The organism is Sutterella wadsworthensis, from assembly GCF_003315195.1.
GTDB lineage: Bacteria > Pseudomonadota > Gammaproteobacteria > Burkholderiales > Burkholderiaceae_F > Sutterella > Sutterella wadsworthensis.
In genome coordinates, this window is the sequence record NZ_QNRV01000025.1 from 1 (window position 1) to 46,205 (window position 46,205).

Consider the following 46,205-nt stretch of genomic DNA (forward strand, 5'->3'; position numbering starts at 1 on the left):
GGTTGCCGCCTACGCCTACGAGCACGGTCTTGCTCAGAATGAACGTCCGGCTGATCTTGAAAAGGCTGTCGACGAATTCATGTATCGTCCGTAATCCGTTGAACGGGCCTGAGGCCGAAATGACATCGGCCTCAGACCATCACTTTATCCTCTGAGCGCAGAAAACCCGCAGAAATCACTCTGCGGGTTTTCTCTTTTTCGATCAGCTCTTCACTGAAAGCTTAGGAAGCGTACGACCGCTTCCGAATCGATTATTTGGGATTGCGGTTGCACAGACCCTCTTCCACCATCATCGGATTGGGACGAGGCGCTGCAATCATTTTGAGCGTGTTCTTGTCGGTGTGATGGAACTCTTTGGGAACGCCCGGAATCACCAGCACCGTATCCTCTTCGTAAGAGATCGTGCCGTCATCGTTGAAAGTGAAGGTCACGTCCCACGATGTCGTCTGGAAATTCTTTTCCAGGAACGGATTCGAACAAATACCGTTCACCGTGGAACCGCGTTCGGCGCGCAGATGGATCTGCTTGTCGCCGGGCTTGGCGGTCCCTTCGGCCATCGCTACTTGGGCGCGAGGAATAGCAAGCGTCATGTAAATCTTGCCGGAAGCGGGTTCATAGAGAATGTAGCCCACCTGATCATGAAATGCGGTGAGTTCGCCCGGCTTCGTGACGGCAACGTGATAACGCAGACCGTAGAGCTGCTGCGGACCGCTGTTTTGCGGATCAAGCAGTTCAAAGGTCAGCGTTTCGACAAAGGGTTCGCTTTCCGTGCCTTCAGCTACGGGATGCGTATCCACGCCCTGATCGCCGTACCAGGTGCCTGCAAGCGGCGCCAAAGGGCCGAGATTGGCGAGGGTATCGGGGTCCGCCGGATTCTCGGTATAAATATCTTTAGAGTACTGCATGGAGTACCTTCCTTTTTGTAGTTCGTTGTCGGAGAGCCGTCCGACGTCACGTTGCCCGTGCCTTCAGTCCGCCTCTCACAGCCGGTCATAGTAGCACCGACTCGACGGTGCCTCGGCTCAACTCCGTAACGTCATGCAACCGAGCCGTCTTCACTCATCAGACACTGCTGCCGCTCTTCGATCTATTTGGGTGTTCATCGCCGCTGATCATTCCAAACAAGCGCTTTTTTGGCTGCTGACATCAAACGTGTGTATGGCCGCACCGCCTAAAGCTAGTATCATGCGGCACACTCACTGCTATACGGATTACCTAACTCACGTCCGTGCCGCTTCCCTTTCTTCACTACCGCCTAGAGATCTGCGCCATGCTGCCCGCATTTCGTTCTTCCGCCTTACATGTTCTGCTCATATCTTCTGCGCTCACCTGCACCGGCGTATTGGCTGCGCCCGCAGGCAGCGCCGATGCCATGAGCTTTTCACAGGCTCGGCAGCAGTTCCATGAGCGTGCAGACGTCTTTCGCGCAGATGCCGCTGATGTAGAGCGCGCTCGCCATGCGGCTGACAGCGCCAAAGCGCTTTCCGGCCCCAAGGTGGATCTCGTGGCGATGCAGGTTGAAGGACGTAAGGACATCGAACTCAACCTCGACATTCCCCAACCCATAAGCGGCATGTTGCACAAAAACGTGCTTTCCTACAGCACCGAATACGACCTGAGCGGCCCGCGGGCGATGATTTCAGCCAACTGGCCGATCTATACGGGCGGGCTCATTACGGCGCAGCAAAACCTCCTCGAGCACAAGGTTCGCGAGGCATCAGCCGCACAGACCTCGCGGCTTGAAACAAAGGATGCTGAACTCGCCGCCCGTTATTGGGGCGTGCAGCTCGCGCGCTCCGTTGAGGACCTTCGCCGGGAGATGCTTTCCGACGAAGAAGAAGAAGTGCAGCGCGCCAAGCGCTTTGAAGTCAAGGGCATGATTTCAAAGATCGAACGCATGTCGGTGGAAGTCTCCCGCGATGCGGCGCGCCGTGAACTCATCGCCGCCGAAACCAACGCGCGCGTGGCCGAATCTGAACTCATGCGGTCGCTGCGGCTCAATAAACTCCCCGAGCTTGCAACACCCCTCTTTATTCTGAAGGGCGACCTCGGCACACTCGACGACTGGCAGTCCCGTGCTCGGCTCAATTCGCCCGTTTTGATGCAGATTGACGCCAAACGCAGTCAGGCAGAAGAAGGTGTCCGCGCAGCCGAAGCGGCCTTCCATCCGCAAGTCTTTGCTTTCGGCATGAAGAATCTCGTCAAGCACTACCTCACGGTTGTGGAGCCCGACTGGATGGTCGGCATCGGCGTGAAATTCACGCTCTGGGACAATCGCGATCGTTTTTCCAACATCGCTGCGTCTCGCTCTCAAGTGACGCAGGCGGAAGCCGCCCGTGCTGAAGCGGACAATTCGCTCGCACAGGCGATTGAAGCCGCTTTCCTGCGCACCACTCAGGCACGAGAGGAATTTGAGCTCACCACCTCGACGATGTCGCTGGCTGCAGAAAACCTGCGGCTGCGCGAAGCGAGCTTTGCCGAAGGCCTTTCAACCGCAATCGATCTGCGCGAAGCCCGCACGCAGCTCGTGGGCGCAGAAATTGCTCAGCGTGCGGCCGCCTACAAGTTTGTCGTCTCTTGGGCCATGCTTCACGCCACTGCAGGCGTCATGCCCGACTTTGAAGCAACGCTCGGCCGCTCTGACTTTGTGAATGCCCAGCAGATGCACAAAACCCAAGCGTCTGCGAAGCGCTGATCAAACGATCCTTTTTTTCTGGATGCGGCCGTCCCTGAAAAATGAGGCCGCCGCAGCCCTCCCTTATTCAGAATCTTTCACCTCTCGCCATGACTACATCGCAGCAGCCTGCCGCGCCGGCACCCAAGCATGACTCCCGTCCTTCAGCATCATCGATCCTTCCAGCAGTTTTCGGCGGAGCGGTGCTCGTGGGCGCCTTCGTGTTCATCGGCTGGGGTATTTGGCAGGCCATGCACCCGGCTCCCGTTCCGCTTCAGGGGCTGATGGATGCGACCACCGTCTCCGTCGCCGCCAAGGTGCCCGGCCGTCTGGCTGCCGTAACGGTCAAGGAAGGCGACCAGGTTGCAGCCGGCGACGCGGTGGCTCGTCTCACGCTGCCCGAAATTGAAGCCAAGGTTGCCCAGGCCAAGGCGCTTCACGAAGCCGCTGCCGCCAAAGCTGACATGGCTCAGGAAGGCGCGCGAACCGAAGAGCTCGATGCGGCGCGGGCGGACCTCGCCCGGGCACGCGCGGGCGAACATCTTGCCCGCGTCACCAACACCCGCGTTGCCGCGCTTTTTAAGGATGGTCTCGTAAGCACGCAAAAGCGCGATGAAGCCGCAGCTCAGTTGAAAGCGTCGAGCGAACTCGCTGCCGCGGCGGCCGCCAAAGTGACGGCGCTTGAAAATGGTGCCCGCCGGCAGGAAAAGACGGCCGCGGAAGCTCTGGCCGCTCAGGCCGCCGGCGGCGTTGCTGAAGCCTCGTCGCTTGCCGGCGAAGCGGAAGTCCGCACCCCGGCTTCAGGTGAAGTCACCCGCGTTGTGATGCATGCGGGAGAAGTGGTTCCTGCTGGCTTTCCCGTCGTGCTGGTGACCGATCTGGCCGACAGCTGGGCGGTCTTCAATATTCGTGAGGATGAACTGAAAAATATCCGAGTCGGCACCATTCTGAAGGCCAACATACCGGCGCTCGGCGCCGACATGGATTTTTCGGTCTATTGGATCAATCCGCGCGGCACTTATGCCACCTGGCGTGCAACGCGTCAGTCTTCGGGCTACGACCTGCGCACCTTTGAAGTGCGCGCCAGACCGAGCGCCCCCAACCCCGATCTTCGTCCCGGCATGACGGTCATCATCGACCGCAGTCAGCTTGACAAACTTCAGTAACCTCAAGGCGCTTGCCATGACTGCTTGGTTCCGGCATGTTGCTGCCGCCGCTCGGCTTGAAATTCAGCAGGTGCTCACACACCCTGTGGAATGGCTTACGGCCATCCTGGCGCCGCTCTTCTGGTGCGCAGTGCTCTGGTTTGCCTTCAACGCCGGAACACTGTCAGGGCTGCCCGTCGCACTCGTTGACCTTGATCAGTCGGCGGCCTCCCGCAGTGTTGCTCAAGCCCTTGACGCCCTGCCGTCGATCAAGCTCGAGCAATTCGAAAATTCGCTTTCGGCCGATCGTGCGCTGAAGAATTCCAAAGTCTTCGCCGTCGTGACGATCCCTCAGGATTTTGAGACTGACCGCCGCCGCGGGGCGGGCGCTCCAGTCTCCATCGACCTCAATAAGAGCTGGTACGCCGTCGGCACGCTTCTGGAGGTGGATTTCAAGACCGCGCTATCCACGCTGGCCATCGGACATGCGGCGGTGAACGCGACTACGCAGGGCGGCACTTTCGCTGAGAACAGCCGTCATCTGCGCATCACGACGCCGGACGTCTACTTTTTAGGCAATCCCGCATTCAATTTCGTCGCGTATCTGCTGCCCACCTTTATTCCCGGCGTCTTGGCGCTCGGAGCGCTTCTCGCCTTCATTTCAATGCTTTCGCGAGAGTGGCGCGCTGGCGGCATCCGCAGATTCATGAAACTGACGCAGGGTTCGGGCTCAGCCGTATTGGCGGGGAAGCTCCTTCCCTGGGTCATCGTTTTTTGCACGGCTTCCTCCGTATGGGTAGCGGCCTTTGCCGGCGCAGCCGGCTGGGGCGCAGAAGGGCCGATCATTTTCTGGCTCACCGCTTCTTGGCTCCTCATACTGGCAATGGCCGGGCTCGCCGCGCTGGTTGTTTCAATTGCACCCACCTGGGTCATTGCACTCTCTGCCGGCATCTGCCTTATCGCGCCGACCTTTCCGTTCACCGGTTTTTCCTTCCCTCTTGACTCGATGACGCCCGGCGCGCAGCTTTTTGGGTCGCTGCTGCCGCTCACACATTACCTGCAGGCACAGGCGCAGATATGGGTGCTCGGCAGCCCCTTGAGCGCCATTGCGCAGACGCAGCTTACCCTTGCAGCCTTCCCCATTATTCTCTTTGCGGCTGCCGGACCGCTCTTTGCGCGCCGAATGCGGCGCTTAAAGAAAACCGAGCAGATGAGCTCCAATCTGACCGCGGCGCTCGAGAAGTCCCTCGAGGCGCACCCCGCGGCCTCTGGCCAGCGAACCGGATTCTGGAAGAGTTTTGCCTTGACAGTGCGAAGCGCCTTCCTTTCGCGCGACACCATCGCGATCTTCGGCGGCGCTGTAGCCTTCTATCTCGTGTTCTACGGCTGGCCCTACAGCACTCAGCAGATCGAAAATGTACCTGTAGAGATCGTGGACCTTGACGGATCTTCGGCGTCGCGCCGACTGATTGAAGCCATTGACGCAGCGCCGGCCGCGGCGATCCTAAGCGTATCGAGCGACCCGGGTCCGGCAATGGAGACCTTCCGCAGCAAGGGACAAACCGTCGTGGTAACGATTCCGCACGGCTATGCCGAGCATCTCGCCCGAGGCGAAAACACTACCCTCCATATTTTGGGCAGCGCTGCATATCCCGTGAAGACTCGCGCTATTCAGGCTGCCGTATCTGCCGCAGCAGCCGACGCAGAACTCAAAATCGATCAGGCCTCGTCGCAGACGCCGGGCATTCCGCCCGCCTCGCTCTTGGCATCGGCCAATACTGCGCCGCAGATGCAGTTCCAGTACCGCTTCAACGAAATTTCGGGCTACGGCAACTACACCGTGCCGGCTGTCGGCCCGATTATCCTTCAGGCCGTTATGCTCATGGGCATCGGTATGTCGCTCGGCGGCTGGCTCTGGCGTCATCCGCGGCGCAAATTTGTGTGCGATGCCGTCGACCGCCCCTGGAACGAAGGCCTCGGCATAGCCTTCGGACTTTGGATGATTGCTTTTGGCTGGTTCCTCTACATGGAAGGCTTCGGCTTCTGGTTTGGCCAATACGGCGCGATGGCAACACCCTGGGGTGTTATTCTGACCGGGGCGTGCTATGCCGCAGCCGTCGTCGGTTTCGGCTTCATGATTGTTACACTCATCCGTTCGAACTGCTGGACAGCGCCAGTTACCGTGGTCATGTCAGCCCCCGCACTCTTCATCTCCGGCGCAGTATGGCCAACGGCCAACCTTCATCCTGCCGTTGCCGCCCTTGCAGAACTGATTCCGTCAACTCACGCCATCCGTGCCTCCGTTGCCGCGGCTCAGGACGGAGCGCTCTTTGCCGATATTCTTCCGCACTGCCTGTTCCTCTTGGTGCTCTCAGTCGTATATGGTCTCTTTGGGCTCCTCAATCTGAAGGTCATTCCCGAGAATCCGCGCGAACTGGCTGCCAACGATGTCGTTTGACTTCCTTGCAACACTCATGACGCCTTTCATTGATTCGCACTGTCACCTTACCGATCCCGCATTTGCGCAAGATCTCGACGCGGTTATCGGCCGCATGAAAAATGCCGGCATGACGGCGGCTGTGACGATCGGCTGCGAAGACCGGGATATCGAACCGCTTCGCGCACTGCTGGATCGTTTCCCCGGCTTTCTCTTCGGCGCCTGGGCAGTTCATCCGGAATATCCGGATGCCCGCGAAGCCGATGCGGATGAAATCGCCGAACGTGCTTCAGAACCCGGCATGGTAGCGGTCGGTGAAACCGGGCTCGATTTTTATTGGTGCAAGGAACCCTTGGACTGGCAGCGCGATCGCTTTCGCCGTCACATTGAAGCTGCACGCCGCGCTCAAAAACCGCTTATCGTCCATGCCCGTGATGCTGAAGCCGCGGCGCTCGACATTCTCAAAAGCGAAGATGCCGGCGAAGTCGGCTTTGTAATGCACTGCTTCTGCGGAACACTTGAAACCGCTCGAGGCGTTGTCAACGCGGGCGGACATGTCAGTTTTACGGGGAACCTAACTTTCAAGAAGAATGCCGAGCTGCGCGCCATTGCCGCAGCCCTTCCGCTCGAGAGACTCATGATCGAAACCGATGCCCCCTACATGGCACCGGTGCCCTATCGCGGAAAGCGCTGTGAACCCTGGCACAGCATGGAAGTCGCCCGCGCCATTGCCCTCGCAAAGCACTTGGAGTTTGACGAAGTGCTCGCGCAGACCTGCTGCAATACGGTGAAGTTTTTCGGGCTGCCGGAAGCGGTTCTTTCATCTGCTCCGCAGTGAAATTGAGCGTGAACCGCTCTTTGAGGACGATGCGAACGCGCCTCGGCATGGCAATACTCGTGATGCGATGACCTGACCTCCAAGCATCGGCCGCAGCAGTACGACGCTATAAACGGGCAGTTAATTGCCAGAATTGTCTTGGCCGCTTTGCCTTAGCATTCAAGGAAGATTTGGAGTCTTTTCCAGAGCTTGTGATGAAATCTGGGCCTCCATTTCTTTCGGGATGTCTTTCTGACCGCCAAACAGCACTTTTCGGAGCGCCTTGATGAACCTGCGTCAACTCAAAGCCTTCCAAGCCGTCTGTCGAACCGGCAGCATTACGCGCGCCTCGGAACTCATTCATCTCTCTCAGCCTGCACTCACGCGTCAGATTCAGGACCTCGAGTCCTTTTGCGGATGCAAGCTTTTCGAGCGTACTCGCCACGGCATTGTTCTCACCGATGAAGGCGAACTGTTCCAAGTCCGTGCGGAAGAAATGCTTTCGCTTGCCGAGCGCACGCAGCGCGAACTCAAAGAAGCCGGCGGCTTCACCGGCGGCATCGTCCGGATCGGCTGCGTTGAATCTTCTGCTGCGCAGGAACTTTCACAGCTCCTCGCGAAGTGGCAGCAATCAACACCCGGCGTCAGGAAAGCGGAATTTGAGCTTTATTGCGCCGATGGCGACGATATTCGCAGCAGTCTCGATGAAGAGCGTCTGGACGTCGGCATTCTGCTTGAACCTGTCGAGACTGCCAAATACGATTCCTTGCCGCTCTCTTCAGTGGACCGATGGGGTGTCGTGGTTCGCAGTGATTCCCCAGAAGCCCAGCTTCCCGCGCTCACGCAAGATGAACTTGTGAAACTTCCGCTCATTCTGCCTCGGCGGCATATCGTCATCGATACACTGCATCAATGGTTTAACGGCGGGCCGGAACCACTCAAAATTGCGGGCTACCACAACCTTATGACAAACGCGCTCACACTGGTGAAAGCAGGACTGGGCAATTTGCTCTGCGTTGAAGGCTCATGGACCATTCGTGAAACACCCGGCTTTGTCTTCATCCCCGTTTCGCCCGTTCGGCTGGCTCGGCACCGGCTCGTGCGAAAGAAAAACCGTCTGCTTTCACGCACTGCGGAAAGTTTCTGGGCCTATGCTGCGGACCACTGGCGATCCGAAGAATCAGATACGCAGCTGTCGCCGAAGATGTCGGACAGCCAAAATCATTAAAGGATTTCGTTTGGCCAAACCGCCGCTCAAGTGAGCGGCTACCAGTCTTAACAGAAACCTGGAATCCCAATGACCAAGCGTCATCCGGTTCTAGTGTTATCCTTTGGGACGTTTTCTATCGTGAATCCGTCTGCGCTATGGCTCTTCGACAATTCGCCGCCACGCTTCTGTGCGGCTCGCTCCTTCTGGCTTCTTCGGCTTCTTCCCTTTTTACGGAGCCCGTTCTTGCGGCATCCGCAGCCGGCAGTTCCGGCCTTGGATGGGACGATATCGCCTCCAAGAATGAAGCGGAAAACCCTTTGACTTCGGCTCAGCTTGAGACCATCCGTCAGGCTGTCCGCAGCGCAAATACGAGAACATTGAAGCAGCTCCTGCAAAAGGGACTGTCACCCAACTTCCGCATGGAAAACGGTGACACGGGCTTTACTTATGCCGTTCGAGCGGAGAACTACGACGTCGCCGAAGCGCTTTTAAAGAGCGGCAGACTCAATGTCAACGACCTCAATAAGTTCGGCGAAACCCCGCTGATGCTCGCTGTTTTCAAGGGGCAGGATGAGCTCTTTGATGAGCTTATCGCTGCCGGAGCCGATCCTCAGCGCGGCGGCAACTGGACGCCGCTGCACTATGCCGCTACGGAAGGCCGCACGGAATTCATTGAACGGCTGCTGAAGGCGGGAGCCTCTGCGAATATCCAGACGTCGTCGGGGGTAACGCCGCTGATCATGGCGGCAAGAAAACCCTCCCGGGCTGCCGTCACGATGCTTTTGAAGGCGGGCGCCTATCGTGACTACTGTACGGATACCGGTCAGTCGCCGGCAGACTTTGCCCGCCGCGCAGGCGATAAAGAACTCGCCGAGTATCTGGCCATTCCGAAATGTGCCGTGAAGGGCCGCATCGCACAGGGAGCGGCCAAGTGACCCTTCACGCCGGCATCTGGACTGCTCCGGCGCCGACTGCGCTCGAGCTGCTTGCGCCTGCTCGCGACGCCGATGCCGGCATAGCCGCCATCGATCACGGCGCCGATGCGGTTTATATCGGCGGTCCGGCTTTTGGCGCTCGGGCAGCGGCAGGCAATTCACTCGACGATATTGCCCGACTGACCGCTTATGCCCACCGCTTCAACGCTCGGGTATTTCTTGCGCTCAACACGCTCTTTACGAATGAGGAGCTCCCGCTTGCGCGCAAACTAGCCTTCGAGCTCGCCGATGCCGGCGCTGACGTTCTCATTCTTCAAGACATGGGACTGCTCGAAGGCCCGCTTCCCGACATTGAACTGCATGCCTCAACGCAGTGTGACATTCGAACGCCCGAAAAAGCAGCGTTTCTTGAATCCGTCGGGTTCTCTCAGCTCGTGCTCGCGCGCGAACTTTCGCTCCCGGAAATTGCCGCCGTCCGCGCCAAGCTTCAGCACGCCCGCATTGAATTCTTCGTGCATGGGGCTCTCTGCGTGAGCTATTCGGGTCAATGCTGGATGAGTCAGGCGCTTACCGGGCGGTCGGCCAACCGCGGCGAATGCTCTCAGCTCTGCCGTCTGCCCTACGATGTTTATACCGAAGCCGGCACCGAGCTCGCCAAATCCAAGCACGTGCTCTCGCTCAAGGACAACGATCAGAGTGCGAATCTGGAAGCTTTGATCGATGCGGGCGTTTCCTCCTTCAAAATCGAAGGACGGCTTAAAGGTGCGGCTTACGTGAAAAACGTCACGGCGTTCTACCGCCGCAAGCTCGACGAAATCATTGCCCGCCGCCCGGAACTCTCCCGCACGTCGCAGGGCGACTCCGTCTTCACGTTTGAGCCCGCCCCCGAGAAAGTTTTCAACCGCGGGCAGACGGACTATTTCGTGCACGGCCGCCAATACGACCAGCCTTACGAGCTCGCCGAACTTGAAAGTCCTAAGCATGCGGGCGAACCCGCTGCAGTGGTCGAAGAGGTGCTGCCCGGGTGCATCATCGTCAAAAGCCTCCCAGGCGTCACCTTCGCCAACGGCGACGGTCTCACGTACCTGGCCGACGATGAAGAAATTCGAGGCATTGCGGTCAATCGTGCGGAACCCATCCTCAATAAGGCCGGCAAGCCCATCCCCCATCTGTGGATGCTCCATACGCTCGAACGGCGCCGCATGGACGGCCTGCGTCCGGGCTTAGTATTGAAACGCAATCGAGATCATGCTTTTCTGCGCATGATGGAAGGCAAAACGGCCGAACGCAAAATCCCCATTGATCTCATCTTTACGACGCACGAAGACGGCCTGGATCTGGTCGCCTCGGACGGCGTCCGATGCGCCGCTGCAAGTGTTGCACTCGACCTGCAGACGCCCTCGGATTTGGTCAAAAACCGCGCCAATCTGCGCGCGCAGCTCTCACGTTTGGGCGATACGCCCTTTGCGGCCGCCAACATATTCATTCCAGAAGATCTGGATGTGTTTGTGCCGGCAAGCGTTGCCAATCAGCTGCGTCGCGCCGCTGCAGACGACCTGCTAGCGCTTCGGGAAGCGGAACGCGAAAAACCCCGCCGAGCTCCCTGGGATGATGCTTCGCCTTACCCCGAACGTATTCTGGGCTTCAAAGCCAATACTGCCAACGATCGGGCTGCAGCCTTTTATGCTGTTCACGGCGCTCGGGTAACCATGCCGGCCTTTGAAATCAAACCGGCGCCCAAAGCCGACCTGATGACCTGCCGGCACTGCGTGCGCGCTTCCCTGAAGCTTTGTCCCAAAATGCTCAAGGCGTTCCCCGAAATCCTTCAGACCACGGCCCGAGCGCTGCTTCGGCCTGAACCGCTCGTTCTGGTCAACTCGGCCGGCGAACGCTTTAAGGCGTATTTCCACTGCAAGGCCAATCCCTGCGAAATGACCATCACGCCCGAAGGCGACTTCGTTCGCGCCCGTGCGCCCCGAACGATGATAAAGACCGCTCCCCCCGCCGAAGCGGCCGGCCGCAGCGCAGACACACATCCTGACGAACGCCGCCGCAGCTCGGAGAAAAGGAGCGCCAGCAAGCGAAGCTTGCCTGAAAAGCGTTTTACCCGCGACAATCAGTCGTCAAGACGTTCAGGCGCTTTCGCCAAGTTTGACAACAAACACCGCAAGAGCGGACGCACGCGCGGACGATGATCGCTCTGACTTCTCCGTTTGCCCGCCGAAATCATCGCTCCCAAGCGCTTTATTTTCCTGCCTTGAGACTCTGAGACATGCAGTTTGAAGAAGAAACGCTCGAAATTCTCGAACCCAATGCAGCCATGTCGCCCATTCTCAAGGCGCTGGATGCCGCCCTTGCCGCGCATACCGGTCCGGATCCGCAGCCCCCGCGGGAATTTGCTTGGGAAGAGATCCCGTTTGCTGAAGTTGCGCGCACGGCCGCGGCATTTCCGCTGCTTTTTGAAGGCTGGGCCGAAGGCGCTATTCCCGCAACCGAATATTCCGCGGGCGATCTGCTGCATGAATTGTCCTCGGACCTTGACATCATGAGCGCCGAGGATCTGCACGAGCGGTTCTTGCTTTTGGTGGAAGGATCTCGCGCAAGCGCAGATTTCCGCCGCATCATGGCTGCATCGTCAGTGAAGCACCTCGTGCGCAACGAAGCCGGTCTCGGCTGGAGCGGCTTTGAAGTGGTGCCTAAAAATACTGAACTCCTCGAGCGCATGCGCCGCAAGCGGATGGCGGCTGACCATTTCCGCGGCAAACTCGACTGGACGGCGCTTCGCGGCTGGGATCTGGCGCTCGGTGCAGCGCTGATCACCAAAGCTCAGGCTGCGGATATGCTCACCGACGAAGAAGCGCTTGACTATTTCCGCCGAATCGCCGGAGAGCTGCTTTTACGCATGACTTCCCGACAAGCGCTCGCCCGCGCAATGCTGCTCGGCACCTTCTGGACAACGCTCGAAGTGGGCGAACAGCAGGCTGCCGAAGGACTCCGGCAGGCCGAGCAGGCGCTCGACTCGCTGCTCTCGCCCGAAGGCGTTTGGGGGAGAACGCCGTGGGTGCAGCAAAAAACGGATGCCGATCCGCCGACAGTTTACGTATAAGGCGCACAAGCCCTATCGCCTTTTTGGTCCTGTAATCGCGTAAAGACACATTCAAACTTTGAGGCGTCCCCAGACTCCTCATTAAGAGATACCTACAACGGATTAGACTGTGCGGGTTCATCACAAATCTAAAGCGTCCAAGGCTTGCCCTCGCGAAGCACTTGAGCCGCACCCGCCACCATGGAATCCGTTCTCACCTCCCCCACGTCGATCGCGCACATCGTCTTGGTGTACGCGCTCGTCATCTCCGTCGGGCTTGCACTCGGGAGAATAAAAGTCTTCGGCGTCTCTCTGGGCGTCACATTTGTGCTTTTTGTCGGACTTGCCGCCGGACACTTCGGCATGGCGATCGAACCGCACGTTTTAACCTTCCTGCGCGACTTCGGTCTGATACTTTTCATTTTCTTCATCGGCCTGCAGGTCGGCCCTTCGTTTTTTTCGAGTTTTAAGTCGGGCGGCATCATCCTCAATGGGCTTGCTGCCGGTGCCATTGTGCTCTCCATCTTGGTGACGATTTTGCTCTGGGCACTCACAGCGGGCCTGATTGACCTGCCGACGATGCTCGGCGTGCATTTTGGCGCCGTCACCAACACCCCTGGCTTAGGCGCCACGCAGGAGGCGCTCGCCGTTATGGGCTGGGAAGGAGCGGACATTGCGGTGGCTTATGCCTGCGCTTATCCGCTCGGCGTCGTCGGCATCATTGTTTCGGCCATCATTATCCGCATCATCTTCCGCGTGAATCTCGCCGAAGAAGACAAAGCCTGGGAAGCCGACGAGGCGGACAAAAATGAAGCCCCCAGCTCCTTTTATGTTGAAGTCGTCAACGACTTTCTCCACGGCCAGACGATTCAGTCGATTCGTCAGTTCATCAACCGTCCGTTTGTCTGCGCCCGCATTCAGTCTCCCGGCGGTCCAATCCGCAGTCCCGGCCCCGATACGGAAGTCTTTAAGGGCGACGTCCTCCGCATTGTCTCGGAGAGCGAACACAAGGCCGGCATCGTCGCTTTCTTCGGCAAAGAGGCGCTCGGCGTTGACCTGCAGATTCAGCACTCGCCGATCCACTCCGAAACCGTGCTCGTCACCGACCCCAAGGTGAACGGCCTCAAGATCAGCGATCTGCACCTGTCGCACTACGACGGCCTCAACATTACGCGCCTTTTCCGCGCCGGCATGGAACTCTTTCCCTACCGCAGCATCCATCTGCAGCTCGGCGACCGCCTGCGCGTTGTGGGGCCGGAGCGCGCCATCATGCGCTTTACGGCTCGCGTCGGCAACCAGTCGCACAAACTCGACCATCCGAACATCATCTCGATCTTCGTGGGCATCGCACTGGGCATTCTTGCCGGCGTCCTGCCGATTGCCATCCCCGGCATTCCGGTGCCGGTGAAGCTCGGCTTGGCGGGCGGTCCGCTGATCGTGGCCATTCTGCTAGGCCGTTACGGACCGAATCTGCGGCTCGCCACCTACACCACCAATTCGGCGAGCCTGATGCTCCGCGAACTCGGCATTGCATTCTTTCTGGCAAGCGTGGGGCTTGCCGCCGGCGACGGCTTCCTGCAGGCGTTTGCCTCCGGCGAGGGATTTGCCTACATGGCGCTTGGCCTCTGCATCACAATGCTTCCGCTGCTGGTCGTAGGCTATGTTGCACGCAAGTTCTTCTCGCTCAATTACCTCTCGATCGTCGGCATGATGGCCGGCACTACCACTGATCCTCCCGCACTCGCCTACGCGGCAACCCTTTCAGAAAAGAACAGCTCCGCTGTGGCGTACTCAACGGTCTATCCGCTCGCGATGTTCCTGCGCATTCTGACCGGTCAGGCACTGCTTCTGATCTTCTGGGCTGAGCTCTAAGAATTCCTATAAATCCCTCCCAAAACAAAACGGCGCTCCCTCAGAGCGCCGTTTTGTTGACTTGACCGCAGCGATGAGCTTCCCGAAGATGCTCAATCGCCGCAGAGCCGGATTTAAGGCTTCACTTCCGTTTTTTTCTGGTCAGCCGCCGCCTTGGCACGCGCCTCAAGCATCACCAGCGTTTCACGCGCCTGCATATATTCTCCGCTGTCGGGCGGAATTCGCGGGAGCATCGCACGAACCACGTCAACGGCCCATGCCCAATCCTCGGCAGCAATAGCCGCCATCACCGCGAGACGTTCTGCGCGCGGATCATCTGCCATCAGTCCGTACGCTTCCTTAACCACGCGGTTGGCGTCGGCATACCAATCGGACTCCTGAGCTGTGAGCACTGCAGCGCCGTATTCGAGCATCACGTCACGGTCACGAGCAATCTTCGGTTCGACTTCTCTGGCCGTGCGAAGCGCACGTGCCGCAGCACGGAAGTCGCCCGCCTCAATTTTCTTGTGTGCGAAGAGCACCCAGGCACGGCCGTCTTTGGGCGCAGTCTTCAGATACGCTTCGATGGGCTCTGCTGAGGCGTTGCCCTCCATCACCTTTTGGGCATTCGTTAATTCGAGCATCTCGGGAGACCCGAGAAACGCGTAGGAGCCCCCCGCAACGACGGTGATGAGCACAGCTACCGAAACGGCCAGCTGCACGCGGGAAAGCCGCGTCGAGGGCTTGGCATTCGCTGAGGACGACGGCGCTCCGGTCGGATCCGCAGCGGGCTTTTGCTCCTCAATCACGCGGCGGCGCAGGTCTGTTAAAAGCGACTCGTACTCAGCCTCTGAGATGCGCCCGAGTGAGCGGTCAGCATCAAGCTTGGCTTTTTCTGCCTGCAGCGCTTTGGTGGCCAAAGCGGTCGCTTCGCGATCAAGCGCTTCGCCGTTCACATCGTTCTTAGCGCGCAGAACCGTTGGGAGCACCGCAACGATGGCGGCAAGCAGCATCAAAGCGCAGATAACGTAGAGAAGCCAGGTGGAGGTCATGGTGTTGGCGGAAAGATCAGTGGAAACGCTACTGTAGCGAAAAAAAGCGGCACCGGTGCGGTGCCGCTTTTCTTTCTCTAAGTGAGAGCGTCGTTTTCAATTGACACTCTCACTTGACTCAGCCTTCAAAGGCCTTATTACTTGCCGGCTTTGGCGGAAGCCTTGGCAGCGATGGCCTTGCGGAGCAGAGCGGTCGCATCAGAAGCGGCCTTGGCACTCTTGGCGAGGCTGCGCTGAGCTTCTTCGGGATTGTGGAAGTACGCACCGTTGACGGCCGTCCAGTATTCCCAATTGATGTGAGCTGAGGAGTGGAGCTTACGAGCTTCATCCAGCGTCTTTTCATCAACGCCCGAGGCAATCGCGAGTTCGAAGGCATTGAACATGTCGTTCATGCGGGCTTCAGCTTCGCGAACCTTGCCGTCATAGTGACCCTTCATGGCATCGATCGCCTTGTTCATCTGTTCGGCGGTCTTGTCCTTGTGGCAGGTCAAGCAGGTTTCCTGCATGTAGTGGCGCGGCGAGGTAGCCCAGTGAACCGTGTACATCTTGCCGGTCTTTTCGTCCTTGACCTTAGGCATATGGCAGGTAGCGCAGGTAGCGCCGGCCTTGTCGTGCGTAGAGCCGAAGTACGTTTCAGTGTCCGGATGCTGCATCTTCACGAGCGCTGCGCCCGTAAGGTTGTGCTTGAAGTCACGGAAACCGATCTTGTCGTAGTACTGCTCGATCTCGTCGGCATTGACAAACGGGAAGTGGTTGGTCAGGCGGCTGTCGAAGCCGATCTTGGCGCCCGTCTTGGCATCAAAGCCCGGGTTGCAGATGTATTCGACGTGGCACTGAGCGCACATGAGGTTGGAGTCCGCCTTGTCCATATAGGCGACCTTGCGGGTGAAGCCGCGAACGCCCACATCCTTCACATCGAGCTTCGTCGGATGTGCAGCAACATCGCGGTAGACGTTCGGCACGGACTTGTCGTCACGCGTCACGGCATCGATCAGCGCATCGCGGACAACACGCGGCTGAGCAGTATGCGGATCATGGCAGAAGTTGCAGTTGATGGCGTGATTGACCTTGCGGACCACATCAACCGGATTCGAAGAACGGCTGAACTGAGCGCCTTCCACCTTGTCGCCAAGGTAGGCCCAGTCCATCATGACGTCGGTGGACTTGCACGACCAGCAGACGGCATTGGCAGCGGCCGCGGTGCCGGGCTTGTGGACCTTCTGCGCGTTGTTGTCCGGATAGTTGTCCTTCAGAACATCCCAAACCTTGTAGGACTTGCCGCCGTCGAGCGTGGCATAGAGCCAGCCGTCCTTGGGTTCGAAGCGGCCGCCGAATGCACGGTCAACGATGAACTGGTCGATGGCCATCCAAACATGGGCGCGCGGCAGATCATGTTCTACCGTGAAGCCATGGGCGCCGAGCGCGCGGTCAAAGAACGGATCGGGAGCCGGGCCATTAGGCGCCTTCTTCGACTGACGAGCAGCACGGCCGTCATCCTTATAGAGGGACTTGTACTGCGCCTGATGGCAGCCGCCGCAGGTAGCCGGATCCATGTTGACCGTCGGACGATCCGTCACCTTCTTCAAGTGCTGATCAACGCCCGAGTGGCAGGACGTGCAGGCAATGTCCTTGTGCGCGGCGCCGGCGTGCGCCTTGGTGATATTGGAGTGGCAGGTCGTGCAGGTCGACAGATCAGCGGCCTGAGCGGAAACGCATGCGCCCAGCGAAAAGAGCGCGGCGGCAACAGCCGTCAACATAGGCTTCGTGTTCATAAGAGGTCTCCTTCCAGAGCATTTGAATGCTCTGCCGCCGCAGCCCTTCAACGGGTGTCTGATGAGCTTCCATCTCGGCGGAATTTTTTTTATTCGTATGAAATTGTATTTTTCCTTACAGCATCCTTAAAGACCTCTGATGGGAGAGGTCTAGTTCTAATTGAGAACCCCTCTCAACTCCGTTGTTAGCTACTGCCGCAGTGATATAGAAACGATAGGCGGTCCCTATTTACTAATAAATAGGTATATAGGGTGTTGTCTCGGGGGTTAACCCGACTCCCCCAATCGAGGGGGTGCAAACGCGCGGCCGCCGAATGCAAACACATTCGACGGCCGCAAAACATGAAAGTTGTGAAGCAAATATTACGAAATGCTTCCACCCAACTAATTCACTTCTTCATCCTTCTTGCGAGGCCAGCAGACGATGCCGCGGGTGGCCGGCAGCACAGACGGATCAAACTCGGGGTTCTCCACCCCCTCTGAGCGCTGCTTGAAATAGTCCTTCATTGCCGCAAACGCATAGCGGCCAAGGAGAGCGATGGCTGCGAGGTTGAGCATCGCCATCAAGGCCATAAAGAGATCGGCCAGATTCCAAACAATATTGAGACTCGCGACGCTGCCGAAATACACCATCACCAGCACGCAGCCGCGGAAAATCCAGCTGGCTATCGGCCGACGGCTGATGAAGTCCATGTTCACCTCGCCGTAAAAGTAGTTGCCGATGATCGAACTGAAAGCAAAGAAGAGAACGATCACCGTCATAAAGGTGTTGGTCCAAGCACCGAGCTGCCCCGTAAGTACATGCTGGGTGAGTTCGATCCCAGTGAGCTGAGCGCCGTGCCAATCCGGCGAGAGGAGAACAATCATGGCCGAGGCCGTGCAGACGAACATGGTGTCGACAAAGACGCCCAAGGCCTGCACCAAACCCTGTTTGACGGGGTGGGACGCATCCGCCGTCGCCGCAGCATTAGGCACGGAACCCATACCGGCTTCGTTGGAAAAGAGACCGCGCTTAATACCCGTCATGAGCGCCATGCCGAAGGCCGCCCCGGTTACTGCGTCCACACCGAAAGCACTCTTGACGATCAAGAGCAGAACTTCCGGAACGAGCGTGATATTCATCACGGTGACCACCGCAGCAAGGAGCAGGTAAGCCCCTGCCATCAGCGGCACCATCCATCCCACCACTCGTGCGATGCGGTTCAAGCCGCCGAAAATCACCAGACCCGTCAGAACTGCGATGCCTAACCCCGTCCAAGCCGGATCCACATCGAAAGATGCCTTGAGCGAAAGCGCCATCGTGTTGGCCTGCACTGAATTAAAAATGAGGCCGTAAGTGACGGATATCAGCACGGCAAAGAGCCAGGCGCCCCACCGAGAGCCCAGGGCATTCCCGATGTAGTAAGCCGGACCGCCCACGAAGCCGCCGCCGCGGCGCGGAACTTTGTAGATCTGAGCAAGAGTCGACTCCACAAACCCCGTTGCCGCGCCTAAGAGCGCTATGACCCACATCCAGAAGACGGCACCCGGACCGCCGACCACAACAGCAATGGCAATGCCCGCAATATTGCCCACGCCGACACGCGACGCCGTGGAAACGCAGAAGGCCTGAAAGGTAGAGATATGCCCTTTCTTTGTCTTGGCTGTTGCGCCCTCCGCAACAAGACGCACCATCTCACGCAGATGGCGGATCTGCACAAAACCTGTGCGGAAAGAAAACCAAAGTCCCAATCCCACCAGCATGACGATCAGGACGTATGACCAGAGGACATTATTGACGGCAGAGACGAGCGTGTTGAGAAGTTCCACGGCGAGGATGTTCCTTATCGAATCATTTTTGTTGTTTTCAGCACCGTATCGGGCGCCTCGAACGGAATCGGTCATATTAACAAAACGACCCGGCCGCCGTCCGTCTTTGACCTTTTCCTTATGGCTTTTGATCCTGCCTATTTCCGATCCTCATCTTATCTGAGAGCCGATTCAACCGTGTTTGCATAATTAGGGTTTGTACCAATAAAGTCCAAATCCTGTAAATCAGTGCCTTAAGGACTAGTTCTTTTGTATAACATTGTATTCGCCCAGGACGTGAATTCACCTGCCGCTATTCGTTTATAGAATGTCGTCATTCTTTCCTGCGGGGAAGATTTTCTGCCGCGGTCTGCCGGGCTCTAAGCACCCGGCGACGCGTCCTTCCGAGAGGAAAGCCGGAAGGTTGTAAGCCTTCTCCTATTATTGGGGGAAGGCTTCCTTTTTGATCGGAACAGGACGCAAAACCGCTGCAGCTCCAAAAGAGGTGCAGCGGTCTGAAAAGGCTTAAAGTCAGCCGACGAACGGGAACGGTTTAGAAACCCGTACCGATCTGGAATTGGAAGCGCTGAGTATCGTCGCCTTCCTTGTCATTGAGCGGGAATGCAATGGAGAACTTGAGCGGGCCCAAGGGCGAAATCCAGGCAATGCCGAAGCCCGTCGAATAGCGCAGATCAGCAAAGTCGATCTTCTGACGAGCGTAGTTGCCGTGCTGATCACCTTCGTAACCCCACGCGTAGCCGGCATCCAGGAAGCCGAAGATTCGCAGCGTGCGGTCGCCGCCCGGGAGCGGAGCAAGGATTTCGATATTGCCGGTAATCATGCGGTCACCGCCAAGATTGTCGCCGTCCGAATTGGCCGAATAATCCTTCGGACCGAGCGTGCCCGAATCATAGCCGCGCACCGAGCCGATGCCGCCCACGTAGAAGTTTTTGAAGAAGGGGAACTGATCCGTACTGCCGTAGACGTCGCCCCAGCCGACCTCGCCGTTAAGAGCCAAAGTCCAGGTACGCGAGAGCGGAATGTAGTGCTGGTACTGGTAAGTGGCTTTGTAGTACTGAATGTCAAGACCGGGGAGCCCTAATTCACCGGACAGGCGCTGATAGACGCCGCGGGTCGGCGCGAGTGAATTGTCGCGGCTGTCGCGGGACCAGCCGAGCGTGAGCGCCACACTCACCGGATTATCACCGAACTTCTCAACGTAGTTTTGATATCGCCGCGGCGATCTGGGATTCGCATCAACGTGCGTCGACTCCACGCGGGTGCCGAGGAACACGCGGTCCAGTTCAGTGAAAGGAATGCCCCAAGACACGCCCGCACCGCGGGTTTCATACTTCACATCGGCAACGTCGAGCTCTTCCAAGTCGACTTTGCGGTCATAGAGGTCATAAGTGCGGCTGATGCCTTCGGGCGTCACATAGGGTTCCGTCACGGAAAGCGCATACGTACGCTGCGACTTAGACGTATTGACATCGACCGACACCGAATTGCCGGTGCCGAAAACGTTATTCTGCGCGAAGCCTGCCGACAAAATGATGCCTTCAGACGTGGAGTAGCCGGCGCCGAGTGAAATGGAGCCTGTCGGACGCTCCTTCACATTCACTTCAAGGTCGACCTGATCGCGCGTGCCCGGCACAGGCTTCGGTTCTGCAGTCACACTCTCGAAGTAGCCGAGACGGTCAATACGGTCGCGCGAGAGCTTGACTTTGTCGCTGTCGAACCAGGCGGATTCGTACTGACGGACTTCACGGCGGATGACTTCGTCATGCGTGCGGTTGTTGCCGGTGATATTCACGCGGCGGACATAAGCGCGGCGTCCCGGATCGATCGTATAAACGATATCGACCGTACGGTCTTCCGCATTGGAAATCGGATTGGCGTTGGCTGACGCAAAGGCATAACCGAGCGTTGAAAGCTTATCGGTCAGCGCGGTGGAAACGTCTTTCACCGCCTGCGCGTTGTAGACCTCACCGGCCTTGAGCGTAACGAGCGCGTTGAGCTGATCATCAAGCCCGAGCAGATCGCCCTGAAGCTTAGCGCTGCGGATTGTGTACTTTTCACCTTCCGTCAGGTTGATCGTAATGTAAACGTTTGACTTATCCGGCGCCACCGACACCTGCACGGAATCGATCTTGAAGTCCAGATAGCCCTGATTCATGTAGAACGAGCGGATGGTTTCAAGGTCGGCGGCGAGTTTTTCGCGCGAGTAGAGGTCGCGCTTGGTGTACCAAGAGAACCAGTTCGGCGTTCCGAGCTGCATCAGGTCGAGCAGATCATCCGAATCGTAAAGGTGGTTGCCGGTAATGCGGATCGAAGCAATGGACGAGGCACTGCCTTCGTCAACATTGACAGTAATGCGCACGCGGTTGCGTTCAAGCGGCGTCACCGTCGTTTTGACAGAAGCTCCGTAATAGCCTCGGGCGAGGTACTGACGGCGCAGTTCCTGATCGGCGCGGGTGAGCGTCGCATTGTCGAAAATGCGGCCTTCGGCAAGCCCCACGTCACGAAGACTCTTTTCGACCGCTTCCTTGTCAAACGCCTTAATGCCGTGCGTTTCAATGGTTGCTACGGCCGGACGCTCCATCACGTGAACAACCACAACATCGCCGTCCTGAGTGAGCGACACATCGCGGAAAAGTCCGGACTGATAAAGGGAACGAATGGCGCGGACACCCTTTTCGGCCGTGTATTCATCACCGGCGCGGAAAGGAAGATGCGAAAAGACCGTACCGGGCTCCGTACGCGTGAGACCCTCGACGCGGATGTCGGAAATCGTGAACGCCGAAGCAGAGCCGGCAAGTACGAATGCGGCGGCAAGCGCGGCCGTCAGGCGGGTAATAGTGGGGAGCTGCAAGACGATTTCTCTCTCAACACTGAATTCTGTATCCGGCCGCTTGGGAGCACGGCTCCCCGGGCGCATCAACGACAAAAGCGTCAGCCGGCAGCGCCCGAAAAAAATTGTTGTAAGGTTAGCACAAGGAACGGACCGTTCGAGCCGCCGCGGCGTGCTGAAAACCTCCGAAACGCTTCTCCGTTTGCGCGGCCCATTCATCCGCCGAGTCGGCCGATATCATTCATAGTCACGTAAACAGCCAGAAGCAGAAGGAGCGCCATGCTGACGGCACCGAGTTTTTCCTTCAGTCCTCTGGCAAGACTCCGTCCCATCAGGCCCTCAATGCCCAAAATGACGAGCTGTCCGCCGTCCAAAGCCGGAATCGGAATAAGGTTCATGAAGCCGATGGCGATCGAAATAAGCGCCACAAATTCCAAAAAGGCGCTGACGCCCGCCGTCAGTGCGCTGCCGGCCATGCCGGCAATGCCGACAGGCCCCGAGAGATTCTCGGTGCTCACCTCACCCTTAGCCATGCCCCCAACGGCCGCCGCTTGGAAACGCGTGAGCCCCACCACCTTGTCAAACGCCGTTTCAAGCGACTGCAGCGGCGTGAGACGAACGGTCACAAACTCAATGCCGGGTCCGAACCGCAGTTCTGCACGGCCGACCGCAGACTGAGTCTTCTCGTCGAGGATACGCTTTGGCACGAGCGAAATCTCAACCGGCGTTCCGGCACGATTGACTGAAAGCTGAACTGTTTTTTCGGGCGACGTTCGGATAGCGGCTGCAAATCCCTGCATGTCGGCGCGGCTGCCGTTGATCTTTTCAACGACGTCGCCCGACTTGAGGCCCGCAGCGGCGGCGGGTCCGTCAGCCTCAACCTTGAGAATCGTGACGCCGCGGCCGGCGAGGAGAAACCCCAGTTTCTGCAGCACAAACCCATTGGTCTTGGCCGCCTCGTCGAGCGACAAACCTGACAAATCAAAGTGCCGCACATAGGATTCGCCTGTCTTTGCCCGCGAGAACGTTACCGGCACATCAGCCTTACCCGTATGCTCGAGAAGCGCGGAATTGAAGTCCATGACGCCCACGATGCGTCGGCCGTCGACCGCCGTCACCAGATCCATCGCGCCCACCCCCTGCGTTTGGGCCTGCGAGGCCGGTGCCGGCTCCACATAAGGCGCAATGTCCCGCACGCCGATAGCACCCGAGGTGGCAAACAGCATGACAGCCAGCACGAAATTCATGAGCGGCCCTGCCGTCACAACGATCGCCTTTTTCCAGCGCGGCCCTGAATCAAACAACACGCCGGTCGGCTCGCGGCCCTGCTCGCGAAGCTCATCAGCCTCTTCAAAGGCCACATACCCGCCGATCGGCAGCAGCGACACGGCAAACTCCGTATCCCAGGCACGCCGACGCCAAAGGACGCGGCCCATGCCGATTGAAAAGCGCTTGACACCGAAGCCGAGCCACTTGGCGGCCAAATAGTGACCGCCCTCGTGAATCATGACCACGATGCCGATGGTGAGAAGAAAGCCCACAAGGCTCAGGAGTACAGAAAGCGTCATTCGGATGGCTGGCTACGACTAAAAAGGAAGTAACAAAAAACTCAGTTAAAGAATTCGGAGACCGACAGTATTTCAGCGGCACGTGTGCGCGCTTCTACATCAATTGCAAAAATTTCTTCAACGGACTGCGGCGCCGGCGCGCTGAAGCGTTCTGTCGTCATTTCAACCAGTTTCATGATGCCCGTGAATGAAATTCTTTCATCAAGAAATGCCGCGACAGCAACTTCATTGGCCGCATTCATCACAATAGAGGATCCGTCGCGGCGGCGAAGTGTTTCTCGGGCAAGTTCCAGGAGCGGAAATGTTTCAAGATCCGGCGCCTCAAAAGTGAGCCTCCCGACACGCGTTAAGTCGAGAGCACCCACGCCGGAACTCACGCGCTGCGGCCACGACAGCGCCGCAGCAATGGGCGTGCGCATGTCCGGGTCGCCTAACTCCGCCATCACCGCTCCATCCTCAAAGGCCACCATCGAGTGGATCACCGATTCCGGATGCACCACAACGTCAATGCGGTCTTCGGGAAAGTCAAAGAGCCACGAGGCTTCAATCACCTCAAGTCCCTTATTCATCAGAGTCGCGCTGTCAACACTGATCTTGCGGCCCATACTCCATTTCGGATGTTTGACCGCCATGGCAGGCGTGATGCCTTCGAGCGTCTTTCGCCCGCGAAACGGGCCGCCCGAAGCGGTGAGAATGATCCTTGCGCGGCTGCGCGCATTGGGGTCAGCTGCCGCAAGGCACTGAAAAACCGCACTGTGTTCGCTGTCAACCGGAAAGAGCTCTGCACCGCACTCGGCAACCGTCTTCATGAGCAGTGCCCCGCCGCAGACCACGCTTTCCTTATTGGCAAGCATCAGCCGTTTGCCCGTACGAGCAGCCGCAAAGGTGGGCGCCACCCCGGCAGCACCCACAATCGCCTGCAGTACGGCATCCGTCTCCGGATCCGCAGCGAGCGCTTCAACGGCATCTGCGCCGGCGAGCGCCTCGACGTCATGGCAGCCCGCCGCATCCAATGCTGCCCGCAGCGCTCCCTGCTTTGCAGGATCAGCGACAGCAGCCTGCTTCGCCTGGGTAGCCCGAACCGCTTCAACGAGTTCAGGAATGCGGCTGCCGCCGGCAACGCTTTTCACACGCCAGCGTTCAGGGTGACGGCGGATGACGTCGACGGCCGAACGGCCAATCGAACCGGTAGCGCCAAGAAGCGAAATGGTCTGCATCGTTTTCTTTTTGTTGTGAGTTTGTGTGGAAGACGTATTTTCCGTCTTCTGCGGAAAGCCGGGTGATTTTAGGGCTGTTTTCGCGTGAGGCGAATGAGTGCAATTTCAGAGGCCGCACCCAAACGAATCGGAAAGCCGTTCCACAGCCCCGTGCCGGGATGCACATACATCAGCGCACCGCTGCGGCGGTAAAAGCCCCGCACGAAGCCGCCGTTGATAATCGCCACAGCCTCATCCATTCCCCAAATCTGCCCGCCGTGAGTGTGTCCCGAGAGCTGGAGCGCAAAAGAGGCTTGGGCGCAGTACTTGGGGAAGAATTTCGGCTGATGTGCCATCAGAATGCGCAGCGCCTCTCTAGATGCCGGAGCCCCGGCAAAGGTTTTTTCCAGATTCGGCATTTCACGCCCGAAACGCGCAGCCATCGGGTCGCAAAGCCCTGCCAAACAGAGTTGGGCAGATTTGCCTTCTGGGTTCTTCACCTCCAGGACGGTATGGGCATTACGCAGAACGCGTATGCCGAGCGCCTCGATTTTGCGCATCCAGGCTTCATAGTCCCCATAGTGCTCATGATTGCCCTCGCATCCCCAGACGCCGTATTCGGCGCGCAGATCCGCAAAGGGCGCCACATCTCTTTCTCGGCGCTCAACGGTTCCGTCAACGAAGTCTCCGGTAATCAGAATCAGTTTGGGGCGCAGTGCATTCACACGCTCCACAACGGCCCGGCTCCAAGGCTCCGTAAGAAGCGCCGAGGCATGAAGGTCGGAAAGCTGGACGAACTCGAAGCCTTCGAGCGCCGGAGGCAGATTCTCAATTTCGGCGGTATGACGACGAACCTCGGGCGCACTGACTCCCTCAGAAACGCCCGCCGCAGCCAAACCCGCAGCTGCCGCAGCAATGCCAAGCGCGGTGCGGCGGTCTTTCTGCACGACGTAATGCATCTTTTCTCCAGACCGTCCGGCCAGTACGCTGAGCAAAATCAGCACTTCGCGCACGGCCGTCAGGCCGCAGAGGAAAAGCAGTACCGCTTCGCCCGAATTGCCCGCAATGAGAAACCAGCGAGGCGCCTCCGGAGAAAGCAGGCCGCCGAAGAAAAAGACGGTGACGGTCGAAAACGATGCGGTTACGACCACAAGCAGCGCCAGAGCAGCTTTGAATCGGCGCGGCAGATCCAGCGGCAGCACGAACCGCCACAGAACCCAAAGGGCCATGATGAGATGAAAGACGGCAAATCGCATGAGTAGCGTCTAGAGGCTTAAGAGTCTGATCAAATAGGAAAATCGAGCCGATTTTAACGGCTCTGGATCCTCCTGAGCCTCCATTCAGGCTCCGCCGAAAGGAGTGAGTCGGCAAACGAATGCAACCGAATACTCGGCTCTGCGGCTTTAAACCGCTTCTTCCTCAAGCCGCTCAAAAAGCGCTTCACCCGCCGTAGCACGGGCCAGTCCTGACTCCAGTCCCTCCACTTCGGGCTCCGGAACGAGGATTTCATAAGATGCATCGAACCGATAGTCCGACGTTACGATTTGTCCTCGAGCCGCTCGAAGGAGATTCTGGAAAATGCCGTCATGGGCCGTATCCATCGAAACTAAACAGCGTATGAGGACTTCTCGAGCCCGGGTCGGCACCTTTTCTAAACCGAGCTGTGCTGAACCCTGATAAGCACGGACCAATCCGCCGGTACCGAGCAAAATGCCGCCGAAGTAGCGCGTTACCACCACCACGACTTCGCCGATGCCGCTATGGAGCACAGCAGTGAGCATCGGCCGGCCGGCCGTCCCCTTGGGTTCGCCGTCGTCACTGGCGCCCACCTGCGCCGTTGAACCGGGTTCGCCGGCATTAAAGGCCCAGCAGTTGTGGGTTGCCTGGCTGTGCTCTTCACGAATCTTTTCAATGAACGCGTGAGCAGCCTCAGGCGACGCCGCACGGCCCACCGTGACGATGAAGCGGGAACGCTTCACCGTCTCCTCTTCGCGAAAGAAGCCTCCGGACGGCAGATCGGGAACGAGATAGCCCTCGGTCATCGGCCGTCAGGTCAGAAAAGAAGAATGGCGAGCATGATCCAGGTCGCCGCAGGAAGCACCGGCAGGCTCGCATCCATGCGGTCGAAGAAGCCGCCGTGGCCCGGCAGCATGTGCGATGAATCCTTGATGCCCGCCAGACGCTTGAGCATCGATTCCCACAGATCACCTGCGATGGAAAGCGCAATCAGACCGGCGAGCACAATCAGTCCCCAGACAAAACCCGCGTGCTCAAAGACGAAGTTTGTGAAGACATTCTTCTGGTCGCAGAACCACCACGTCAGGATGAAGAAAATGATGACGATCACGTAGGCGCCGATTGCACCTTCCCAGGTCTTGTTGGGCGAAATCGCCGGACACATCTTATGCTTGCCCCAGGCGCGGCCGCAGAAATAAGCGCAGATGTCTGCTCCCCACACGATAAGGAAGACTGACAAAACCAATACCCAGCTGCCGGCTTCATAGAGCCAAAGAAGCGACAAATAAGCCGACGGCACAAAGATCACCGCCGTCGTCAGGCAGGTGAGCACGTTCACCTTGAAGCCGTTATAGCGGTGGAAGAGTTCCGCAAAGAAGATCACGCCCCAGGCCACCATCACGCCGCCGTTCACGATGAAGAGGAACCAGTCCATCTTCGGGAGCGCCTGCGCCCAATAGAGCGAAAACTGCGAAATCATTTCGATCGCTGCAATGAGCGCAGCCGGCACTGGACCCAAGTTCCCAATACGGAGCCACTCATAGAGCACCAGCCCGAAGCAGATGGCCATCACCCCGGCAAAAGCCAGCGGACCGGCCCAGATGGCGAACCACAAAATCAGGAGCAGTACAACTGCAGTGGCAACGCGAAGCTTCAGCATGGATGTTCTCTTTGGAGCAGGAGGTGATTATTGTTGTTGGGATCTAAACGACATGCCGGCTGACGTCCGTTCATCAGGACGCAGCACTTCAAAGCCGTTGGCTCGCATTTTAGACTGAGCTTGCCGCATTCTGGCTTAAGAGAAGCCTCCGTGAAGTATCCGGACCTTGCTTGAGGCAGTCTGAGCAGATGAAAAAACCGCTGTCGGCTCAGCCAATCAGACAAACAGATTTGCCTCTGAATAAAGAACCGCCTTGCCGGCAAGTTTGACCCGGTCTCCAACTCTGCGGCAGTAGAGCGTTCCGCCGCGCTTTGAAGCCTGCCGCGCAATCAAATCCGTCTTGCGGAGCTTATCGGCCCACAGCGGCACAATATGACAGTGACCGGAGCCGCATACCGGATCTTCGGCAACATTGAGTTTCGGCGCAAAACTCCGGCTGACGCAGTCATACTGACTGCCGCGCGCGGTGATGTGGGTGAGCAGGCCGTCGAGCCCGAGGAGCAGTTCCGGATTCGGCGCCGCATCGCAGACCTGACGCTCATCGGCCAAAACACAAACCAAATCCCGACCCATCCAAGCCTCAAGCGGCCGAACGCCGAGCGCAGCCGTCATTGCTTCGGTGACAGGAACGGGTGAAAGCGCATAAGCCGGAAAATCCATTTCGAAGCGGTCGCCGGAACGCTTGACGTTCAAACCGCCGCTTTTCGTTTGAAATGAAATTTCGCCGGCATTGGGTTCATAAAAGCGCATCAGCACATAAGCCGTTGCCAGCGTGGCATGCCCGCAGAGATCAATTTCACCGCCCGGCGTGAACCAGCGCAGACCATAAGATCCGGCATTCTTTACGGCAAAGGCTGTTTCCGAAAGGTTGTTTTCGACGGCAATCAGCTGCATCAGCTCGTCCGATAGCCAGGTGTCCAACACGCAGACCGCCGCGGGATTGCCTTCAAATAAATGGTCTGCAAAAGCATCGACAACGTAGCACTTCATCGGGAAACTCCGCCTTCGCAAGCTTGAAATGCGCTTCAGCCGGCTTTTCTCAATTGCTCGCTCGTCATGCCAAAGCGCCGTTCGCGTCCAACATACCACGCCAGAGCATCGTCGAATGCTTCGCCGTCAAAATCCGGCCAGAGCGTATCGGTAAAGTAAAACTCTGCATAAGCCGCCTGCCAAAGAAGGAAGTTGGAGATGCGGCGCTCACCGCCCGTGCGCACGAGCAGATCCACTTCGCCGAGCTCCGCGGCGCAAAGCCTTTTTTCCACGCCCTCCATGGTGAGCTCACCCTCGGCTGCAGCGGCCTGAGCAGCCTGCAGCATGTCCCAGCGGCCGCCGTAATTGGCGGCGATAACGAGCGTCATTTTGCTGCCGGCAGCCGTTGCGGCTTCGGCCGCATCAATGGTTTCATTGAGCGCAGAGCTAAAGCCCGTACGGTCGCCAATTACGCGCAGACGAACGCCGGCCTCTGACAAAGGTTTGCGCCAGCGCTCCAGTCCGAGGGCAAAAAGCTTCATGAGCGCAGTCACTTCCGCAGCCGGCCGACGCCAGTTTTCGCTTGAAAAAGCAAAAACGGTCAAAGTCTTCACCCCGCGCTGCGCAGCAGTTTCAACCACCCGCTCCAGAGCCTCTACACCCTTGCGGTGTCCTTCAACGCGCGGAAGGCAGCGAGACTGCGCCCAGCGGCCGTTGCCGTCCATGATGACGGCAACATGCTTGGGGATGGAAATGTCTTTAGACATGGCGGCGGCCTGAAAGAACGATGGTGCCCGATGCGGCAACGGAAAATTTCGGCATCGAGTCTAGCAAGGTGAAACGCCGTGCAGCGTTCGAAAATGAAAACGAATTTATCTTGTAGACACAAGCATTAATGGGCTGCGGCCTCATTTTTCACAGATTTGAAGAAGCGCACTCCAGACGTACTCCGCAGAATCGATGCAGCCGTGAGCATCTCGGTCTGCGCCCAATAGCGGAGCAGTACCGCTCGCCGCCGTACAAGCATTAAGCAGCACCGGCATCGCAGCCATCAGCACGAATTCGGCGGTTTTTCTCATCATCCGCTCCGAAGCGTTCATTTGTCGCAAAAAAGAAAAGCCGCAAAAAGCGTTAGGCATTGGATCGCCCGCGCTCTGCGGCTTCCCGACAGTCATGACGAACGTTGCTGACTGCGGCGTCCCATACGGCATTAGACCGTCATGATTTCCTTATCTTTCTCGGCGATCACCTTGTCGATTTCAGCCACAAAGCGATCCGTGAGCTTCTGGATTTCGGTTTCATAGCGCCGCTGATCGTCTTCAGAGATTTCCTTATCCTTCTCCAGACGTTCGAGCTGCGTATTGGCGTCACGGCGCAGATTGCGCACAGCCACCTTGGCTTCTTCGCCGAACCCCTTCACTACCTTGGTGAGTTCGCGGCGGCGTTCCTCGGTAAGCGGAGGCAGCGGCACGCGAATCGTGTCGCCCGAAGTGGCCGGGTTAAGACCCAGGTCCGAATCGCGAATCGCTTTTTCGCAAACCTTCACCATGTTCTTTTCCCACGGCTGCACCGTCAGGGTATGCGCATCGCCCACGCCCACCTGAGCAACCTGATTGAGGGGCGTCGGGCAGCCGTAGTAGTCGACGCGAATCTTGTCGAGCAGACCCGTGCTTGCGCGGCCCGTACGGATACGCGTGAAATCGTCGCGAAGCTTCTCAACAGTTACGCCCATCTTATGCTGGGTCTGCTGGATGACATCGGCAGCAGTCATGAATCATTCTCCTGATATCCGCAGCGCCGGCTTGACGTGAACTTCGTCTTCCCGAAGGCGTGACCCCGTCCCGTGAAACCGCGTTGTTCCCCGGCTGAATGGTTCAGGCCGGCGGATGAAAGCGCTGCATTAAATTGAAATCTGGTGCGAACATGGGCCGAAAACATCGTCTCCGGCCCATGTCTTAGCTTAAGGATTGTAGCAAGGCTCTATTACGAATGAACGAGCGTGCCTTCCTTTTCACCGAGGAGCACGCGGCGAAGCGCCCCCTTCTTATTGATGTTGAAGACCTTGATCGGCAGGCCTTGTTCGCGGCAGAGCGCGAAAGCAGTGGCATCCATCACCTTGAGATTGTTCCGCAGCGCCTCGTCGAAGGTGATTTCGTCATACATCGTGGCTGTCGGATCCTTTTTCGGATCAGCCGTATAGATGCCGTCAACCTTGGTGGCCTTGAGAACGATGTCGGCACCCACTTCCGCGCCGCGAAGCGCTGCGGTCGTGTCCGTGGTCATAAAGGGATTGCCCGTGCCGGCGGCGAAAATAACAACGCGGCCGAGACGCAGATGACGCAGCGCCTTGCCGCGGATATAGGGTTCGGCGACCTGTTCAATATTGAGCGCTGACTGCACACGAGCTTCAATGCCGTTGTTGCGGCAGCAGTCCTGCAGCGCCATGGCGTTCATCACAGTTGCGAGCATGCCCATGTAGTCGCCCGTGGCGCGGTCCATACCGGTAGCGCCGAGTGCGACGCCGCGGAAGATGTTGCCGCCGCCCACCACGATGCCTACCTGTACGCCGAGGTCCAGCGCCGTACGGAGCTCTTCAATCATGTGCTGCAGCACTGCGCGGTTGATGCCGAAGCTGTCCTCGCCCATCAGGGCTTCACCTGAAAGCTTCAGCAGAATGCGCTTGTAGCAGGGCTTGGCCTGTACGTCCATTTGTTGTTCTCCTCACACCTTCACATTAACCCGCAGAGCATGCTCTGCAGACATTGGGCGAAATTATACGCGGTGAGGAGGTTTACCTATATGTCTTTTTAGGCCAAGCAGCAAAACGCCGTCGACAAAACGAACAAAAGCCGCCCATTGCTGGACGGCCTTTGTTTGGCGGAGCCTCTTCGCTCACTCATAGATTCAAAGAAGGCTGTTTTGGCGTCATCCTCCACGCCCGTGCATGCGGTGAGAAAAGACTTTCAGCCATCCCTTAGAGCCGTAAGGAGCTGCGCGAGGCGATTCCCTCTTTAGCGTTTAAAGACCCTTCCCAAACCGCTCTCGAGCGCGGTTCATCAGGCCTTCGCCAATCGCTGCGCGGGAATCGATATCCGTTTCTATAAAGCGCAAGCCCGATTAGGCCTTGGCAGCGGCAGCCTGCTGGGCAGCCACTTCAGCGGCGAAGTCGTCAACACGCTTTTCGATGCCTTCGCCCACGACGTAGAGAACGTAGGAGGCGATCTTGGCATCGGCAGCCTTCAGGAGGTCAGCCACAGACTTCTTGTCGTCCTTAACGAACGGCTGGTTGACGAGCGTGACTTCCTTGAGGAACTTCTTGACGGAGCCTTCGGCGATGCGTTCGAGCATGGCTTCGGGCTTGCCGGCTTCGCGGGCCTTTTCGATGGCGATGCGGCGTTCGGAGTCGATCAGGGCGTGATCGATGCCGGTTTCGTCGATAGCCTTCGGCTTGGTGGCGGCGATGTGCATGGCGATGTCGTGGGCGAGCTCTTCGTTGCCGCCGACCATGTCGACGAGAACGCCGATACGGGAGCCATGGACATACTGTTCAATGAAGCCCTGAGCTTCGACGCGGGCGAAGCGGCGGAACGTCATGTTTTCGCCGATCTTGCCGACGAGAGCCTTGCGGACGCCTTCAACCGTGGTTTCACCGAGCGGGAGCTCGAGGAGCGCAGCGACGTCGGCCGGGTTCTTTTCGGCGACGAGCTTGACGGCTTCGCGAGCCATCTGCAGGAACTCGGGGTTCTTCGCAACGAAGTCCGTTTCGGAGTTCACTTCGAGGATCGCACCGAGCTTCTTGTCGTCGGAGACGTAGACCACCACGACGCCTTCGGCCGTCACGCGGCTGGCAGCCTTCGTGGCTTTGTTGCCGAGCTTGACGCGCAGGATTTCTTCAGCCTTGGCCATGTCGCCATCGGCTTCCGTAAGCGCCTTCTTGCACTCCATCATCGGGGCGTCGGTCTTGAGACGCAATTCCTTCACCTGGGCGGCGGAAATAGCAGCCATGTTCTGTTACTCCAAAATTGAGAACGAAAAAAATCGAAAGAATTCTAAGAAAAAAGGGAGCTCTTGTGCGAGCTCCCTTTCTCATGTCGGAGTGTTCTGCGGCGCATCGAACCCACTAACGGTCTTCAGCGTCCGCTGCACTCCTCTTTGAAGCTCGCGGCGGAATTATTCCGCGGCAGGGGCTTCGGCCGGAGCGGCCTCAACAACCTCGACGAACTCTTCGTCAGCGGCCTTTTCGCCTTCGGCGGCGACGGCGCTGTCAGCGCGGCCGGCGATCACGGCGTCGGCAATGCCGGCGGCGTAGATCTGGACGGCCTTCGAGGCGTCGTCGTTGCCCGGGATGACGTAGTCGATGCCGTCGGGGGAGCCGTTCGTATCGACAACACCGATCACGGGAATGCCGAGCTTGTTGGCTTCCTGAACGGCGATCTTGTGGTAGCCCACGTCAACGATGAAGAGGGCGTCGGGAAGACCATTGAGATCCTTGATGCCGCCGATCGACTTGTTGAGCTTTTCAACGTGACGCTGGAAGTCAAGCGCTTCCTTCTTCGTGAGCTTGGCGGCGGTGCCGTCTTCGAGCTGCTCTTCCATGTCCTTGAGGCGCTTGATCGTGCCGCGAACCGTCTTGAAGTTCGTGAGCGTGCCGCCCAGCCAGCGCTGGTCAACCCAGCAGCAGCCGGCGCGCTGCGCTTCCTGAGCAACGATTTCACGTCCGCCGCGCTTCGTGTCAACGAAGAGGATGCGGCCGCCCTGGCTCGCGAGCTGACGAGCGAACTTAACCGCTTCGTCGAACATCACGACGGTCTTTTCAAGATTGATGATATGAATCTTGTTGCGGGAGCCGAAGATGTACTGGGCCATCTTCGGGTTCCAGAAACGAGTCTGATGGCCGAAGTGGCAACCCGCTTCGAGCATTTCACGCATGCTGACCATTTGAATTTTCTCCAAGGTTTGTCAGTCTGACACGACCTGCAGGAACCGCTTCTTCTAGTGATGAATGAACGGCACCTCGGGCGCAGGCCGCGCGCAATGTACATACCCGGGCCGACCAAGGCTTCCGGGCGCTTATGGAAATGTTCCGGCCCGAAGCAGATCACCTCGAGCCGAATCAAGCGCGCAATTTTACGGGCGCAGTTACAGGAATTCAAGCCGTTTATCGACTTTTTTCATTCCGAGCCTTTATTCCAAGGGCTTGGCGCTCTTCACATCGAGCTTGGTGCTGTTCCAATCACGGTCAACCTTGGCGCGGATCTCCATGAGCTTGCCGCGATGAACCATTGACCAGTTGCGGTCGTGATCGAGTTCGGCGGTAATGACGCCGCCCGCCTCGTCCTGGAACTCATACTTGTCACTCTTGATGTGGCTCGTAAAGCGTCCGCGAAGGATGACGTACTCATCATCAGCGCCGTTCTTGATCACATTCTCAACCGTGGTCGGCGTCGTGGGACCGAAGCCCTGCGGGGCCTTATCCTGCGAAGTCTGCGCAGCGGCGGGAGCATCAAAACCCTGGGGCGCGGCGCCCGAGGCGGCCTGTGCGGCGAGCGGGAGAGCAGCAGCAAGCGATAGTGCGAAGAGAGCAGTACGGATATTCATGGTGAAACCTCTCTATGAACAATATGTGTCGCAGGAGTGTTCGAGCCGCCGGGGAAAAAGCAGCTGCAAACATTTTTCCTATCTGGTTGAGCTTTAGTTTAGAAAGCCTCAATTAGGATGTGCTGAGGCATAGATGAGCTGCTCCTTAGTTTTGCCGAAAAAAATCTCAAGCGCAGTAAAATCGCGAACATTGACGCTGCGGCGGCAGGCTTTAGTCTCCTGCGGCAGCGCTGATCAACATAAATCATTAAGCGTCCGCCTCTCTCAGATAAAGAGCCGCGGACTGCCGACACATTCATTTTCTCCGCAGCCCATACGGCAGCTTCAATCGTTTGCCGCCTGATGCCGGAGTTTGCTTTCCAATCATGTCCATTTCCATTAAAACGCCCGAAGACATTGCCGGTCTGCGGATTGCCGGCCGCCTTGCCGCCGAACTTCTCGACTACCTCACGCCTTTCGTCAAACCCGGCGTTTCCACGGGCGAACTCGATCGTCTTGCTTACGACTACACCGTCAACGTTCAGGGCTGCATTCCCGCTTGTCTCGGCTACTGCCCTCCGGGCATGACGCCCTACCCCGCCACCTCCTGCATTTCGATCAATCACGTGGTTTGCCACGGGATCCCGAGCGACAAAAAGATTCTCAAGGCGGGCGACATTGTCAACATCGACGTCACCAGCATCAAGAACGGCTACCACGGCGACACTTCGCGCATGTTCGTGGTCGGCAAACCCACCATCGCCGGCAAGCGTCTGGTTGATCTGGCCTTCGGCACCATGTGGGCCGGCATCGACGCCGTCCGTCCGGGCGGGTGCTTCAATGACATCGGCCGTGCCTGCCAGGCTTACGCCGACGCCAACGGCATCTCAGTTGTGCGCGACTACGGCGGTCACGGCATCGGCAAGGGCTTCCATGAAGAACCCCACGTCAACCATTTCCCCGTCAACCATCCGACGCCCAAGTTTGAACCGGGCATGGTCTTCACGGTTGAACCCATGGTGAACGCCGGCCGCTACGGCGTCACGATGCTCAATGACGGCTGGACGGTTGTCACCAAGGATCACTCGCTTTCCGCACAGTGGGAGCATATGGTGCTGGTGACTGAAACGGGCTACGACGTGCTTACGGTGAGCAAAGGCACGCTGCCGCCTCCAGCCTTTGTGAAGGGCTGGCATCTCCCGGAAAACCTCTAAACGAACTCAGCGGTCTGCCGCATTCCGCCAGATCCTGATCAAGGCGGCTCGTCAGCGCATGAAGCGCGGCGGCCGCCTTTTTCTTATCCTTTAGGCATCCAACCGCTTCTCACCGATCCTGCCCTTATGCCCTACGAACTGCCTTCCGATGCTGTTGCCGGCGTCGTGCGCACTTTTCAAGCCGCCCGAGAGCGTCTTGCCCAAGCGTGGCGCGAGCATCGCTCCACGGACGACTATCTGAGGAGTCACTCCGCCCTGCTCGACGCTGCGGTGAAGTCTCTTGCGGAACTCGCTGAGCTGCCGACAGACCGTTTAGCCATCGAAGCAGTGGGCGGATTCGGACGACGAGAGCTCTTTCCCTATTCCGATATTGATCTGCTGGTGCTCCTTGAAGATGAAGCTGGCGAAGATCCGATACTCGCAGAACATCTCTCGGCCTTTCTTTCCGCTCTGTGGGAGCTCGGACTCACGGTGGGCGCAGCGGTCCGAACCCGCACCGAATTCACTGTCGAAGCCGGCAAAGACGTCTCCATTGCCACAACCTATCTCGAATCGCGGCTCCTGCTTGGCAGCGCCCGCCTGTATTACGACGCCAAAGACGACTTCTTCGCGGCGCTCGACGCCCGAGCGTTCTTTCGCGACAAAATGCTCGAACTGAAGCGCCGGCATCAGAAATTCGACGATACGCCCTATGCGCTCGAACCCAATTTGAAGGAATCTCCGGGCGGCCTTCGCGATCTGCAGGTCTTTCTCTGGTGCGCTCGAGCCGCCGGTTTAGCCGACAGCGTGGAGGCGATGCACCGCGCGGATCTCATTACCGAGCGCGAAATGCACACCATCCGGCAGTGCTACGAATTCCTGAAAACGATCCGCATCGAACTTCATCTGCTTGCCAAACGCGATGAAGACCGGCTTCTCTTCGATGTTCAGGAGGAATTAGCGAGCCGCCTCGGCTACCGGGCAACCGGGCTCATGCGGGCCTCCGAAGCGCTGATGAAGCGCTACTACTGGCACGCCAAATCCGTCGTGCAGATGTCGATTATTCAGCTGCAGACCATTTCCGACCGCCTGTTCGGCGGCTCATCAAGAGCCACGCCGCTGCGGCTTGAATCCGCCTTTCTGGCTCGCGGCGACGAAATGGACATTGTGGCCGAGAATATCTACGAAACGGATCCCAATGCCATTTTGCGCACCTTTCTGGTGTTTGCTACGCACCCCGAACTCACGCGGTTTTCAACGCGGCTCCTTCGCGCGCTTTGGCATGCTGCTCCTGAAATCGGCCCCGCCTACCGCGACAACCTGCGAAACCAAACAACCTTTCTCGAGATTCTGAAGCTCGAAAAAGGCGCGGATGACGCCCTCGTGATGATGAATGCCTGGGCCATTCTCGGGCGCATGCTGCCGGCCTGGCGTCACGTGGTCGGACAGATGCAGCACGACCTTTATCACATCTATACGGTCGACCAACATTCGCTGCTCGTGGTCAAAAACCTCTGCCGCCTGCGCCGCAGCGAGCACGCTCATGAATATCCGCTCTGCACCGAGCTCATGACGGCGCTGCCGAATTCGTGGCGGCTGATCGTCGCGGGCCTTTTCCATGACATCGGCAAGGGATTGGGCGGCGGTCATGAAGTGATCGGCGCAGAAAAGTCGGATGCATTCTGCAAGCGTTTCGGGCTTTCCGAGCCCGACCGAGAATTCATCCACTTTCTCGTGCTCAAACACCTCGTCATGAGCCGAGTGGCGCAAAAGGAAGATATTTCGGACCCGAGTGTGGTTGAACGCTTCGTTGAACTCGTCGGCACCAAAGAGCGCCTCGATGCCCTTTACCTCCTCACCACCGCCGACATTCGGGCAACCTCCCCCAAGGTCTGGACGCCCTGGAAAGCCGGTCTCTTGGAGACCCTCTACAAGTCGGCCGTTGAGCGGCTCAACGGCTCCGAAGCCGAGAAGTCCGTCACGAGCATTATCGACGACCGCCGTGCGCGGGCTGCGGCCCTCGTGCACGGCGTCACGGACGCTACGCGCGAAAAGTTCTGGAAAGAACTCAACCTCGTCTACTTCATGCGCCATTCGGCCGAAGAAATCGCCTGGCATGCCGAGATGCTCGCCGAACGTGCGGACAGCCCCGATCCCGTCGTCAGAGTCAAACGCGGCACGGCCGAAGGCAGCCTCATCGTGCTGCTCTATCTGCCCGACACGAAGGGACTTTTCCTGCGGGCAGTCGCCTTTCTCGGCAAATCGGGCCTCTCCGTGGTCGATGCGCGCATTCACACTACCTCTCACGGCTGGGCGCTCGACACCTTTGTGGCTAACGACGCCTTCGGGAAGTTCGCTTCGAGCGACAGTCTGAGAAAGCTCGAACGGGACTTCGCTGCCGCCCTGACCAACGGGAAGCCCTTGCCGCCGGCGCCGAAATGTCGGCTTTCCCGCCGTTCGCGGCACTTTCCCACCCGTCCTTCGGTGCAAATTCAGCCCGACGAATCCGGCCAAGCTTTCATCCTCAATATCGTCGCCACCGACCGTTTGGGACTGCTTTATGCCATCTCCAAAGTCCTTGCCAAGTACGGCGTGAATCTGCAGACCGCCAAGCTCGCTACGCTCGGCGAACGCGCCGAAGACGTCTTTCTCATTGACGGTGAAGCGCTGCACGACGACGCCACGCTGCTCCAACTGGAAGCGGAGTTAATCGAAGCCCTCCTGCCCAAGTCGAACTAAGGCAATCCATCAGCGCCCTCGCAAAATAGGAAAAGGTCCGCCGCCCGATTGAGCACGTCGGGCGCGGACCTTTCAAAAAAAACGGAAGACGCGTGTTCTGCTTTAGAAGACGATCTTCGAGATGCACCAGCCGATCAGCGTGCCGCTTACGACGAAGACGACGCCTGGACGCAGATAAGAGTGGTTGATGACCAGTGTGCCGAGGCGAGTGGTCCCCGTACGGTCAAAGGCCGTACAGCCGATCTGCGCCCCTCCCGGAATGAGGAAGTCGCCGTAGCAGCAGGCCCATGTGCCGATCAGGAATTCCGGCGGGAGTCCAAACTTCAGCCCCAGCGGCATCATGATCGTCGTCGATACTGTCGGCGAAAAGATCACGCTCGAAGCGAGGAATGCAGCAACGCAGAAAACGAAAGGAGCGCTCTGAGCAATGCCCGAGAAGACATCAGCGAGCAGCTTCGTGTGCAGATCAAAGAACGTCCCCGTACACCAGGCAATACCGAAGACGCCGACAACGCCGATCAGACCCGAGCGGAAGACCGAACCGGAAGCAAACTTTTCTGGCGGCACGCGGCAAAGCATGATGATGAAGAAAGCCGTAGCCAGCATCACCATCTGAATGAGCGACGGGATCGAAAGCTGTGAAACCTTGCCGGCGGCTTCCCATGCCGGGCGAAGACCCGGAATGGAACCCACGCAGATCGAAACAAGGATGCCGATGAGGAAAATGGCCACTGCCCGGCGGGCGAAGGGCTTCTCTTCGAACTTCTTTTCGCCTTCGGTTACCCCAGCGAGCCACTGGTAGTCACCGTTGGCCAGACGACGCTTGAATTCAGGATCATCCTCGAGTTCAGCGCCGCGCCAGAAAACGGAAAGTGCCGTCACACAGATCGTAAGGAGGAAGGTTGGGACGGTCACCGCCAGAATCTGCCAGAAGGCCACGCCTTGGGTCGCCATGATGCCCACCATAGCGGCCATGGCCGCGGACATGGGCGAAGCCATCACGCCGATGCCCGCGCAGATCACTGAGGCCGACACAGCACGTTCAGGACGAACCTTGGCCGAGGCAGCCACTTCGGCCACCACCGGATAGACGGCGAAGGCCACATAGGCCGTTCCCACCAGCATCACGAAAAAGGAGCAGACGAAGGGGCCGGCGAACGTAATGGCTCGCGGCCACTTGCGAAGGAGCTTCTCGGCCCATCGCACCAGCAGATCCAGACCGCCCGAACCCTGCAGAACAGACGTGCAGGCAATCACTGCCGTAATAATGAGCAGGACGCTGGTCGGAGGAGACCCCGGCTGAATGCCCATGCCCAAAACAAGAATACAGACGCCGAGACCGCCTGCTGCGCCGAGGCCGACGCCGCCCAAGCGGCCGCCTACGGCCACACAGACAAGCACGACGGCCAGCTGAAGCCAAATAGAGAGATCCATTTCCATGATGCTTTTGATAATTGGTGGTATTTGTGCGAGCTAAAGGTGCCGGAAACTGCCTCTGCGGCAGGCTTTCGGCACCTTTAGCGGCGGTAATTTTAGAAGATCTCAATGGGGAAGAACTAGTCCTACCACCGCTTTTGCAGTACCTAGAGCATGCAGTAGATGGCATAGCCGGCAGCCACGCCCGTGATCACATGCACGCATCCCGGCAGGAGATAGGAGTGGTTGAGCACCCAGCTGCCCAAATGCGTCGTGCCCGTACGGTCGAACGAACAGCAGCCGATCTGTGCGCCGCCCGGAATGAGGAAATCTCCGCACGTTGCCGGATAAAGCGCCACCAAAAGGAGCGGCGGGATGCCGATGGCTGCGCCGAGCGGCATGAGCGCCACCACGGTTGCCGACGGGCTGAGAATCACCGCTGAGAAGAAAAAGAGCACAAGTCCGAAGAGGAGCGGCGTCGATTCAGCCATGGTCTTAAAGAGCGACACAAACTGGTCGTGATAGCCGTCAAAGAACGTCCCTGTCAGCCAGGAGATGCCGAAAACACCTACAACGCCGATGAGGCCGGCGCGGAAAACCGAGCCGTCGGCGAATTTGTGCGGCGGAATCTTACAGGCCACGATGATGAAGAGGCCGCAGGCGAGCATCACCATCTGAATAAGCGACGGGATCGGCAGCGTGCTGGTGCGGCCGTCAGGCGTCGTCCATGTCGGCAAAAGCCCTTTGAAAAAGCCCAGGAGCAGCACAACCGCCACACCCATCGCGAAAATGGCGACCGAGAGACGCACCTTATTGAGGCCCGATGATTTCGCATTTTTGTCGTCCGTGCGCGAGAGAACTAGATCCTCAAAGTCGCCCTCGGCAACGCGGCGCTTGAATTCGGGATCATCTTCGAGCTCCGTGCCGCGCCAATAAACCGAAAGGCAGGTTGCAGCAGTGGCAATGATGAAGGCCGGCACCGAAATCATCAGGATGTCAAGAAGCGACACGTTGTAGGGCGAAAGCGACGCCACCAGCGCTGCAGTTGCGGCGCTCATCGGCGAAGCCACCACGGCAATGCCCGCAGAGATAACCGAAGCCGCAATCGGACGCTCGGGACGCACGCGGGCCTGAGTGGCCACTTCTGCCACCACCGGGTAGACCGCAAAAGCCACGTAGGCCGTCCCCACAAAGATCACGAAGAAGGAACAGACAAAAGGCGCGACGAACGTAATGGCTTTGGGCCACCGCCGCAGCATCCGCTCGGCAATCTTCACCATCCAGTCCAGACCGCCGGCCCCCTGCAGAATCGATGTGCAGGCGATGACGGCCACAATAATGAGAATGGTTGAAACGGGCGGAGAACTCGGCTTGAGGCCGAAGAAAAGCACCAGAATGCAGACGCCGAGGCCGCCGGCGGCGCCGAGACCAACGCCGCCGTATCGGCCGCCGAGGCCGATGCAGAAGGCAACAGTGAAAAGCTGCAGCCAAAAATTAAGATCGGTTTCCATGATGTATCTCCAGACTTTTCGAGACGAAAAAGTCCTGCCGGGCTGCAGCATCTGCAGCCCAGATCAATGCTGAAAGCTCAAAGAAAGACGGGTGCGGCCGACGACGCTGTGAGGAAGACGTACGACCGCACCCAAGAGGGAGGGAATGGAGCCGCCCAAAAGGCGGGGCTCATTAAGCCTGGAGGGCTTTGGCTTCCTCAGAGAGAACCTTATCGGCGTGTTCGAGCTGCTCACGGACGCGTTCGGGCGCCGTGCCGCCGAATGACCGGCGTGCTTTCACACAGGTTTCGAGCGAGATTTCCTCACGGATATCCTCCTCAATCTTGTCGGAGAACTGACGGTATTCGTCCATAGTGAAGTCGTCGAGGCGCTTGTTGTGCTTGATGGCGTAGTTCACCATCGACCCCACGATGTGGTGCGCTTCACGGAAGGGGATGCCTTTCTTGGCGAGGTAGTCAGCAAGGTCCGTCGCATTGGCATAGCCCATGTCCGCTGCGCGGCGCGTCCGCTCTGCGTTCACTTTCATCTTGGCGATCATCGGCGTCACGATGGCGAGACTGTCGAGCAGCGTGTCGATCGAATCAAAAACCTGTTCCTTGTCTTCGGACAAGTCTGTGTTGTAGGCGAGCGGAATGCCCTTCATGATGGTGAGCATCGCCATGAGATTGCCGTACATGCGGCCGGTCTTGCCGCGAATCTTTTCGGCAATGTCCGGATTCTTCTTCTGCGGCATGATGGAGGAACCCGTGCAGAAGTCGTCGGAGAGTTCAATAAATTTGAATTCCTGCGACGAGAATGTGACGAGCTCTTCGCACAGGCGGCTCAGGTGCATGTAGCACATTGCCGCTGCGGCATTGAATTCGACCATGTGGTCACGATCGGAAACGCTGTCGATCGAATTTTCGGTCGGCCCATCAAAGCCGAGCGCTTTGGCCGTAAAGTCGCGGTCAATCGGGAAATCCGTGCCGGCGAGCGCCGCAGATCCCAAGGGACAGCGTCCCATGCGCTTATAGAGGTCGCCAAAACGCGTGAAATCGCGCTCAAGCATCCAGAAGAACGCCATCATCCAGTGTGCGAAGAGAATCGGTTGGCCCGTCTGCATGTGCGTGAAGCCCGGCATGATCACATCGGCATTGGCGCGCGCCACCGCGACACACTCTGCCTGCAGTCCGCGGATGGCCTCCTGGACCTCGCGGATCACATGACGCAGATACATCTTCGTAGAGGTCGTCGTCTGGTCATTGCGGCTGCGGCCGGTGTGGAGCCGCCCGCCCGCTGGTCCGACGATTTCGGTCATGCGCTTTTCAATCGCCATATGGATGTCTTCGTCCTTGACGGTGAAGACAAACTTGCCCGAGCGGATTTCTTCGGCAACTTGGTCAAGCCCTCGGCAGATGGCCTGCGCATCCGCTTCGGAAATAATGCCCTGACGCGCAAGCATCGCGGCATGCGTTTGCGAATCCTTGATGTCAAACGGGCACACACGCTGCTCGAACGGAATCGTCGCATTGAACTTTTCAACCAGTTCGTTGGCCGGCAGGTCAAAACGACCGCTGCGGCTCTTGCTCTCTTGGCTGCTCATGAATCTCTCTCCATTTTGGTGGTGGTTTCATTGATGTCGTCATCGACAACATCATCGTCATGAGCGACATTTTCTATATATTGTCGACAATATAAAAGATAATGTTGTCATAATATTGATGAGGCTCAAAGCTGACTGTCTCGCCTTTACGCTGCTCAGAGAGCAACAAAGGGCTTCATTTCGGCTTAGGATTCAATTCACAGCTCGCACCATCCAAAGGAACCACCATGAGTCAGGAAAAACTCATTCCCGCTGATCAAACCAAATGCGCCGAATTGGCGCGCTTCGTCGTTCGTACCACCTTTGACGATCTTCCTGAAGCCATCGCGCAAAAGGCCGTCCGCCACATCCTCGATTCCATCGGAGCCGGCACGGCCGGCGCCATTGCACCGGAAACGACGATCCTCACGCAGACGCTTCATGCCGCTGGGGAAGGCAGCGGCGCCGCTCCGCTTTGGGGACGCGGCGAAAAAATGACCCCGCTCAATGCCGCCCTCGTCAACGGCACTGCCTCTCATGCTTTTGAACTTGACGACACAGGCGGATGTGACCATTCCGGCGCAGTGGTTGTACCGGCAGCCGTCGCTGCACTCGAACTTGCCGGGCGCCCTGTTTCCGGCAAAGAATTCATTACCGCCGTGGTGCTCGGCTACGACATCGCCCGCAGAGCGCTCGAAGCCTGCGGCGCTTACGAACCCCACAACGGTGCGGGTTTTCATTCCACGGGTACCTGCGGCCCCTTCGGGGCAGCTGCGGCCGCGGCCAAGATTCTCGGACTGAATGCGCTCCAGACGCGTCACGCGCTCGGCATTGCCAGCGCCTACTCAGGCGGCCTCTGGGCCTGCGTTCATGACGGCGCTCAGAATAAGCGCCTGCATGCGGGCCATGCCGCTCAGGGCGGTCTCATGAGCGCGCTGCTGGCTCGTCAGGGCTTCACGGGGCCGGCTCAAACCTTCGAAGAGGTCTGGGGCGGCTTCAACCACTCCTACGCTCCGACGTCATCGGATCCGGACGCCTGGCTGCGTGACTTAGGCAAAAACTGGAAACTCGCCCGAGTGTCCATCAAGCCGCACGCCTCCTGCCGCTCGACCCATTCTTCGATCGATGCCGTCGACAATCTCATGGCCAAATATGGCTTCAAGGCTGACGAGATTGCTGAAATTCTCATCATCATCAACCCGTTCGTCTACGGCATGTGCGGAGGCACGGCCATTCATCCGATGAATGCCGCGCAGCTCTCGATCCCCTACAGCGTGGCCGCCGATCTGGTTTTCGGCTCGGCCAGTCTTGCCTCCTTCACGCGCGAAAAGCGTGAAGATCCCTGCATTGCTGAAACGATGGCGAAGATCCGATTCGAAGTCGACAAGCGTCAAAAGGACGACGACGAACCGATCGTTCAAGTCACCTTGAAGGACGGGCGAGCGTTTGAAACGCGCGTTCCCATGCCGCTTGGCAGTCCTGTTAATCCCGTCACGGACGAGGCACTCCTTAAAAAGTTCCGCTCGGTGGTCGGCATGGTGCTCTCGCCCGCAGATGTCGACGCACTGGCCGAACGCCTGCTGAGCCTTATTGAGGTGACCGATGTCCGCGCTGAAGTGGCGGAAATTTTGGGACGCACGCCTGCGCACAGGGAAGTGTTCCGCGCCTAACGTGCGCCATTAAAAGCTCTCGGCCGGCAGATAGCCATTCGCCGGCCGATGGGCCGCACCGCGGCAAAACGCGCGGCTCTATGCTTTTTTATCCATCGAGCCTGCCGCTGCTTCGCCGCGCCTCAGGTCGTCAGCGGCACCGGCTACTTCCAGCTGAATCACGGTATTGAGCGCCTCGCAGGCCTCGTCCATGCTGCCCTGTTTAATGGCGTCCAGAAGACGCCGGTCTCCGGTAATTAAATCCGAAAGATAATCCGACGGCAGGCTTTCCCCTGTTTCCCGCAAAAGCCGCAGGCATTCCGTAAGCAGTGACTCGGCAAAGACCTGCAGCACGCGGTTGCCGCAGCCCGAAATCAATTCGAGGCGAAAAGACTGGTGAATTTCAATCACCGCGGCGCCCGAGATCATCACGCGTTCGAGCTGACCGACCTTCTCCGTCAGGCGGCCGGCCGTCATCGGCGTGAGTCGTTTGACGGCGAGCTCGAGCACGGCATGTTCGATGAGCATGCGGGCTTCAAGATCTTCCATAGCGTTGAAGCCGCTCACAGTCAGCTGAGAGCCGATGTTTTTGGAAAGCTTCTCGGGCTCAGGATCAAGCACGGTGAGTCCGCGTTTCTGCGCACGGTGGATGATCCCCATCCGCGTGAGAATGTCGAGCACCCGACGCACGCGGTAGCGGGAAACGTTGAACCGTTCGGCGAGCTTCATTTCCGTATCCATCTTGCCGCCTTCCTGTGCCTGATGGATCAGGTGGTTGTGAATGTCGCGAAAGAGGCTTTCCTCGTCCATGAAGCGTCCAGAAGGAATGTCGGCCGCAGCACTAGCCGCTTATTGACAGACCGATAAAAAGAAGGGGCAAGCGTTCCGTTGTCGCCAGCATCGTTAGTTAAGCATGAAAACTTATCGCGCCAGCACATGCCCGTCAAGCGCAGCTGATCCCGGATGCACGCACCGTACCTGATTTTGCAGCATCCGAGTCCCTCGAATCATACGTTTTTAGAATGACGATGCAAGGCCATGTTAGGCCGATATATCAAGCTCAAGCCTCATAATGCAGCCGACAGCTAAAGGCTGAAAGAACACAATCTAAAAAATTGCTTAACCAATAACCTACAAGCTACAAAGAAATTAAAACCAGAGAGGCATAACTGTAGGGGTCAAGATTTGTCCGCTCAGAGGGCAACTTACCTGACCGTTGACAAGCGTATTGATGCGACGAACTACTTTTTTGTTCTTCTGCTGCCATTGCAAATAATCTTCCCAACCCTTGGAATACCCTAACCAGCAACATGGTTAAAAATCCAAAAGCTGATGTTGTTCAATGTTTTTCCCGGCCTTGGCTTCGGCGATGGCGCGCTCCAAATACCGAAGATTTGCTTCATTAAAAAAAAGGATCGATCGTAGGACGGAACGGCAGCCCTTTGTCAACCGTTAACTGGTGAAGAAACAGCCTTACCAAAACGAGCCGTAAAGCCCCGTCATTCATGACGGGGATATAAGGCGACGCGCGCAAGTGCAAACGGACTCAATCAGGCCGATTCTGGCTTTCGATATAGGCCTTGAGCTTTTCGAGCGGGGCTCCACCGCAGCTCGCCGCGAAGTAGGACGGCGACCACAGCTTCCCCTTGCAGCAGGAAGTTTCAAGTTCGGGGAACCTGTTCCTTAATATCCGGCTCGTCACGCCCTTAAGGCTGTTGACGAGGGAGGATATGGACACCTTCGGCGGGTAGCTCACCAAGAGGTGAACATGATTGCGCTCTCCGTTGAACTCCCGCAGACTGGCCCCGAAATCGCCGCACACCTTCTCGGCGGACGCCCTTATGGTCATCAGGTGCTCATCCGTGAAGATGGAGCGGCGGTATTTCGTCAGAAAGACCAAATGAACATTGAGTGCGAAAATACAGTGTCTTCCACGTCGCAGATCCGGTGTCATGATGCAAACCAAAGTAAAATAAAGCACATGATCCGACATAAATCCTTCATTTTCAAGCTCAAGCCCGATGGCGCGACTCGCCGCAGTCTTGCCAAAGCCTGCGGCTGCGTGCGCTTCGTCTACAACAAGGGGCTGGACTGGAATAAGGAGCAGCGTGAAAAGGATCAGACTTTCAGGGTGAGCTATCCGAAACTCTGCGCCCTTCTGCCGGAATGGAAGGAGAAGTTCCCTTGGCTCGGCGAGTGCCACAGTCAGGTGCTTCAACAGGGCATGAAGGACCTCATGACGGCAATGGTCAACTTCTTTGAGGGACGCTCCCAGTTCCCGCGCTTCCACAAGAAGTTCAAGGATGAAGACTC

Annotated in this window: 36 protein-coding genes and 1 pseudogene; 13 read left to right on the forward strand and 24 right to left on the reverse strand. The window is 58.1% G+C overall.

Going from position 1 to position 46,205, the window contains the following annotated elements; all coding sequences use genetic code 11:
• Positions 1–251: 251 nt before the first annotated feature.
• Positions 252–905, reverse strand: a complete 654-nt coding sequence (locus tag DES29_RS09445; protein WP_005429730.1) for a heme-binding beta-barrel domain-containing protein — start codon at positions 903–905, stop codon at positions 252–254.
• A 365-nt stretch (positions 906–1,270) separates the two neighbouring features.
• Between DES29_RS09445 and DES29_RS09450 the strand changes: the two genes are divergently transcribed.
• The 9 genes from DES29_RS09450 (at position 1,271) to DES29_RS09490 (ending at position 14,175) form a co-directional block, all read left to right on the forward strand.
• Complete coding sequence (locus tag DES29_RS09450) at positions 1,271–2,695, forward strand: TolC family protein (RefSeq protein ID WP_016474734.1); 1,425 nt, start codon at positions 1,271–1,273, stop codon at positions 2,693–2,695.
• Positions 2,696–2,784: 89 nt separating this feature from the next.
• Positions 2,785–3,840 (forward strand): HlyD family secretion protein, encoded by a 1,056-nt coding sequence (locus tag DES29_RS09455; protein ID WP_236578904.1) that lies wholly within the window; start codon positions 2,785–2,787, stop codon positions 3,838–3,840.
• Between the two features lie 16 nt (positions 3,841–3,856).
• Positions 3,857–6,277, forward strand: a complete 2,421-nt coding sequence (locus DES29_RS09460) for an ABC transporter permease (protein WP_113854803.1) — start codon at positions 3,857–3,859, stop codon at positions 6,275–6,277.
• Entirely contained in the window at positions 6,267–7,094 is an 828-nt protein-coding gene (locus tag DES29_RS09465) for a TatD family hydrolase (protein ID WP_016474737.1), read from the forward strand. Before DES29_RS09460 ends, DES29_RS09465 begins: the two co-directional genes overlap by 11 nt.
• Positions 7,095–7,359: 265 nt before the next feature.
• Positions 7,360–8,301: a LysR family transcriptional regulator gene (locus DES29_RS09470; protein ID WP_016474738.1), complete on the forward strand. Its 942-nt coding sequence runs from the start codon at positions 7,360–7,362 to the stop codon at positions 8,299–8,301.
• A 137-nt stretch (positions 8,302–8,438) separates the two neighbouring features.
• On the forward strand, positions 8,439–9,218 hold the full coding sequence (locus tag DES29_RS09475; RefSeq protein WP_016474739.1) for an ankyrin repeat domain-containing protein: 780 nt from the start codon (positions 8,439–8,441) through the stop codon (positions 9,216–9,218).
• Positions 9,215–11,413 (forward strand): peptidase U32 family protein, encoded by a 2,199-nt coding sequence (locus DES29_RS09480; RefSeq protein WP_113854804.1) that lies wholly within the window; start codon positions 9,215–9,217, stop codon positions 11,411–11,413. Before DES29_RS09475 ends, DES29_RS09480 begins: the two co-directional genes overlap by 4 nt.
• Before the next feature lie 77 nt (positions 11,414–11,490).
• Positions 11,491–12,324, forward strand: coding sequence for a DUF1266 domain-containing protein (locus DES29_RS09485; protein WP_021995870.1), 834 nt, complete (start codon positions 11,491–11,493; stop codon positions 12,322–12,324).
• 180 nt (positions 12,325–12,504) lie between these two features.
• Positions 12,505–14,175 (forward strand): putative transporter, encoded by a 1,671-nt coding sequence (locus tag DES29_RS09490; protein ID WP_113854805.1) that lies wholly within the window; start codon positions 12,505–12,507, stop codon positions 14,173–14,175.
• 113 nt (positions 14,176–14,288) lie between these two features.
• On the opposite strand, the gene ccmI is transcribed toward DES29_RS09490, so the two are convergent.
• The 17 genes from ccmI to DES29_RS09575 form a co-directional block, all read right to left on the reverse strand.
• Positions 14,289–15,206, reverse strand: coding sequence for a c-type cytochrome biogenesis protein CcmI (gene ccmI / locus DES29_RS09495; RefSeq protein WP_113854806.1), 918 nt, complete (start codon positions 15,204–15,206; stop codon positions 14,289–14,291).
• 137 nt (positions 15,207–15,343) lie between these two features.
• On the reverse strand, positions 15,344–16,978 hold the full coding sequence (locus tag DES29_RS09500) for an ammonia-forming cytochrome c nitrite reductase subunit c552 (RefSeq protein WP_021995296.1): 1,635 nt from the start codon (positions 16,976–16,978) through the stop codon (positions 15,344–15,346).
• 384 nt (positions 16,979–17,362) lie between these two features.
• Positions 17,363–18,787, reverse strand: coding sequence for an alanine/glycine:cation symporter family protein (locus tag DES29_RS09505; RefSeq protein ID WP_046446483.1), 1,425 nt, complete (start codon positions 18,785–18,787; stop codon positions 17,363–17,365).
• Positions 18,788–19,319: 532 nt separating this feature from the next.
• Entirely contained in the window at positions 19,320–21,638 is a 2,319-nt protein-coding gene (bamA, locus tag DES29_RS09510) for an outer membrane protein assembly factor BamA (RefSeq protein ID WP_113854811.1), read from the reverse strand.
• 194 nt (positions 21,639–21,832) lie between these two features.
• Entirely contained in the window at positions 21,833–23,185 is a 1,353-nt protein-coding gene (gene rseP, locus DES29_RS09515) for an RIP metalloprotease RseP (RefSeq protein ID WP_021995300.1), read from the reverse strand.
• 41 nt (positions 23,186–23,226) lie between these two features.
• The gene (gene dxr / locus DES29_RS09520) at positions 23,227–24,402 is read right to left on the reverse strand and encodes a 1-deoxy-D-xylulose-5-phosphate reductoisomerase (protein ID WP_113854807.1); all 1,176 of its coding nucleotides are present in this window, start codon (positions 24,400–24,402) and stop codon (positions 23,227–23,229) included.
• A 68-nt stretch (positions 24,403–24,470) separates the two neighbouring features.
• Positions 24,471–25,637, reverse strand: a complete 1,167-nt coding sequence (locus DES29_RS09525; RefSeq protein WP_016474749.1) for a metallophosphoesterase — start codon at positions 25,635–25,637, stop codon at positions 24,471–24,473.
• A 147-nt stretch (positions 25,638–25,784) separates the two neighbouring features.
• Positions 25,785–26,423 (reverse strand): YigZ family protein, encoded by a 639-nt coding sequence (locus tag DES29_RS09530; protein WP_005429698.1) that lies wholly within the window; start codon positions 26,421–26,423, stop codon positions 25,785–25,787.
• A gap of 11 nt (positions 26,424–26,434) precedes the next feature.
• Positions 26,435–27,277 (reverse strand): phosphatidate cytidylyltransferase, encoded by an 843-nt coding sequence (locus DES29_RS09535; RefSeq protein WP_005429697.1) that lies wholly within the window; start codon positions 27,275–27,277, stop codon positions 26,435–26,437.
• A 216-nt stretch (positions 27,278–27,493) separates the two neighbouring features.
• On the reverse strand, positions 27,494–28,267 hold the full coding sequence (locus DES29_RS09540; RefSeq protein ID WP_016474750.1) for a PhzF family phenazine biosynthesis protein: 774 nt from the start codon (positions 28,265–28,267) through the stop codon (positions 27,494–27,496).
• A gap of 35 nt (positions 28,268–28,302) precedes the next feature.
• Positions 28,303–29,013, reverse strand: a complete 711-nt coding sequence (gene uppS, locus DES29_RS09545) for a polyprenyl diphosphate synthase (protein WP_021995604.1) — start codon at positions 29,011–29,013, stop codon at positions 28,303–28,305.
• A gap of 141 nt (positions 29,014–29,154) precedes the next feature.
• A complete protein-coding gene (locus DES29_RS12510; RefSeq protein ID WP_021995605.1) occupies positions 29,155–29,325 on the reverse strand; it encodes a hypothetical protein in 171 nt (56 codons plus the stop codon).
• Positions 29,326–29,456: 131 nt separating this feature from the next.
• The gene (gene frr / locus DES29_RS09555) at positions 29,457–30,017 is read right to left on the reverse strand and encodes a ribosome recycling factor (RefSeq protein ID WP_005429693.1); all 561 of its coding nucleotides are present in this window, start codon (positions 30,015–30,017) and stop codon (positions 29,457–29,459) included.
• A gap of 212 nt (positions 30,018–30,229) precedes the next feature.
• Positions 30,230–30,955 (reverse strand): UMP kinase, encoded by a 726-nt coding sequence (gene pyrH / locus DES29_RS09560; RefSeq protein WP_016474754.1) that lies wholly within the window; start codon positions 30,953–30,955, stop codon positions 30,230–30,232.
• A 408-nt stretch (positions 30,956–31,363) separates the two neighbouring features.
• Complete coding sequence (gene tsf, locus DES29_RS09565; protein ID WP_005429691.1) at positions 31,364–32,251, reverse strand: translation elongation factor Ts; 888 nt, start codon at positions 32,249–32,251, stop codon at positions 31,364–31,366.
• Positions 32,252–32,416: 165 nt separating this feature from the next.
• Complete coding sequence (rpsB, locus tag DES29_RS09570; protein WP_113854808.1) at positions 32,417–33,184, reverse strand: 30S ribosomal protein S2; 768 nt, start codon at positions 33,182–33,184, stop codon at positions 32,417–32,419.
• A gap of 246 nt (positions 33,185–33,430) precedes the next feature.
• Complete coding sequence (locus DES29_RS09575) at positions 33,431–33,844, reverse strand: YgiW/YdeI family stress tolerance OB fold protein (protein WP_005429689.1); 414 nt, start codon at positions 33,842–33,844, stop codon at positions 33,431–33,433.
• Between the two features lie 365 nt (positions 33,845–34,209).
• On the opposite strand from DES29_RS09575, the gene map reads away from it, so the two are divergent.
• Together map and DES29_RS09585 are read left to right on the forward strand one after the other, a co-directional pair.
• Positions 34,210–35,037 carry a type I methionyl aminopeptidase gene (gene map / locus DES29_RS09580; RefSeq protein WP_016474757.1) on the forward strand — a complete coding sequence of 276 codons (828 nt, stop codon included), beginning with the start codon at positions 34,210–34,212 and terminating at the stop codon, positions 35,035–35,037.
• Positions 35,038–35,163: 126 nt separating this feature from the next.
• Complete coding sequence (locus tag DES29_RS09585; RefSeq protein WP_113854809.1) at positions 35,164–37,755, forward strand: [protein-PII] uridylyltransferase; 2,592 nt, start codon at positions 35,164–35,166, stop codon at positions 37,753–37,755.
• A gap of 102 nt (positions 37,756–37,857) precedes the next feature.
• Here the strand turns inward: DES29_RS09585 and DES29_RS09590 are convergent, their stop codons facing one another.
• The 3 genes from DES29_RS09590 to argH all read right to left on the reverse strand — a co-directional run bounded on the left by DES29_RS09590 (position 37,858) and on the right by argH (position 42,264).
• Positions 37,858–39,189, reverse strand: a complete 1,332-nt coding sequence (locus tag DES29_RS09590) for an anaerobic C4-dicarboxylate transporter family protein (RefSeq protein WP_236578903.1) — start codon at positions 39,187–39,189, stop codon at positions 37,858–37,860.
• Between the two features lie 149 nt (positions 39,190–39,338).
• Positions 39,339–40,682, reverse strand: a complete 1,344-nt coding sequence (locus DES29_RS09595) for an anaerobic C4-dicarboxylate transporter family protein (RefSeq protein ID WP_113854810.1) — start codon at positions 40,680–40,682, stop codon at positions 39,339–39,341.
• A 172-nt stretch (positions 40,683–40,854) separates the two neighbouring features.
• Positions 40,855–42,264, reverse strand: coding sequence for an argininosuccinate lyase (argH, locus tag DES29_RS09600; RefSeq protein ID WP_005429684.1), 1,410 nt, complete (start codon positions 42,262–42,264; stop codon positions 40,855–40,857).
• 227 nt (positions 42,265–42,491) lie between these two features.
• Between argH and DES29_RS09605 the strand changes: the two genes are divergently transcribed.
• The gene (locus DES29_RS09605; protein ID WP_021995614.1) at positions 42,492–43,913 is read left to right on the forward strand and encodes an MmgE/PrpD family protein; all 1,422 of its coding nucleotides are present in this window, start codon (positions 42,492–42,494) and stop codon (positions 43,911–43,913) included.
• A gap of 78 nt (positions 43,914–43,991) precedes the next feature.
• Here the strand turns inward: DES29_RS09605 and DES29_RS09610 are convergent, their stop codons facing one another.
• The 3 genes and pseudogenes from DES29_RS09610 to tnpA form a co-directional block, all read right to left on the reverse strand.
• Positions 43,992–44,702, reverse strand: coding sequence for a FadR/GntR family transcriptional regulator (locus tag DES29_RS09610; RefSeq protein WP_016474764.1), 711 nt, complete (start codon positions 44,700–44,702; stop codon positions 43,992–43,994).
• 339 nt (positions 44,703–45,041) lie between these two features.
• Positions 45,042–45,170: pseudogene (locus DES29_RS09615) on the reverse strand (type II toxin-antitoxin system RelE/ParE family toxin); the annotation flags it as partial.
• 268 nt (positions 45,171–45,438) lie between these two features.
• Entirely contained in the window at positions 45,439–45,846 is a 408-nt protein-coding gene (gene tnpA, locus DES29_RS09620; RefSeq protein WP_021994606.1) for an IS200/IS605 family transposase, read from the reverse strand.
• Between tnpA and DES29_RS09625 the strand changes: the two genes are divergently transcribed.
• Positions 45,793–46,205 (forward strand): helix-turn-helix domain-containing protein (locus DES29_RS09625; RefSeq protein WP_249031205.1); only part of this gene is annotated, 413 nt, incomplete at its 3' end. The two genes, tnpA and DES29_RS09625, sit on opposite strands and share 54 nt — an antisense overlap.

Coding starts and splice junctions, on each gene's coding strand:
- DES29_RS09445 (WP_005429730.1), bottom strand. CDS start 905: ATGCAGTACTCTAAAGATATTTATACCGAGAATCCGGCGGACCCCGAT.
- DES29_RS09450 (WP_016474734.1), top strand. CDS start 1,271: ATGCTGCCCGCATTTCGTTCTTCCGCCTTACATGTTCTGCTCATATCT.
- DES29_RS09455 (WP_236578904.1), top strand. CDS start 2,785: ATGACTACATCGCAGCAGCCTGCCGCGCCGGCACCCAAGCATGACTCC.
- DES29_RS09460 (WP_113854803.1), top strand. CDS start 3,857: ATGACTGCTTGGTTCCGGCATGTTGCTGCCGCCGCTCGGCTTGAAATT.
- DES29_RS09465 (WP_016474737.1), top strand. CDS start 6,267: ATGTCGTTTGACTTCCTTGCAACACTCATGACGCCTTTCATTGATTCG.
- DES29_RS09470 (WP_016474738.1), top strand. CDS start 7,360: ATGAACCTGCGTCAACTCAAAGCCTTCCAAGCCGTCTGTCGAACCGGC.
- DES29_RS09475 (WP_016474739.1), top strand. CDS start 8,439: ATGGCTCTTCGACAATTCGCCGCCACGCTTCTGTGCGGCTCGCTCCTT.
- DES29_RS09485 (WP_021995870.1), top strand. CDS start 11,491: ATGCAGTTTGAAGAAGAAACGCTCGAAATTCTCGAACCCAATGCAGCC.
- DES29_RS09490 (WP_113854805.1), top strand. CDS start 12,505: ATGGAATCCGTTCTCACCTCCCCCACGTCGATCGCGCACATCGTCTTG.
- ccmI (WP_113854806.1), bottom strand. CDS start 15,206: ATGACCTCCACCTGGCTTCTCTACGTTATCTGCGCTTTGATGCTGCTT.
- DES29_RS09500 (WP_021995296.1), bottom strand. CDS start 16,978: ATGAACACGAAGCCTATGTTGACGGCTGTTGCCGCCGCGCTCTTTTCG.
- rseP (WP_021995300.1), bottom strand. CDS start 23,185: ATGACGCTTTCTGTACTCCTGAGCCTTGTGGGCTTTCTTCTCACCATC.
- dxr (WP_113854807.1), bottom strand. CDS start 24,402: ATGCAGACCATTTCGCTTCTTGGCGCTACCGGTTCGATTGGCCGTTCG.
- DES29_RS09525 (WP_016474749.1), bottom strand. CDS start 25,637: ATGCGATTTGCCGTCTTTCATCTCATCATGGCCCTTTGGGTTCTGTGG.
- DES29_RS09530 (WP_005429698.1), bottom strand. CDS start 26,423: ATGACCGAGGGCTATCTCGTTCCCGATCTGCCGTCCGGAGGCTTCTTT.
- DES29_RS09535 (WP_005429697.1), bottom strand. CDS start 27,277: ATGCTGAAGCTTCGCGTTGCCACTGCAGTTGTACTGCTCCTGATTTTG.
- DES29_RS09540 (WP_016474750.1), bottom strand. CDS start 28,267: ATGAAGTGCTACGTTGTCGATGCTTTTGCAGACCATTTATTTGAAGGC.
- uppS (WP_021995604.1), bottom strand. CDS start 29,013: ATGTCTAAAGACATTTCCATCCCCAAGCATGTTGCCGTCATCATGGAC.
- DES29_RS12510 (WP_021995605.1), bottom strand. CDS start 29,325: ATGAGAAAAACCGCCGAATTCGTGCTGATGGCTGCGATGCCGGTGCTG.
- frr (WP_005429693.1), bottom strand. CDS start 30,017: ATGACTGCTGCCGATGTCATCCAGCAGACCCAGCATAAGATGGGCGTA.
- pyrH (WP_016474754.1), bottom strand. CDS start 30,955: ATGGACGTACAGGCCAAGCCCTGCTACAAGCGCATTCTGCTGAAGCTT.
- tsf (WP_005429691.1), bottom strand. CDS start 32,251: ATGGCTGCTATTTCCGCCGCCCAGGTGAAGGAATTGCGTCTCAAGACC.
- rpsB (WP_113854808.1), bottom strand. CDS start 33,184: ATGGTCAGCATGCGTGAAATGCTCGAAGCGGGTTGCCACTTCGGCCAT.
- DES29_RS09575 (WP_005429689.1), bottom strand. CDS start 33,844: ATGAATATCCGTACTGCTCTCTTCGCACTATCGCTTGCTGCTGCTCTC.
- map (WP_016474757.1), top strand. CDS start 34,210: ATGTCCATTTCCATTAAAACGCCCGAAGACATTGCCGGTCTGCGGATT.
- DES29_RS09585 (WP_113854809.1), top strand. CDS start 35,164: ATGCCCTACGAACTGCCTTCCGATGCTGTTGCCGGCGTCGTGCGCACT.
- DES29_RS09590 (WP_236578903.1), bottom strand. CDS start 39,189: ATGGATCTCTCTATTTGGCTTCAGCTGGCCGTCGTGCTTGTCTGTGTG.
- DES29_RS09595 (WP_113854810.1), bottom strand. CDS start 40,682: ATGGAAACCGATCTTAATTTTTGGCTGCAGCTTTTCACTGTTGCCTTC.
- argH (WP_005429684.1), bottom strand. CDS start 42,264: ATGAGCAGCCAAGAGAGCAAGAGCCGCAGCGGTCGTTTTGACCTGCCG.
- DES29_RS09605 (WP_021995614.1), top strand. CDS start 42,492: ATGAGTCAGGAAAAACTCATTCCCGCTGATCAAACCAAATGCGCCGAA.
- DES29_RS09610 (WP_016474764.1), bottom strand. CDS start 44,702: ATGGACGAGGAAAGCCTCTTTCGCGACATTCACAACCACCTGATCCAT.
- tnpA (WP_021994606.1), bottom strand. CDS start 45,846: ATGACACCGGATCTGCGACGTGGAAGACACTGTATTTTCGCACTCAAT.